The organism is Geodermatophilus sp. DF01-2 (assembly GCF_004571065.1).
Classification (GTDB): domain Bacteria; phylum Actinomycetota; class Actinomycetes; order Mycobacteriales; family Geodermatophilaceae; genus Geodermatophilus.
The window spans coordinates 1-54490 of the sequence record NZ_SPQN01000013.1; the positions used below are offsets into that span (position 1 = coordinate 1).

The 54490-nt window shown below is 71.5% G+C and carries 66 protein-coding genes, 3 tRNA genes and 2 pseudogenes (1 of these 71 cut by a window edge); 10 read left to right on the plus strand and 61 right to left on the minus strand.

Annotated features, from left to right (window positions below; translation table 11 throughout):
• The 8 genes from E4P41_RS06015 to E4P41_RS06050 all read right to left on the minus strand — a co-directional run.
• A partial coding sequence (locus tag E4P41_RS06015; protein WP_280659450.1) for an NAD(P)H-hydrate epimerase occupies positions 1-257 on the minus strand: 257 nt, incomplete at its 3' end.
• On the minus strand, positions 254-643 hold the full coding sequence (locus tag E4P41_RS06020; protein WP_135140021.1) for a holo-ACP synthase: 390 nt from the start codon (positions 641-643) through the stop codon (positions 254-256). The genes E4P41_RS06020 and E4P41_RS06015, both read right to left, overlap by 4 nt.
• Before the next feature lie 71 nt (positions 644-714).
• The gene (gene glmS / locus E4P41_RS06025) at positions 715-2577 is read right to left on the minus strand and encodes a glutamine--fructose-6-phosphate transaminase (isomerizing) (RefSeq protein WP_135140022.1); all 1863 of its coding nucleotides are present in this window, start codon (positions 2575-2577) and stop codon (positions 715-717) included.
• Positions 2578-2651: 74 nt separating this feature from the next.
• Positions 2652-3995 (minus strand): phosphoglucosamine mutase, encoded by a 1344-nt coding sequence (glmM, locus tag E4P41_RS06030; protein ID WP_135140023.1) that lies wholly within the window; start codon positions 3993-3995, stop codon positions 2652-2654.
• A gap of 11 nt (positions 3996-4006) precedes the next feature.
• A complete protein-coding gene (gene rpsI, locus E4P41_RS06035) occupies positions 4007-4384 on the minus strand; it encodes a 30S ribosomal protein S9 (protein ID WP_245177144.1) in 378 nt (125 codons plus the stop codon).
• 38 nt (positions 4385-4422) lie between these two features.
• On the minus strand, positions 4423-4866 hold the full coding sequence (gene rplM / locus E4P41_RS06040) for a 50S ribosomal protein L13 (RefSeq protein ID WP_135140025.1): 444 nt from the start codon (positions 4864-4866) through the stop codon (positions 4423-4425).
• A gap of 224 nt (positions 4867-5090) precedes the next feature.
• Positions 5091-5597, minus strand: a complete 507-nt coding sequence (locus E4P41_RS06045) for a carbonic anhydrase (RefSeq protein WP_209307568.1) — start codon at positions 5595-5597, stop codon at positions 5091-5093.
• A 32-nt stretch (positions 5598-5629) separates the two neighbouring features.
• Complete coding sequence (locus E4P41_RS06050) at positions 5630-6628, minus strand: PfkB family carbohydrate kinase (RefSeq protein WP_135140026.1); 999 nt, start codon at positions 6626-6628, stop codon at positions 5630-5632.
• A gap of 41 nt (positions 6629-6669) precedes the next feature.
• Between E4P41_RS06050 and glp the strand changes: the two genes are divergently transcribed.
• Genes glp through E4P41_RS06070 form a run of 4 tightly spaced genes read left to right on the plus strand, consistent with a single transcriptional unit; the run spans position 6670 to position 9357 of the window.
• Entirely contained in the window at positions 6670-7872 is a 1203-nt protein-coding gene (glp, locus tag E4P41_RS06055; RefSeq protein ID WP_245177142.1) for a gephyrin-like molybdotransferase Glp, read from the plus strand.
• Complete coding sequence (gene moaC, locus E4P41_RS06060; RefSeq protein ID WP_135140028.1) at positions 7869-8336, plus strand: cyclic pyranopterin monophosphate synthase MoaC; 468 nt, start codon at positions 7869-7871, stop codon at positions 8334-8336. Before glp ends, moaC begins: the two co-directional genes overlap by 4 nt.
• The gene (locus tag E4P41_RS06065; protein WP_135140029.1) at positions 8333-8827 is read left to right on the plus strand and encodes a MogA/MoaB family molybdenum cofactor biosynthesis protein; all 495 of its coding nucleotides are present in this window, start codon (positions 8333-8335) and stop codon (positions 8825-8827) included. Before moaC ends, E4P41_RS06065 begins: the two co-directional genes overlap by 4 nt.
• A 5-nt stretch (positions 8828-8832) precedes the next feature.
• The gene (locus E4P41_RS06070; protein WP_135140030.1) at positions 8833-9357 is read left to right on the plus strand and encodes a DUF6578 domain-containing protein; all 525 of its coding nucleotides are present in this window, start codon (positions 8833-8835) and stop codon (positions 9355-9357) included.
• Here the strand turns inward: E4P41_RS06070 and fdhD are convergent.
• Complete coding sequence (gene fdhD, locus E4P41_RS06075) at positions 9354-10184, minus strand: formate dehydrogenase accessory sulfurtransferase FdhD (protein WP_135140031.1); 831 nt, start codon at positions 10182-10184, stop codon at positions 9354-9356. The two genes, E4P41_RS06070 and fdhD, sit on opposite strands and share 4 nt — an antisense overlap.
• A gap of 31 nt (positions 10185-10215) precedes the next feature.
• Between fdhD and E4P41_RS06080 the strand changes: the two genes are divergently transcribed.
• Together E4P41_RS06080 and E4P41_RS06085 are read left to right on the plus strand one after the other, a co-directional pair.
• Entirely contained in the window at positions 10216-10818 is a 603-nt protein-coding gene (locus tag E4P41_RS06080; RefSeq protein WP_135140032.1) for a molybdenum cofactor guanylyltransferase, read from the plus strand.
• A gap of 9 nt (positions 10819-10827) precedes the next feature.
• Positions 10828-11490, plus strand: a complete 663-nt coding sequence (locus tag E4P41_RS06085) for an NAD(P)-binding oxidoreductase (RefSeq protein ID WP_135140033.1) — start codon at positions 10828-10830, stop codon at positions 11488-11490.
• Here the strand turns inward: E4P41_RS06085 and truA are convergent.
• From truA to rpsL, 37 genes and pseudogenes are all read right to left on the minus strand, one after another.
• Positions 11487-12335: a tRNA pseudouridine(38-40) synthase TruA gene (truA, locus tag E4P41_RS06090; RefSeq protein WP_135140071.1), complete on the minus strand. Its 849-nt coding sequence runs from the start codon at positions 12333-12335 to the stop codon at positions 11487-11489. The two genes, E4P41_RS06085 and truA, sit on opposite strands and share 4 nt — an antisense overlap.
• Before the next feature lie 7 nt (positions 12336-12342).
• On the minus strand, positions 12343-12726 hold the full coding sequence (locus E4P41_RS06095) for a hypothetical protein (RefSeq protein ID WP_135140034.1): 384 nt from the start codon (positions 12724-12726) through the stop codon (positions 12343-12345).
• Positions 12727-13088: 362 nt separating this feature from the next.
• Positions 13089-13436: pseudogene (gene rplQ / locus E4P41_RS23070) on the minus strand (50S ribosomal protein L17); the annotation flags it as partial.
• Between the two features lie 260 nt (positions 13437-13696).
• On the minus strand, positions 13697-14773 hold the full coding sequence (locus tag E4P41_RS06105) for a DNA-directed RNA polymerase subunit alpha (protein WP_135140036.1): 1077 nt from the start codon (positions 14771-14773) through the stop codon (positions 13697-13699).
• A 157-nt stretch (positions 14774-14930) separates the two neighbouring features.
• Positions 14931-15557, minus strand: a complete 627-nt coding sequence (rpsD, locus tag E4P41_RS06110) for a 30S ribosomal protein S4 (protein WP_091156677.1) — start codon at positions 15555-15557, stop codon at positions 14931-14933.
• Between the two features lie 35 nt (positions 15558-15592).
• The gene (gene rpsK / locus E4P41_RS06115; RefSeq protein WP_014377968.1) at positions 15593-16000 is read right to left on the minus strand and encodes a 30S ribosomal protein S11; all 408 of its coding nucleotides are present in this window, start codon (positions 15998-16000) and stop codon (positions 15593-15595) included.
• A gap of 106 nt (positions 16001-16106) precedes the next feature.
• On the minus strand, positions 16107-16487 hold the full coding sequence (gene rpsM / locus E4P41_RS06120; protein ID WP_113782566.1) for a 30S ribosomal protein S13: 381 nt from the start codon (positions 16485-16487) through the stop codon (positions 16107-16109).
• Positions 16488-16501: 14 nt separating this feature from the next.
• The gene (gene rpmJ / locus E4P41_RS06125; RefSeq protein ID WP_012950458.1) at positions 16502-16615 is read right to left on the minus strand and encodes a 50S ribosomal protein L36; all 114 of its coding nucleotides are present in this window, start codon (positions 16613-16615) and stop codon (positions 16502-16504) included.
• Positions 16616-16688: 73 nt separating this feature from the next.
• On the minus strand, positions 16689-16910 hold the full coding sequence (gene infA, locus E4P41_RS06130; protein WP_012950459.1) for a translation initiation factor IF-1: 222 nt from the start codon (positions 16908-16910) through the stop codon (positions 16689-16691).
• Between the two features lie 309 nt (positions 16911-17219).
• Positions 17220-18080, minus strand: coding sequence for a type I methionyl aminopeptidase (gene map / locus E4P41_RS06135; RefSeq protein WP_245177143.1), 861 nt, complete (start codon positions 18078-18080; stop codon positions 17220-17222).
• 16 nt (positions 18081-18096) lie between these two features.
• Positions 18097-18711: an adenylate kinase gene (locus E4P41_RS06140; protein ID WP_135140037.1), complete on the minus strand. Its 615-nt coding sequence runs from the start codon at positions 18709-18711 to the stop codon at positions 18097-18099.
• On the minus strand, positions 18711-20021 hold the full coding sequence (gene secY, locus E4P41_RS06145; protein ID WP_135140038.1) for a preprotein translocase subunit SecY: 1311 nt from the start codon (positions 20019-20021) through the stop codon (positions 18711-18713). The genes E4P41_RS06140 and secY overlap by 1 nt, the downstream gene beginning before the upstream one ends.
• 148 nt (positions 20022-20169) lie before the next feature.
• Positions 20170-20607 carry a 50S ribosomal protein L15 gene (gene rplO / locus E4P41_RS06150; protein ID WP_280659540.1) on the minus strand — a complete coding sequence of 146 codons (438 nt, stop codon included), beginning with the start codon at positions 20605-20607 and terminating at the stop codon, positions 20170-20172.
• A 7-nt stretch (positions 20608-20614) separates the two neighbouring features.
• Positions 20615-20821: a 50S ribosomal protein L30 gene (rpmD, locus tag E4P41_RS06155; protein ID WP_135140040.1), complete on the minus strand. Its 207-nt coding sequence runs from the start codon at positions 20819-20821 to the stop codon at positions 20615-20617.
• A gap of 1 nt (position 20822) precedes the next feature.
• Complete coding sequence (gene rpsE, locus E4P41_RS06160; protein WP_072919083.1) at positions 20823-21437, minus strand: 30S ribosomal protein S5; 615 nt, start codon at positions 21435-21437, stop codon at positions 20823-20825.
• Between the two features lie 40 nt (positions 21438-21477).
• On the minus strand, positions 21478-21906 hold the full coding sequence (rplR, locus tag E4P41_RS06165) for a 50S ribosomal protein L18 (RefSeq protein WP_135140073.1): 429 nt from the start codon (positions 21904-21906) through the stop codon (positions 21478-21480).
• Complete coding sequence (rplF, locus tag E4P41_RS06170) at positions 21906-22445, minus strand: 50S ribosomal protein L6 (RefSeq protein WP_135140041.1); 540 nt, start codon at positions 22443-22445, stop codon at positions 21906-21908. Before rplF ends, rplR begins: the two co-directional genes overlap by 1 nt.
• 12 nt (positions 22446-22457) lie before the next feature.
• Positions 22458-22868 (minus strand): 30S ribosomal protein S8, encoded by a 411-nt coding sequence (gene rpsH / locus E4P41_RS06175; protein WP_012950468.1) that lies wholly within the window; start codon positions 22866-22868, stop codon positions 22458-22460.
• Positions 22869-23012: 144 nt separating this feature from the next.
• Positions 23013-23198 carry a type Z 30S ribosomal protein S14 gene (locus E4P41_RS06180; protein ID WP_012950469.1) on the minus strand — a complete coding sequence of 62 codons (186 nt, stop codon included), beginning with the start codon at positions 23196-23198 and terminating at the stop codon, positions 23013-23015.
• Between the two features lie 21 nt (positions 23199-23219).
• The gene (gene rplE, locus E4P41_RS06185; protein ID WP_348536462.1) at positions 23220-23783 is read right to left on the minus strand and encodes a 50S ribosomal protein L5; all 564 of its coding nucleotides are present in this window, start codon (positions 23781-23783) and stop codon (positions 23220-23222) included.
• Between the two features lie 25 nt (positions 23784-23808).
• Positions 23809-24123 (minus strand): 50S ribosomal protein L24, encoded by a 315-nt coding sequence (gene rplX, locus E4P41_RS06190; RefSeq protein ID WP_091157206.1) that lies wholly within the window; start codon positions 24121-24123, stop codon positions 23809-23811.
• 41 nt (positions 24124-24164) lie between these two features.
• Positions 24165-24533, minus strand: a complete 369-nt coding sequence (gene rplN / locus E4P41_RS06195; protein ID WP_012950472.1) for a 50S ribosomal protein L14 — start codon at positions 24531-24533, stop codon at positions 24165-24167.
• Positions 24534-24755: 222 nt separating this feature from the next.
• Entirely contained in the window at positions 24756-25082 is a 327-nt protein-coding gene (gene rpsQ / locus E4P41_RS06200) for a 30S ribosomal protein S17 (RefSeq protein ID WP_135140043.1), read from the minus strand.
• The gene (gene rpmC, locus E4P41_RS06205) at positions 25079-25312 is read right to left on the minus strand and encodes a 50S ribosomal protein L29 (protein ID WP_072919070.1); all 234 of its coding nucleotides are present in this window, start codon (positions 25310-25312) and stop codon (positions 25079-25081) included. The genes rpsQ and rpmC overlap by 4 nt, the downstream gene beginning before the upstream one ends.
• Positions 25312-25728 carry a 50S ribosomal protein L16 gene (gene rplP / locus E4P41_RS06210; protein WP_012950475.1) on the minus strand — a complete coding sequence of 139 codons (417 nt, stop codon included), beginning with the start codon at positions 25726-25728 and terminating at the stop codon, positions 25312-25314. The genes rpmC and rplP overlap by 1 nt, the downstream gene beginning before the upstream one ends.
• A gap of 3 nt (positions 25729-25731) precedes the next feature.
• Positions 25732-26655 (minus strand): 30S ribosomal protein S3, encoded by a 924-nt coding sequence (gene rpsC, locus E4P41_RS06215; RefSeq protein ID WP_135140044.1) that lies wholly within the window; start codon positions 26653-26655, stop codon positions 25732-25734.
• A gap of 131 nt (positions 26656-26786) precedes the next feature.
• Positions 26787-27137, minus strand: a pseudogene (gene rplV, locus E4P41_RS06220) (50S ribosomal protein L22); the annotation flags it as partial.
• 23 nt (positions 27138-27160) lie between these two features.
• Complete coding sequence (gene rpsS / locus E4P41_RS06225) at positions 27161-27442, minus strand: 30S ribosomal protein S19 (protein WP_135140046.1); 282 nt, start codon at positions 27440-27442, stop codon at positions 27161-27163.
• Positions 27443-27465: 23 nt separating this feature from the next.
• Entirely contained in the window at positions 27466-28299 is an 834-nt protein-coding gene (gene rplB / locus E4P41_RS06230) for a 50S ribosomal protein L2 (RefSeq protein ID WP_091213410.1), read from the minus strand.
• Between the two features lie 42 nt (positions 28300-28341).
• Positions 28342-28644: a 50S ribosomal protein L23 gene (gene rplW, locus E4P41_RS06235; protein ID WP_135140047.1), complete on the minus strand. Its 303-nt coding sequence runs from the start codon at positions 28642-28644 to the stop codon at positions 28342-28344.
• Positions 28641-29558: a 50S ribosomal protein L4 gene (rplD, locus tag E4P41_RS06240; protein ID WP_135140048.1), complete on the minus strand. Its 918-nt coding sequence runs from the start codon at positions 29556-29558 to the stop codon at positions 28641-28643. Before rplD ends, rplW begins: the two co-directional genes overlap by 4 nt.
• Positions 29555-30220 (minus strand): 50S ribosomal protein L3, encoded by a 666-nt coding sequence (rplC, locus tag E4P41_RS06245; RefSeq protein WP_135140049.1) that lies wholly within the window; start codon positions 30218-30220, stop codon positions 29555-29557. Before rplC ends, rplD begins: the two co-directional genes overlap by 4 nt.
• Before the next feature lie 9 nt (positions 30221-30229).
• Positions 30230-30535, minus strand: coding sequence for a 30S ribosomal protein S10 (gene rpsJ / locus E4P41_RS06250; RefSeq protein WP_014742859.1), 306 nt, complete (start codon positions 30533-30535; stop codon positions 30230-30232).
• A 166-nt stretch (positions 30536-30701) separates the two neighbouring features.
• Positions 30702-31895: an elongation factor Tu gene (gene tuf, locus E4P41_RS06255; protein ID WP_135140050.1), complete on the minus strand. Its 1194-nt coding sequence runs from the start codon at positions 31893-31895 to the stop codon at positions 30702-30704.
• Between the two features lie 340 nt (positions 31896-32235).
• A complete protein-coding gene (gene fusA, locus E4P41_RS06265; protein WP_135140051.1) occupies positions 32236-34335 on the minus strand; it encodes an elongation factor G in 2100 nt (699 codons plus the stop codon).
• A 98-nt stretch (positions 34336-34433) separates the two neighbouring features.
• Positions 34434-34904, minus strand: coding sequence for a 30S ribosomal protein S7 (rpsG, locus tag E4P41_RS06270; RefSeq protein WP_091213426.1), 471 nt, complete (start codon positions 34902-34904; stop codon positions 34434-34436).
• Position 34905: 1 nt separating this feature from the next.
• Positions 34906-35280: a 30S ribosomal protein S12 gene (gene rpsL / locus E4P41_RS06275; protein WP_012950487.1), complete on the minus strand. Its 375-nt coding sequence runs from the start codon at positions 35278-35280 to the stop codon at positions 34906-34908.
• Positions 35281-35831: 551 nt separating this feature from the next.
• Here rpsL and E4P41_RS06280 point away from each other — a divergent pair.
• The 3 genes from E4P41_RS06280 (at position 35832) to E4P41_RS06290 (ending at position 38350) form a co-directional block, all read left to right on the plus strand.
• Complete coding sequence (locus E4P41_RS06280) at positions 35832-36806, plus strand: hypothetical protein (protein WP_135140052.1); 975 nt, start codon at positions 35832-35834, stop codon at positions 36804-36806.
• Positions 36807-37017: 211 nt separating this feature from the next.
• Positions 37018-37233: a hypothetical protein gene (locus tag E4P41_RS06285; RefSeq protein ID WP_135140053.1), complete on the plus strand. Its 216-nt coding sequence runs from the start codon at positions 37018-37020 to the stop codon at positions 37231-37233.
• Positions 37234-37306: 73 nt separating this feature from the next.
• Positions 37307-38350 carry an LLM class F420-dependent oxidoreductase gene (locus E4P41_RS06290; RefSeq protein WP_135140054.1) on the plus strand — a complete coding sequence of 348 codons (1044 nt, stop codon included), beginning with the start codon at positions 37307-37309 and terminating at the stop codon, positions 38348-38350.
• A 203-nt stretch (positions 38351-38553) separates the two neighbouring features.
• Here E4P41_RS06290 and E4P41_RS06295 read toward each other — a convergent pair whose 3' ends face one another.
• From E4P41_RS06295 to E4P41_RS06335, 9 genes are all read right to left on the minus strand, one after another.
• Entirely contained in the window at positions 38554-42459 is a 3906-nt protein-coding gene (locus tag E4P41_RS06295; protein WP_135140055.1) for a DNA-directed RNA polymerase subunit beta', read from the minus strand.
• A gap of 119 nt (positions 42460-42578) precedes the next feature.
• A complete protein-coding gene (rpoB, locus tag E4P41_RS06300; RefSeq protein ID WP_209307570.1) occupies positions 42579-45971 on the minus strand; it encodes a DNA-directed RNA polymerase subunit beta in 3393 nt (1130 codons plus the stop codon).
• Positions 45972-46784: 813 nt separating this feature from the next.
• A complete protein-coding gene (gene rplL, locus E4P41_RS06305; protein WP_135140057.1) occupies positions 46785-47180 on the minus strand; it encodes a 50S ribosomal protein L7/L12 in 396 nt (131 codons plus the stop codon).
• 18 nt (positions 47181-47198) lie between these two features.
• A complete protein-coding gene (rplJ, locus tag E4P41_RS06310; RefSeq protein ID WP_135140058.1) occupies positions 47199-47813 on the minus strand; it encodes a 50S ribosomal protein L10 in 615 nt (204 codons plus the stop codon).
• Between the two features lie 454 nt (positions 47814-48267).
• Positions 48268-48981: a 50S ribosomal protein L1 gene (gene rplA, locus E4P41_RS06315; RefSeq protein WP_135140059.1), complete on the minus strand. Its 714-nt coding sequence runs from the start codon at positions 48979-48981 to the stop codon at positions 48268-48270.
• 153 nt (positions 48982-49134) lie between these two features.
• Complete coding sequence (gene rplK / locus E4P41_RS06320) at positions 49135-49563, minus strand: 50S ribosomal protein L11 (protein ID WP_012950499.1); 429 nt, start codon at positions 49561-49563, stop codon at positions 49135-49137.
• A gap of 85 nt (positions 49564-49648) precedes the next feature.
• Positions 49649-50548 carry a transcription termination/antitermination protein NusG gene (nusG, locus tag E4P41_RS06325; protein ID WP_167760941.1) on the minus strand — a complete coding sequence of 300 codons (900 nt, stop codon included), beginning with the start codon at positions 50546-50548 and terminating at the stop codon, positions 49649-49651.
• Positions 50549-50601: 53 nt separating this feature from the next.
• Positions 50602-51153, minus strand: coding sequence for a preprotein translocase subunit SecE (gene secE, locus E4P41_RS06330; RefSeq protein WP_135140060.1), 552 nt, complete (start codon positions 51151-51153; stop codon positions 50602-50604).
• Positions 51154-51263: 110 nt separating this feature from the next.
• A tRNA-Trp gene (locus tag E4P41_RS06335) sits at positions 51264-51336 on the minus strand.
• A gap of 229 nt (positions 51337-51565) precedes the next feature.
• Here E4P41_RS06335 and E4P41_RS06340 point away from each other — a divergent pair.
• Positions 51566-52822, plus strand: a complete 1257-nt coding sequence (locus E4P41_RS06340) for a pyridoxal phosphate-dependent aminotransferase (protein WP_135140061.1) — start codon at positions 51566-51568, stop codon at positions 52820-52822.
• A 51-nt stretch (positions 52823-52873) separates the two neighbouring features.
• Here the strand turns inward: E4P41_RS06340 and E4P41_RS06345 are convergent, their stop codons facing one another.
• From E4P41_RS06345 to E4P41_RS06370, 6 genes are all read right to left on the minus strand, one after another.
• A complete protein-coding gene (locus E4P41_RS06345; protein ID WP_135140062.1) occupies positions 52874-53302 on the minus strand; it encodes a MaoC family dehydratase in 429 nt (142 codons plus the stop codon).
• Entirely contained in the window at positions 53299-53745 is a 447-nt protein-coding gene (locus E4P41_RS06350; protein WP_135140063.1) for a MaoC family dehydratase N-terminal domain-containing protein, read from the minus strand. Before E4P41_RS06350 ends, E4P41_RS06345 begins: the two co-directional genes overlap by 4 nt.
• Positions 53746-53775: 30 nt before the next feature.
• Positions 53776-53940, minus strand: a complete 165-nt coding sequence (gene rpmG / locus E4P41_RS06355) for a 50S ribosomal protein L33 (protein ID WP_012950506.1) — start codon at positions 53938-53940, stop codon at positions 53776-53778.
• Between the two features lie 115 nt (positions 53941-54055).
• Positions 54056-54129: transfer RNA gene (locus E4P41_RS06360), tRNA-Met, on the minus strand.
• 60 nt (positions 54130-54189) lie between these two features.
• Positions 54190-54262: transfer RNA gene (locus E4P41_RS06365), tRNA-Thr, on the minus strand.
• 69 nt (positions 54263-54331) lie between these two features.
• Positions 54332-54490 carry the 3' end of a bifunctional diguanylate cyclase/phosphodiesterase gene (locus E4P41_RS06370; RefSeq protein ID WP_135140064.1) on the minus strand. The gene runs 2382 nt beyond the window's last position, so only the last 159 of its 2541 coding nucleotides appear in the window; its start codon lies off the right edge, out of view; its stop codon occupies positions 54332-54334.

The following is a 54490-nucleotide window of genomic DNA, read 5'->3' on the forward strand; positions in this document are numbered from 1 at the left end:
TGCTCCGCGTCGAGCAGGACGGCGGTCACCCGGGCGCCGCGGCGGGCCAGGTGCGCGCCGGCGAACAGGGCATCCCCACCGTTGTTGCCGGCGCCGACCAGGGCGGTGACCCGGGCCCCGTGCGCGCGGCCGAGCAGCTCCAGGCAGACGGTCCCCAGGCCGGTCGCGGCCCGCTGCATGAGCGTCCCCTCCGGGGTGGCCGCGAGCACCGGCTCCTCGGCGGCCCGCACCTCGACGGCGGTGTACAGCCCGATCACGCGTCCTCCCCGCGCAGCACGCCCTCGGCGACGACCACCGCCGAGGCGATGCCGCCGTCGTGGCTCAGCGAGACGTGCCAGGAGGTGACGCCCAGCTGCGCCGCCCGGCCGGCGACCGTCCCGCGGACCGTCAGGTGCGGCCGGCCGTGCTCGCCGACGGTGACCTCCGCGTCGTGCCAGCGCAGGTCGCCGGGCGCCCCCAGTGCCTTGGCGACGGCCTCCTTGGCGGCGAACCGGGCGGCCAGCGACTCGCCGGTGCGCGGCGCCCCACTCGGTGTCCGCTGCTCGGCGACGGTGAACAGCCGGTCACGCAGGCCCGGTGTCCGGGTCAACGACTCGGCGAAGCGGGCGACCGGCACCACGTCGATCCCGACTCCGATGATCACGCCGCCAGTCTGCCGCGCCGTGAGCGGAGTCGCTGGAGAGCGGTTCCTGCGCTCGAGCGACTCCGCTCAGGTCACTCGACGGTGACGCTCTTGGCCAGGTTGCGCGGCTGGTCGACGTCGTAGCCGCGGGTGTCGGCGATCTCGCAGGCCAGCACCTGCAGCGGCACCGTCGTCACGATCGGGGCCAGCAGCGTCGGCGTGCGAGGCACCCGGATGACGTGGTCGGCGTAGGGCAGGACGTCGTCGTCGCCCTCCTCCGCGATCACGATGGTGCGCGCCCCGCGGGCCCGGACCTCCTGGATGTTGGAGACCACCTTGCCGTGCACCGACCCGCGCGACCGCGGCGACGGGACGATGACCACGACGGGCGTGCCCCGGTCGATGAGCGCGATCGGGCCGTGCTTGAGCTCGCCGGCGGCGAAGCCCTCGGCGTGGATGTAGGCCAGCTCCTTGAGCTTGAGCGCGCCCTCCAGGGCCACGGGGAAGCCCACGTGCCGGCCGAGGAAGAGGATGGTGTCGGCGTCGGCCAGCGATCGGCCGAGCTCGCGCACCGGCTCCATCCGGGTCAGCACCTGGCTCACCGCGTCGGGCAGCCGGCGGAGGTCCTCGACGATCGCGGCGACCTCGTCGGCGTACTTCATGCCGCGCACCTGGGCGAGGACCAGGCCGACCAGGTAGCAGGCGACGATCTGCGCGAGGAAGCTCTTGGTCGAGGCGACGGCGACCTCGGGGCCGGCGTGGGTGTAGAGGACGGCGTCGGACTCTCGCGGGATCGTCGAGCCGTTGACGTTGCAGATCGCCAGCACACGGGCCTTCTGGTCCTTGGCGTGCCGCAGCGCCATGAGGGTGTCCATCGTCTCGCCGGACTGGCTGATGACGACCACCAGCGTGGACCGGTCGAGCACCGGGTCGCGGTAGCGGAACTCGCTGGCCACCTCGACCTCGACCGGGATGCGGGTCCAGTGCTCGATGGCGTACTTGGCGATCAGCCCGGCGTGGTACGAGGTGCCGCAGGAGACGACGAAGACCTTGTCGATGTCGCGCAGTTCCTGGTCGGAGAGCCGCACCTCGTCCAGCACGAGCTGGCCGTCGTCGCCGAGCCGGCCCAGCAGCGTGTCGGCGACCGCCTGCGGCTGCTCGGCGATCTCCTTGAGCATGAACCAGTCATGACCACCCTTCTCGGCGGCCTCGGCGTCCCAGTCGACGGTGTAGGCGGTCGGTTCCACCACCGTGCCGCCGAAGTCGGTGACGGTGAGCCCGCGGCGCCGGTCGATCTCCACCACCTGGTCCTGACCGAGCTCGCGGGCCTCGCGGGTGTGGGCGATGAAGGCGGCGACGTCCGAGCCGAGGAAGTACTCGCCGTCGCCGACACCGACGACCAGCGGGCTGTTGCGGCGGGAGGCGACGAGGGTGTCGGGCTCGTCGGCGTGCGAGGCGACCAGCGTGAAGGCCCCCTCCAGCCGGCGGCTGACCGCGCGCATCGCCTCGGCCAGCCGACCGGGCCCCTGGGGCGTCTCGGCGTACTGCTTCGCCAGCAGGTGCGCGGCGACCTCGGTGTCGGTCTCGGAGGCGAACTCGACGCCGGTCGCTTCGCACTCGGCGCGCAGTGCCGCGAAGTTCTCGATGATGCCGTTGTGGATGACCGCGACCTTGCCGTCGACGGACAGGTGCGGATGGGCGTTGCGGTCGGTCGGCCCACCGTGGGTGGCCCAGCGCGTGTGCCCGATGCCGGTCGTCGACTCGGGCAGCGGGGAGTCGGCCAGGACCTTCTCCAGGTTGGCCAGCTTGCCGGCCTTCTTCGCCGTGGCCGTTCCGCCGTCAGCCAGGACGGCGACGCCCGCCGAGTCGTACCCCCGGTACTCCAGCCGGCGCAGGCCCTCCAGGACGACATCCAGAGCGCTCTGCGGACCGACGTATCCCACGATGCCGCACATTCACGCGAGACTACCGGCGGAGGCGGACCGCTCCGTCCCCACACGAGTGGGACGGGACGGTTGTGACCGGTGTGTCAGTCGACGGCGGCGACGACGTCGGCGAGGCGCTCGGCGATCGCGTCGGCCTGCGTCTGCGTCGGCGCCTCGACCATCACCCGGACCAGCTGCTCGGTGCCCGAGGGGCGCAGCAGCACCCGCCCGTCGTCGCCGAGCTCGGCCTCGCAGTCGTTGACCGCCGCGGCCACCTCGTCGCTCTCCACGACCGCGAGCCGGTCGCGCACCGGCACGTTGACCAGGGTCTGCGGCAGCCGCTGCACCACCGAGGCCAGCTCGGCCAGGGACGACCCGGTCTCCGCCATCCGCGAGAGCAGCGACAGGCCGGTGAGCAACCCGTCGCCGGTCGTGGCGTGGTCGAGGAAGACCAGGTGCCCGCTCTGCTCACCGCCCAGGCTGAGCCCGTGCGCCCGCAGGGCCTCCAGCACGTAGCGGTCACCGACGGCGGTGGTGTGCACCGCGATGCCGGCGTCGCGCATCGTGTGGTGGAAGCCCAGGTTGCTCATCACCGTCGCGACGACCGTGTCACCGGTGAGCCGGCCGCGCTCGTGCAGCCCCAGGGCGCAGACGGCGAGGATGGCGTCGCCGTCGACGACGCCGCCCGCGGCGGTGACCGCCAGGCAGCGGTCGGCGTCGCCGTCGTGGGCGATGCCGAGGTCCGCGCCGTGGGCATGCACGGCCTCGGTCAGCGGACCCAGGTGCGTGGAGCCGATGCCGTCGTTGATGTTCCAGCCGTCGGGTTCGCCGCCGATCACGTGCACGGTGGCACCGGCCCGCCGGTACACGTCGGGAGCGCACACCGCGGCGGAGCCGTGGGCGCAGTCGACGACGACGGTGAGCCCGGACAGCGGCCGGGCGACGGTCGAGAGCAGGTGCTCGACGTAGGTGCCGGCGGCGTCGGGGAGGTCGGAGACCCGGCCGATCTCGGCACCGGTGGGCCGCGGCCCGTCGACCTGGCCGGCAGTCACCGCCTGCTCGATGGCGGCCTCCACCGCGTCGGGCAGCTTGTGGCCGCCGCGGCTGAAGAGCTTGATGCCGTTGTCGGGCATCGGGTTGTGGCTGGCGGAGATCATCACGCCGAGGTCGGCGCCGGTGTGCGCGGTGAGGTGCGCGACCGCGGGGGTGGGCAGCAGCCCCGCCCGCAGCACCTGAGCGCCGGCGCTGGCGAGGCCCGCCACGACGGCGGCCTCCAGCATCTCCCCGCTGGCACGGGGATCGCGGCCGACGACCGCGACGGGACGCTGGGTCCCGTCGCGGTCGGCGAGCACGCCGGCGGCAGCACGTGCCACCGAGAGGGCCAACTCCGGCGTGAGGTCGGCGTTGGCCCGACCCCGGACGCCGTCGGTCCCGAAGAGGCGACCCACGGACGGACCGGTCAGCGCTTCGAGTACTGAGGCGCCTTGCGGGCCTTCTTGAGCCCGTACTTCTTGCGCTCGGTGACGCGGGCGTCACGGGTGAGGAAGCCGGCCTTCTTCAGGGCCGGGCGGTCCTCGGCGTCGACCTCGACGAGCGCGCGGGCGATGGCCAGGCGCAGCGCGCCGGCCTGGCCGCTGACGCCGCCGCCCTTGAGGATGCCGACGACGTCGTACTGCTCGGCCCGCTCCACGGTCACGAGGGGCTCACGGATGAGCTGCTGGTGGACCTTGTTCGGGAAGTACTGCTCGATGGTGCGGCCGTTGAGCCGGAACTGGCCGGTGCCGGGCAGCAGCCGCACGCGGACGACGGCCTCCTTGCGCCGGCCGACGGTCTGCACCGGACGCCCCTCGGCGTCGGTCACGCTGAGAGCGCTCGTCACTGGGCCACCTGCTTGATCTCGTAGGGCTGGGGCTGCTGCGCGGCGTGCGGGTGCTCGGGCCCGGCGTACACCTTCAGCTTCTTGAGCATCTGACGGCCCAGGCTGTTGTGCGGGAGCATGCCCTTCACCGCGCGCTCGACGACGCGGTCGGGGTGCGTGCGCAGCTGGTCGCCGACGGGGATCCGTTTGAGACCGCCCGGGTACCCGGAGTGGCGGTAGGCCATCTTCTCGTCGCGCTTGGAACCGGTCAGGGCCACCTTGCCGGCGTTGACGATGACGACGAAGTCGCCGACGTCCACGTGCGGGGCGTACTGGGGCTTGTGCTTGCCGCGGAGCAGGACCGCGGTCTGGCTGGCGAGTCGACCGAGCACCACGTCGGTGGCGTCGATGACGTGCCAGGCCCGGCTGATCTCGCCGGGCTTGGGGGTGTACGTGCGCACGGCGCTCGTGTCCTCCGTCGTCGTCGGGAAAGGCTGGTGGGATCGCCTCACCGAGCACGGGAGACGGTGCGGCACGCGGGCACCAGCCGGCTGTCGCGCACCCGCGAACGACGATACCAGCCGGCTACGGGGCTCTAGCGGTCCCGGCCCCGCTGCAGGGGCCCGCCGCGGCCCCGTCCCGAGGCTCGCCCCGAGCGCGCGAGGGGTGAGGAGGACGGGGTCCTTCACCGGTGGGGGGCAGCGGGGTCCTCGATCTCGCGCAGCCGCCCGGTGTCGACGTCGTAGACGGTGCCGCGGACGTCGTCGGAGAGCAGGTACGGGCAGGCCCGCAGCTGCCGGACCGACTCGCGGACGTCCTCCTCGACGTCGGCGAACCCCTGCACGGCCCAGTCCGGCCGGGCGCCGGTGGCCTGCTCGACCTGGGCGAGGAACGCGGCCTCGTCGGTGCCCTGCATCCCGCAGCGCGTGTGGTGCACCAGCACGACCTCGCGGGTGCCGAGCAGGTGCTGGGAGATGGTGAGCGAGCGGAGGGTGTCGTCGGTGACGACCCCGCCGGCGTTGCGGATGACGTGGGCGTCGCCGGGCGCCAGGCCGAGGATGCGGTAGACGTCCATCCGCGCGTCCATGCAGGCCACGACGGCGACCGCACGGGCGGGTCTCGCCGGCAGCTCCGCGGGGGCCTGTTGCGCCCACTCCTCGTTGGCCGCCACCATCCGGTCCACCTCGGCCACGGTTCCCCTCCTCGCTTCCGGCTGGCCCGACCCTAACCACGGCTCGCGCGGTGGGCGCCCCGGTGGCGGGCCACCGCCTCGTGCAGTCGGCCCGGGGTCAGCTCCGGACGACCACCGGCGTGCGTCACGGTCAGGCCGGCCGCGGTCGACGCGGCCCAGGAGGCGTCCTCCGGTGCGGCGCCGCCCAGCAGCGTCGCGATCAGCGTGGCGACGTAGGCATCCCCGCCGCCGGTCGGGTCGACCTGCTCCCAGCCCAGCCGGGGCACGAGGACGTCGCCGTCGGCCCACCCGGGGTCGACCTCGAGCTCCTCGGCCGCGGCGCCCAACCGGGGCCCCGCCCGCCAGGCGACCAGGTCGCCCTCGTCGCCGACCCCGAGCGCCACCACCCGCGGGCCGGCGGTCAGCAGCTCGGCGACCGCCTCACGAGCGTCTTCGACCCCGGACAGCTCGCGGCCGAGCAGCAGCGCCGCCTCCGCGGCGTCGGCCCGGACGACGTCGGCCCGCGCCAGCACCGCGTCGCGCGTGGCGCCGTCCTCCGGGGCGCCGTCGACGACGACCAGCGCACCGTCGGGCACCCGCTGCAGCGCCGCGCGGACCGCAGGCCCGGGCTGCTGCAGCTGCAGGCTCACCGCCTGGGCCGCCGCGAGATGCGCCGAGGCGGCGGCGACGTCACCCGGAGTGAGCAGCACGCCGTCCGGCACGTCCTCGAGCAGTCGCCGAACCCCGCCGTCCTCGACCAGGTCCACCAGCAGCGCCGTGCTCGCGCGGCGTCGGCGCACCACCGCCGAGACGTCGATGCCGTCGGCCGTGGCCTGCGCCAGGACCTCCCTGCCGGGGAGATCCTCACCCACGACCCCGACCAGGGCGACCGGGACCCCGAGCTGGGCCAGCGCCACGGCCTGGTTGGCGCCCTTGCCGCCGAGGAGCTCGCGGCGCTCGCCGACCGTCGCCGAGCCGCCCACGTCGGGCAGGGCCGCGGTGCGCAGCACGAGGTCGCGGCCCACCTGGCCCAGGACCACGACGTCGGCCATGCGCGTCCCCTCTCGGATGCCGGCGGCGGGAATCGGTCAGGATGTGCCCCGTGCGCACGGTCGAGGAACACCAGGCGGTCGTCGCGGCGCTCCTCGCCCCGCTGGACGACGAGGAGGTGGCGCTGGCGGCGGCGCACAACCGGGTCCTGGCCCGGGACGTGACCGCGCAGGTGGCGCTGCCGGGGTTCGACAACTCCGCGATGGACGGCTACGCCGCGCGCTGGGCCGAGGTCTCCCGACCCCCGGTTCGGCTACCGGTCGCCGACGACATCCCGGCCGGACGCACCGACGTCCGCCCGCTGACGCCCGGCACCGTGCAGCGGATCATGACCGGCGCACCGCTGCCGGACGGCGCGGACGTCGTCGTCCCGGTCGAGCTCACCGACGGCGCCACCGACGTCGTCGGGATCCGGGACGCCCCCGCCGCCGGCACCCACCTGCGGCGCGCCGGGGAGGACATTCCCGCGGGGTCGGTCGCGCTGACCGCCGGCACCCCGCTCGGTGCGGCGCAGCTGGGTCTGGCCGCCGCCGTCGGCGCACGGACCCTGTGGGTGCGCCGCCGCCCGCGGGTACTGGTGCTCTCCACCGGCAGCGAGCTGGCCGAGCCCGGCACTCCGCTGCTGCCCGGGCAGATCTACGAGTCGAACTCCGCGCTGCTCGTGGCCGCTGTCGAGGACGCCGGCGGGACGGCGCGGCGGCTGCACTTCGTCCCCGACGACGTCGACCAGTTCCTCGCCACCGTGCGCGCGGAGCTGGCGAGCGCCGACCTGCTCGTCACCAGCGGCGGGGTCAGCGCCGGCGCCTACGAGGTCGTCAAGGACGCCTTCCGGGCGCTGGGCACCGTCGAGTTCGTCAAGGTCGCCATGCAGCCCGGTGGCCCGCAGGGCGCAGGCACGGTGGACGGCGTCCCCGTGGTCACCCTGCCCGGCAACCCGGTGAGCTCCTTCGTCTCCTTCGAGGTCTTCGTCCGGCCCGCGCTGCGCCGCGCGCTCGGCCACGCCGCCCCCGACCGGCTGCGCGCCCCGGCCGCACTGACCGCCCCGCTGCGCTCCCCCGCCGGGCGCCGCCAGTTCCTGCGGGGCCGCTACGACGCGGGGACGGTGTCCCAGGTCGGCGGGCCGGGGTCGCACCTGGTCGCCCACCTGGCTCGCGCCAACTGCCTGGTCGTCGTCCCCGAGGACGTCACGGAACTGTCCGCCGGCGCCCAGGTGGACGTCGTGCTGATCGAGGGAGCCCTGCAGTGAACCAGCTGACCCACGTCGACGAGGCCGGCGCCGCCCGGATGGTCGACGTCTCCGCCAAGCCGGTCACCGCCCGCGAGGCCACCGCCGCCGGCCGGGTGCTGGTCAGCGCCGAGGTCGTGGCGCTGCTGCGCGGGGAGGGCGTACCCAAGGGTGACGCCGTCGCCGTCGCCCGCATCGCCGGCATCGCCGGGGCCAAGCGGACGCCGGACCTCGTGCCGCTGTGCCATCCGATCGCCCTGCACGGGGTCACCGTGGACGTGACCGTCGTCGACGACGCCGTGGAGATCACCGCGACCGCGCGCACGGCGGACCGCACCGGTGTGGAGATGGAGGCGCTCACCTCGGTCGCCGTCGCCGGGCTCACCGTCATCGACATGGTCAAGGCCGTCGACCCGCGCGCGGCGATCACCGACGTCCGGCTGCTGGCCAAGTCCGGCGGCAAGAGCGGGGAGTGGCGGCGGTGAGCGCCGGGTTGCCGGGCGACGCCCGCGCGGTCGTCGTCACCGCGTCCAACCGGGCCTCCGCCGGCGTCTACGAGGACCGCAGCGGGCAGGCGCTCGCCGACGGGCTGCGCGCGCTCGGCTTCACCGTCGAGGGGCCGCACGTGCGCCCGGACGACGTCGCGGAGCTCGAGACGGTGCTGCGCGAGGCGGTGGCCTCGGGCGCCGACGTCGTCCTCACCACCGGCGGCACCGGTCTGTCCCCCACCGACGTCACCCCCGAGGCCACCCACCGGGTGCTGGAGCGCGAGGCGCCGGGCATCGCCGAGGCGGTGCGGCGGTACGGGGAGGGCAAGGTGCCGACCTCGGTGCTCTCCCGCGGCATCGCCGGCACCGCGGGTCGCACGCTGATCGTCAACCTCCCCGGCTCCACCGGCGGGGTGCGCGACGGCCTCGCCGTGCTCGGCCCCCTGCTGCCCCACGTCGTCAGCCAGCTCCGCGGCGGCGACCACTGAAGTCCGTGGTGGACGTCGACGTCTTCCTCGCCGGGTGGGAGATCGAGTGCTGCCAGCCGCCGCCAGCAGAGGGAGACCACGTCAGCTGGCCCCTCGTCTGGGCCGACGACCCGTCCGGTCCCGGGGCGCTGGAGCTCGCGTGGTCGGTGCGGCCGGTCGCGGCCGGGGCCGGCCGGAACGTTCCCGGCCTACTCCTGCAGCACGGTCCGCTGAGCGCCTGGTGGGCCGGGACGGCCGAGGAAGAGGTCCCCGGCCGCGGCACTCTCCTGGCGGACCTCCACGGTGGGATGCCGCACCACGTCCAGCCCACGGGCGGCCGGGTGGTGCGCGTCCAGGTCGTCGTGCAGCTCTACCGCCGGGCAGGAACTCCGACGTACGTGCCGGTCGCCGGTGAGTTCGAGCTCCGCCACGTGACTCGCAGCCCCCGGTGGTTCGACGAGGGGTCGGGCGGGCCAGAGCCGCGCCCCGAGCTCAAGCGCATGCAGAGCGGCGTCCTGGTCGGGCTCCGACCGGAGGCGGCCGCCGGCTAGTCCGGCAGAACGATGCGGTTCCGGCACGTGTAGACGTTGCAGCCGTCGCCGCGGAGGAAGCCGACCAGGGTGATGCCCACGTCGGCGGCCAGCTCCACCGCCAGGGACGACGGCGCCGACACCGCGGCCAGCACCGGGATGCCGGCCATCGCCGCCTTCTGGGTCAGCTCGAAGCTGGCCCGGCCGCTGACCATCAGCACGTGCCCGGCCAGCGGTAGCCGTCCCTCGCGCACCGCGTCGCCGACGACCTTGTCCACGGCGTTGTGCCGGCCGACGTCCTCGCGCAGGGCGACCAGCTCGCCGTCCGCGGTGAACAGCCCGGCCGCGTGCAGACCGCCGGTCTTGTCGAACACCTGCTGGGCGGCGCGCAGCCGGTCGGGCAGCGCCAGCAGCGTCTGCAGGGGCAGCCGGACGTCGTCCGCGGCCACGTCGTGCCGCGTCCTCGTCCGGATCGTGTCGATGCTGGCCTTGCCGCACACCCCGCAGGAGCTCGACGTGTAGAAGTTCCGGTCCAGCGCGGTGTCCGGCGGCTCCACGCCGGGGGCGAGGTCGACGTCGACGACGTTGTAGGTGTTGCGGCCGTCCTCGTCGACGGAGCTGCAGTAGCGCAGCCCGGTCACGTCGTCGGCCGACCCGATCACCGCCTCGGTGGCGAGGAAGCCGTGCACCAGGTCGAAGTCGTCGCCCGGCGTGCGCATGGTGACCGCCAGCGGCGTCCCGGCGAGCCGGATCTCCAGCGGCTCCTCGGCCGCCACCGTGTCCGGACGGGTGCTGTGCGCCGCGCCGCGGATCCGCAGCACCGGCGTCCGGCTCGTCACTCGTCCCACGGCTGGCGACGGTAACCCCTACCGTCGCAGCGTGTCCGCGCTGCCGCCCTACGCCGCCGTCGTGCTCGCCGGCGGCCGCGCGGCCCGGATGGGCGGCCAGGCCAAACCGCAGCTCGACGTCGGCGGCCGCACCATCCTCGCCGCCGTCCTCGCCGCCGTCCCCGACGCCACACCGCGCATCGTCGTGGGCCCGCCGCAACCCGCGCCGCCGGACGTCGTCGTCGTGCGCGAGGACCCGCCGCGCGGCGGCCCCGTAGCCGCGATGCGGACCGGTCTCGCGCACATCCCCACGGAGGTCGTGGCGTTGCTCGCCGGTGACCTGCCCTTCCTCACCCCCGGCCTGGTCCGGGCGCTGCGCGAGCGGCTGACCGGCGACGGGGTCCTCGTGGTCGACGACACCGACCGCGACCAGCTGCTCCTCGGGGTGTGGCGGACGGCAGCGCTGCGCGCGGCGGTCGCCGACGTCACCGGACCGACGTCGGTGCGCCGGGTGCTCGCCCCGCTCGCGGTGCGCCGGCTGCACCCCGCCGTCCCGCCCGGGCAGCCGCCGCCGTGGACCGACTGCGACACCCCCGCCGACCTCGCCCGCGCCCGGGCCGCCGCCCGCCGGGTACCGCGTCGGCCCCGGGGGTAGGCCCGTCCCATGCGCATCGTTCTCGCCGGAGCCCACGGGCAGGTCGCCCGCCGCCTCGGCCGCCTGCTGTCCGCCCGCGGCGACACGGTCGTGGGCATCGTCCGCAACCCGGCGCACGAGGACGACCTGCGCGCGGACGGCGTCGATCCGGTGGTCCTGGACCTCGAGCGGGCCGGCGTGGAGCAGGTCGCCGACGTGGTGTCCGGGGCGGACGCCGTGGTCTTCGCCGCGGGTGCCGGCCCGGGCAGCGGCGAGGCCCGCAAGCACACCGTCGACAAGGGGGCGGCCCTGCTGCTGGCCGACGCGGCCGAGCGGGCCGGCGTCCGTCCGTACCTGCTGGTCTCGTCGATGGGCGTGGAACAGGCCCGCCAGGGGACGCCGCAGGGCATGGACCCGGTGTTCGCCGCCTACCTGCAGGCCAAGCTGGCCGCCGAGGACGCGATCCTGCCCCGCCCCGCGCTCGACACGGTCATCCTGCGACCCGGCCGGCTCACCGACGACCCCGGCACCGGACGGGTCACCCTGGCCCACGGCGTCGACTTCGGGGAGATCCCGCGGGACGACGTCGCCGCGGTCCTGGCCGCCCTGCTGGACGCCGGCAAGACGAACGAGGTCGTCGAGCTGGTCGGCGGGGACACCCCCATCGAGGAGGCGGTCGCCGCCCTCCCCTAATCGCGACGGGTCCGGGTGACCGCCGCGCGGGCGGCGAGCTCCGCATCGGCCGGATAGTCGACCGCCACCAGCGTCAGCCCGGCCGCCGGGGCGACGACGACCTCCCCCGCCCGCTGGGTGCGGCTCAGCAGCGTGGCCGGCCAGTCCGGCGCCCGCCGTCCCTCGCCCACGGCCAGCAGGGCGCCCACCAGGCTGCGCACCATCGAGTGGCAGAAGGCGTCCGCCGAGGCCCGCACGGTCACCAGGTCGCCGTCGCGAGCCGGGGACAGCGCCAGCAGCTCTCGGACCGTCGTGGCGCCCTCCCGGCGGCGGCAGAAGGCGGCGAAGTCGTGCTCGCCGAGCAGCAGCGCCGCGGCGACGGCCATCGCGTCGACGTCGAGCCGCCGGGGCCAGCCGACCGTGTTCGCGCGGCGCAGCGGCGGCGGGCCCGCGTCGGCGTCGGTGAGCCGGTAGAGGTAATGGCGGCGCAGCGCCCCGAAGCGGGCGTCGAAGTCCGGCGGCGCCTCGTCGACCGCGGGAACGGCGATGTCGGGCGCCAGGACGCCGCGCAGCCGGCGCACCAGGCGGTCCCGCTGCTCCTCCCAGACCGCGCGCGGCACGTCGCTGTGCGCGACCTGGCCGGTGGCGTGCACGCCCGCGTCGGTGCGGCCGGCGACGGTCAGCTCGGCCGGGACCCGCAGCACGGTGGCCAGCGCCGCCTCGAGGTCACCCTGCACGGTGCGCTGCCCCGGCTGGCGCGCCCAGCCGTGCAGCGCCGTGCCGTCGTAGGCGATGCGCAGCCGGAGACGGACGAGCCCGCCACCGGGACGGGTGGCGGGCTCGTCGGACGTGCGTGGAGTGGTCAGCGACCACTCACTCGGGGTCGGGAGCGGCCTCGCCCCCGGGCGCGTGCGAACCGGCGGTGGCGGCGTCGCCGAGCTCGGCGGCCTCGACCTCCGCGGCGGCCGCACGGGCCACCTCGGGCGAGAGCGCCGGGTCGTCGACGACGGCGACGTTCTCGGCGGTCGGCTCCGGGGTGACGTCGGCGTCGTCCTGACGCTCGTCGTCGGGGTTGAAGACGTCGGTGACGACCTGCTGGGCTTCGGGGTCGACGTCGCCGGAGGTCACGGCCGGCGAGGTGTCGCCGCCGGGCCCGGTGGTCTCGCCCTCCAAGGTCGCGCCCTGGTCGCCGCCGCCGACAGGGACGCCGGCTGCGCCGGCGTTGGCGCCCTGGCCCGGGTTCTCCCGGCCGCTCACCGGGGGCCGTCCGTGCCGTTGGCGTCGGTCGGGGCCTCCGCGTCCGCGGCGACGGCGTCGTCCGTGGCCTCGGCGGTGTCGTCGGCCTCCACGGCGCTGTCGTCGGCAGCGGTGGCGTGCTCGGCGGCGTCCGCGTCGACGGCCACAGCGTCGGGGGCGGCGTCGCCCACCGTGGTCTCGGTGTCGGTCGCCGTGGCGTCCGCATCGGCGCTCTCGAGCGCGTCGGCGGTGACCTCACCGGAGGCGGCAGCGGCACCGGCACCCGTGGCGGCAGCGGCACCCGTGGCGGCCCCGGAGGCGAACCGGGTGCCGCGGGCACGCTCGGCCTCACCGACGGCCTGCTGGGCCACGGTCTGGCCCTCGACCAGCTCGATGACCGCCATGGGAGCGTTGTCACCCTTGCGCGGACCCACCTTGGTGATGCGGGTGTAGCCGCCCGGCCGGTCGGCGAAGCGCGGCCCGATCTCGGCGAACAGCGTGTGGACGACGTCCTTGTCCCGGATGGTCGTCATCACCTGGCGCCGGGCGTGCAGGTCGCCGCGCTTGGCGAAGGTCACCAGCTTCTCGGCCAGGGGACGCAGCCGCTTGGCCTTCGCCTCGGTGGTGGTGATCCGCCCGTGCTCGAACAGCGACGTGGCCAGGTTGGCCAGCATCAGCCGCTCGTGCGCAGGGGAACCGCCGAGACGGGGGCCCTTGGTGGGGGTGGGCATGTCGGTCCTTCCTCAGGCTGCCGGGCCGCGGTGCCGGCTGCGTTCCGTGGTGGTGCTGACGTCTCGCGCGCGGAGCGCGCGGTGATGCCTCCGGGACCAGTGTGGCGCGCCCGGCAGCGGTGCCGGACGGCGGGTCGCCCCGCCATCCGGCCGGCCCCGCTGCAGACCCGGTCGCGGCCCCGTCCCGGGTCCCGCCCCGAGCTTGCGAGGGGTGGGGAGGAGGCGGACCTTCTACGAGGGGTGGGGAGGACGGGGTCCTCTCAGAGCTGCTCGGTCTCCTGGTAGGAGCCGTCGTCGTACTGCGCCTGGTCGTACCCGGCGGCGAACTCCCCGTGGCCCTGGTAGGCATCGGTCTCGTAGCCCTCGTCGTAGCTCTCGACCGAGGTGGGGATGAACCCGGGCGGGCTGTCCTTGAGGGCCAGACCCATGGCCGCCAGCTTCATCTTGACCTCGTCGATCGACTTGGCCCCGAAGTTCCGGATGTCCAACAGGTCGGCCTCGGAGCGGGTGACCAGCTCACCGACGGTGTGCACGCCCTCGCGCTTCAGGCAGTTGTAGGACCGGACGGTGAGGTCCATGTCCTCGATCGGCATCGAGAAGTTCGCGATGTCGGCGGCCTCGGCCGGGCTCGGGCCGACCTCGATGCCCTCGGCGTCGATGTTCAGCTCGCGCAGCAGGCCGAACAGCTCGACCAGCGTGGAGCCGGCACTGGCGATGGCGTCGCGCGGGGCGATCGACGGCTTGGTCTCGACGTCGACGACCAGGCGGTCGAAGTCGGTCCGCTGCTCGACACGGGTGGCCTCGACGGCGTAGGTCACCTTGAGGACCGGCGAGTAGATCGAGTCGACCGGGATCCGGCCGATCTCCTGGCCGGGCTGCTTGTTCTGCGGCGCCGGCACGTAGCCGCGGCCCCGCTCGACGACCAGCTCGATCTCCAGCCGACCCTTGCCGTTGAGCGTGGCGATGTGCAGGTCGGGGTTGTGCACCTCGACACCGGCCGGGGGAGCGATGTCGGCGGCGGTGACCTCACCCGGACCCTGCTTGCGCAGGTACATGGTCACCGGCTCGTCCGAGTCGGAGCTGACGACCAGGCCCTTGAGGTTGAGGATGATCTCGGTGACGTCCTCCTTGACGCCCGGCACGGTGGTGAACTCGTGCAGGGTGCCCTCGATCCGGATGCTGGTGACAGCAGCGCCGGGGATCGACGACAGGAGGGTGCGGCGCAGGGAGTTGCCGAGGGTGTAGCCGAAGCCGGGCTCCAGCGGCTCGATGACGAACCGCGAACGTGACTCGGTGAGGGTCTCCTCGGTCAGCGTGGGGCGCTGTGCGATGAGCATGGTGGTGTTCTCCTCGATGTCCTCCGGCGCCCGCCATATGACGCCGTGAGGGGGTGGTGCAGGCCCCGGCGGACATCCGTCCGCCCGCCGGGGCCGTCGGCCCCGTCCCGAGGCTCACCCCGAGCGTGCGAGGGGTGAGGAGGACGGGGTCCTTCAACTACTTGGAGTAGAGCTCGACGATCAGCTGCTCCTGGACCGGGGTGTCGATCACCTGACGAGCCGGGACGCTGTGGACCAGCACGCGCAGCTGGCTGCTGATGACCTCCAGCCACGGCGGCACCGGACGCTCGCCGGCGCGGGCCTGGGCGACCTCGAAGGGCAGCATCCGCCGCGACTTCTCGGCGACCTCGATGATGTCGTTGGAGCTCACTCGGTACGACGGGATGTCGACCTTGCGGCCGTTCACCCGGATGTGGCCGTGGCGCACCAGCTGGCGGGCCATGTCGCGGGACTCGGCGAAGCCGGCCCGGTACACGACGTTGTCCAGGCGCGACTCGAGGATCTGCAGCAGGACCTCACCGGTCTTGCCCGACTTCTTGTTGGCCTCTTCGTAGTAGCCGCGGAACTGCTTCTCCAGGACGCCGTAGATGCGGCGCGCCTTCTGCTTCTCGCGCAGCTGCAGCAGGTACTCGCTGTCCTTGCTGCGACCCCGACCGTGCTCGCCCGGCGGATAGGGCCGGATCTCGATCGGGCACTTCGGGGACTCGCACTTGCTGCCCTTGAGGAACAGCTTCATCTTCTCGCGCCGGCACATGCGGCAGTCGGCTCCGGTGTAACGGGCCACGTCAGGTACTCCTCGTCAGTCTCGTCAGTGGCCGGTCAGACCCGGCGGCGCTTCTTGGGGCGGCAGCCGTTGTGCGGCTGCGGGGTCACGTCCTGGATCTGGCCGACCTCGAGGCCGGTGGCCTGGAGGGACCGGATGGCGGTCTCGCGGCCGGAGCCGGGGCCCTTGACGAAGACGTCGACCTTGCGCATGCCGTGCTCCTGCGCCTTGCGCGCGGCGTTCTCGGCGGCCATCTGCGCGGCGAACGGCGTGGACTTGCGCGAGCCCTTGAAGCCGACGTGGCCGGCAGAGGCCCAGCTGATCACGTTCCCGTTGGGGTCGGTGATCGACACGATCGTGTTGTTGAACGTGCTCTTGATGTGCGCGGCGCCGTGGGCGACGTTCTTCTTCTCCTTGCGGCGGACCTTCTTGGCACCAGCCGCGGCGCGAGCCCTGGGAGGCATGTCTCTCCGGTTTCCTTGCTGATCAGTGGCCTGGTGACGCGATGGAACGGCCACCCTTCAGGGTCCCGCGCCGAGCCTGCGAGACGTGGGGGGAAGGGTGGTCCTTCTACTTCTTGCCGGCCTTCTTCTTGCCGGCGATGGTCTTGCGCGGACCCTTGCTCGAGCGCGCGTTGGTACGGGTGCGCTGCCCGTGCACGGGCAGGCCGCGACGGTGACGCAGGCCCTGGTAGCAGCCGATCTCCACCTTGCGGCGGATGTCGGCGGCCACCTCGCGGCGCAGGTCACCCTCGACGCGGAAGTGCTCGTCGATGTAGTCGCGCAGCTTCAGCAGGTCCTCGTCCGTGAGATCCCTGGCGCGCAGGTCGGGGCTGACGCCCGTCGCGGCCAGGGTCTCCTTGGCGTGGGCCTTGCCGATGCCGTAGATGTAGGTGAGCGCGATCTCCATCCGCTTCTCGCGGGGCAGGTCGACGCCGGCCAGTCGTGCCATGTCCAGGTACTCCCTCAGCCCTGCCGCTGCTTGTGGCGGGCGTTGTCGCAGATGACCATGACCCGGCCGTGCCGGCGGATCACCTTGCACTTGTCGCAGATCTTCTTCACCGACGGCTGGACCTTCACCGGTGCCGCCCCTCATTCCTGTCGATCGTGCGCCGAGCGCGCCCGCCCCTTCGGGGATTGCGCGCAGCGGCGGTTACTTGTACCGGTAGACGATGCGACCACGGGTCAGGTCGTAGGGCGAGAGCTCCACGACCACGCGGTCCTCGGGCAGGATGCGGATGTAGTGCTGGCGCATCTTGCCGCTGATGTGGGCGAGCACCCGGTGCCCGTTCTGCAGCTCGACCCGGAACATCGCGTTGGGCAGCGGCTCGACGACGCGACCCTCGACCTCGATGGCCCCGTCCTTCTTCGCCATGCCCGACACGGCCTCCCTGACTCGATGGTGCTGGTGTCCCTAGCGCGCCCACGCCGGTACCCGGCGGACGCGCTCGGTTGTGTACAGAACGGATGGTGCAGACACTCCCGCGAGGGCGCCCTGGGTCGTACGGCCACAGCACGACAGCAGGACGGCGCGAGCGCCATCGGCTACTGTACCCCGCCCCGGCGCGCCTCTCCAACCTGGGCCACCGGGGATGGTGGGTGGGGAAGGGCACAGCGGACGGTGGCCGAAGTTCCCCTCCTCCTCGCCCCTCGCACGCTCGGGCCGAGCCTCGGGAGGGGGCCTTTAGGTGCGGGGGCTGACCCCGAACGGGGCCAGCCCGGCGACGCCGCCGTCCTCGGCCGTGAGCACCCACGGACCCTCGGGCGTGATGGCGACGGTGTGCTCGAAGTGGGCCGCGCGCGACCCGTCCTTGGTAACCACGGTCCAGCCGTCCTCGAGCTCGACGGTGGCCGGGTCTCCCACGGTGACCATCGGTTCGATGGCCAGGGCCAGACCGGGCACCAGCCGGGGACCGCGCCCGGGCCGGCCGTAGTTCAGCACGTGCGGGTCCTGGTGCATCTCGGTGCCGATTCCGTGGCCACCGTAGTGGTCGACGATCCCGTAGGCGTGGTGCTCGGCGGTGATCGTCTGCTCGACCGCGTGGCTGATGTCGGTCAGCCGTCCGCCGGCCAGCGCCTTGGCCAACCCGGCCCACATCGACCGCTCGGTGACGTCGATGAGCGCGGCGTCCTCCGCCGACGGCGGCCCGACGGTGACGGTGACGGCGGAGTCACCGTGCCAGCCGTGCAGGATCGCGCCGCAGTCGATGGAGATGTTGTCCCCTTCGGCGAGCGCGCGGCTGCGGTCCGGGATGCCGTGCACGACCTCGTCGTTGATGGATGCGCAGATGCTGCCGGTGAACCCGTGGTAGCCCAGGAACGACGGCACCGCGCCGGCACCGCGGATGTGGTCCTCGGCAATGGCGTCCAGCTCACCGGTGGTCACCCCGGGCCGGACTGCCGCACGCACCGCGGCGATGGCCCCGGCCACGACGAGCCCGGCGGCACGCATGAGCTCGAGCTCGTGCGGCGTCTTGATCTGGATCATCCGTCCACTCCACTTCGCCAGCAGCGGGAGCCGGCCGAGAATCCCGGCGGCGCTCATGTACGGCGCCTCTTCCTCAGCCCGCGCTCGGCCCGTCGGGACGCGCGCCTCGGCAGGCTTCCAAGGCGGTCAGCGCCCGTTGGGTGACCTCCTCGACCGCGCCGATCGCGTCCATGCGCGCGAGCAGCCCCTCGGTCTCGTACCAACCGGAGAGGGGGGCGGTCTGTTCCCGGTAGACCTGCAGCCGGTGACGCACCGTCTCGGGTTCGTCATCGGAGCGCTGCACCCACTGCCCGTCGACCAGCATGCGCCGGCCGGAGAGGCGGCGCACCAGCTCGTCCTCGTCGACGACGAGCTCCAGCACGCAGTCGAGGCCGTGGCCGAGCTCCTCCAGGGACGAGCGCAGCTGCTCGGCCTGGGCGATGGTGCGGGGAAAGCCGTCGAGCAGGAAGCCGCCCTTGGCGTCGGCCTCGGCGAGCCGGCCCTTGACCATGGCCACGGTGATCTCGTCGGGGACGAGGTCCCCGGCGTCCATGTAGCCCTTGGCCGCAAGGCCCAGCTCGGTCTTCCCGCTCACGTTCGCCCGGAAGATGTCTCCGGTCGAGATCGCCGGGACGCCGAGCTGTCCGGCGATGATCTGTGCCTGGGTTCCCTTGCCCGCACCCGGAGGGCCGAGCAGCACGACGCGCACTACTTCAGGAACCCTTCGTAATTGCGCTGGTTGAGTTGCGTCTCGATCTGCTTCACCGTCTCCAACCCCACTCCGACCATGATGAGGACCGCGACCCCGCCGAACGGGAAGTTCTGGTTCTGCCCCGGCTGGGTGACGGCGAGGAAGAAATTGGGCAGCACGGCCACCACGCCGAGGTAGAGCGACCCGGGCAGGGTGATCCGGGAGAGCACGTACTGCAGGTACTCGGCGGTCGGCCGACCCGGACGGATGCCGGGGATGAAGCCGCCGTAGCGCTTCATGTCCTCGGCTCGTTCCTCCGGGTTGAAAGTGATCGACACGTAGAAGTACGTGAAGAACACGATCAGCCCGAAGAAGACCGCGATGTGCACCGGGCTGCTCTGGTCGATGACGTAGTTCTCGAAGAACTGCCGGACCCCACCGGTCTCGTCGCCCTGCAGTTGGACGATCAGCTGTGGCAGGTAGAGCAGCGACGAGGCGAAGATGACCGGGATGACGCCGGCCTGGTTGACCTTCAGCGGCAGGTAGGTCGACGTCCCGCCGTACATCCGGCGGCCGACCATGCGCTTGGCGTACTGCACGGGGATGCGTCGTTGGGCCTGTTCGACGTAGACCACCGCACCGATGATCAGCAGTGCGAAGGCGCAGACGACGGCGAAGACCAAGGCGCCGCGGGTCTGCAGGATCGCACCGCCCTCGGCCGGGATGCGCGCAGCGATCGAGGTGAAGATCAGCACGGACATGCCGTTGCCGATCCCCTTCTCGGTCAGCAGCTCGCCCAGCCACATGATCACAGCAGTGCCGGCGGTCAGCGCGATGACCAGCACGATCGTCGTCCAGATCGAGTCGGACGGGATGATGTCCTGCGAGCAACCGGGGAAGAGCTGGCCGCTGCGGGCCAGAGCGATGATGCCCGTGCTCTGCAGGACGGCGAGGGCGATCGTCAGGTAGCGGGTGTACTGGGTCAGCTTCTGCTGGCCCGACTGCCCTTCCTTCTTCAGCTGCTCGAAGCGCGGGATGACCACGACCAGCAGCTGCACGATGATGCTCGCCGTGATGTACGGCATGATGCCGAGCGCGAAGACCGACAGCCGCAGCAGCGCTCCGCCGGAGAAGAGGTTGACCAGCGAGTAGAGGTCGCGCTGGTCGGAGGCCTGCGCCTGTTCGAGGCAGCTGTTGATGGCCTCGACCGAGACGCCGGGGCCGGGGATCGCCGCCCCCAGCCGGTACACGGCGATGATCGCCAGGGAGAACAGCAGCTTGCGCCGGAGGTCTGGCGTCCGGAACGCCGCGGCGAACGCCTGCAGCACGTGCCCTCCCCTGCTCGGTCGGATGAGGTTAGCAATGCGCGGCCCGGCGGCTGCGGAAGCCGCCGGGCCGCGGGTGACTTGCTGGAACGGCCGCCCTTCAGGGGCCCACGCCGAGCGTGCGACGCGTGGGGGGAAGGGCGGTCCTTCTTCAGATGCGGGTCGTGCTGCCCCCGGCCGCACCGATCTTCTCGGCGGCGGACGCCGAGAAGGCGTGCGCGTGCACGTGCACCTGGACACCCCCCAGGTCGCCGGTGCCGAGAACCTTCACCGGCTGCCCACGGCGCACCGCGCCGGCCTCGGCGAGGGAGTCCGGGTTCACCGAGCCGCCCTGGGGGAACAGCGCCGCGATCCGGTCGAGGTTCACGACCTGGAAGACGACCTTGTTCGGGTTCTTGAAGCCCGAGAGCTTGGGCAGCCGCATGTGCAGCGGCGTCTGCCCGCCCTCGAAGCGCGCGGAGGTGGTGCCGCGTGCGCCGGTGCCCTTGGTGCCGCGACCGGCGGTCTTGCCCTTGGAGCCCTCACCGCGACCCACGCGGGTCTTGGGCGTATGGGCGCCGGGGGCCGGACGCAGGTGGTGGACCTTGATAGTCATGTCAGCGTTCCTTCTCGCCCGTGGCTCGGCCGATCTCCTCGACGGCGACCAGGTGCGGCACCGTCGCGACCATCCCGCGGATCTCGGGACGGTCCTCCTGGACGACCGAGTCGTTGATCCGCTTGAGGCCCAGCGAGCGCAGCGTCTGACGCTGGTTGGGCTTGGTGCCGATCGCCGACCGGATCTGGGTGACCTTCAGCTGTGCCATCTCAGACCCCCTGGCCCGCGCGCGCCCGCAGCATGGCGGCGGGAGCGACGTCCTCGAGGGGCAGGCCGCGGCGGGCCGCGATCTCCTCCGGACGGACGAGATCCTTCAGCGCCTGCATGGTGGCGTGCACGATGTTGATCGGGTTCGACGACCCGAGGCTCTTGGAGAGCACGTCGTGGATGCCGGCGCACTCGAGCACGGCGCGCACCGGGCCGCCGGCGATGACACCGGTACCGGGACTGGCCGGCTTGAGCAGCACGACACCCGCCGCCGCCTCACCCTGCACCGGGTGCGGGATGGTACTGGCGATGCGCGGCACCTTGTAGAAGTGCTTCTTGGCCTCCTCGACGCCCTTGGCGATCGCCGCGGGCACCTCCTTGGCCTTGCCGTAGCCGACGCCCACGGTGCCGTCTCCGTCGCCCACGATCACCAGGGCCGTGAAGCTGAAGCGCCGACCACCCTTGACGACCTTGGACACGCGGTTGATGGCCACCACGCGCTCGATGAAGTTGCTCTTCTCGGCAGGCGCGCCGCCGGGCCCCCGCCCGCCGTCACGACGGTCGCGGCGGTCGTTCCCGCCGCCGGCGCCGCCGCCGCGTCGCTGTGGTCCTGGCATCAGACGTCCCTCTCGATCTTCTCGTTCGCGGTGTGGCTCATCAGAAGTCCAGCCCGCCCTCGCGGGCGCCGTCGGCCAGCGCCGCGATGCGGCCCTGGTACCGGTTGCCGCCCCGGTCGAACACGACCGCGGTGATGCCGGCGGCCTTGGCGCGCTCCGCGACCAGGGCACCGACCTGGCGGGCCAGCGTGGACTTGTCGCCCTCGGCGCTGCGCAGGCTGGGGTCCAACGTCGAGGCACTGACCAGGGTACGGCCGACGGTGTCGTCGACGACCTGGACGTGGATGTGCCGCGAGCTGCGGTTGACCACCAGGCGCGGGCGCTCCGGGGTACCGGCCACGCGCTTGCGCAGCCGGGTGTGCCGGCGCAGGCGGGAGACCCGCCGCGCGGTGCTGATGTCGGTCCCGACGGGCTTGTGCACCCGAGCGGGCTTCCCGGCCGTGCTTCTCGGTGTCGTGGTCCGTGCCATCACTTACCCGTCTTCCCGACCTTGCGCTTGATGACCTCACCCTGGTAACGCACGCCCTTGCCCTTGTACGGGTCCGGACGGCGCAGCCCGCGGATGTTGGCCGCGACCTGGCCCACCAGCTGCTTGTCGATCCCGGCCACCCGCAGGCGGGTCGGGGACTCGACCGTGAAGGTGATGCCCTCGGGGGCCTTCACCGGCACCGGGTGGCTGTAGCCCAGGGCGAACTCGAGGTCCGAGCCACGGGCCTGCACGCGGTAACCCACACCGACGATCTCGAGGGTCTTGGTGTACCCCTCGGTGACGCCGGTGATCATGTTGGCGATGAGCGTGCGCGAGAGCCCGTGCAGGGCGCGGCTCTCCCGCTCGTCATCGGGCCGCTGCACCTGCAGCGTGCCGTCCTCGCCACGCTCGACGGTGATCGGCGAGGCGACGGTGTGGCTCAGCGACCCCTTGGGGCCCTTGACGCTGAGGGTCCGGCCGTCGATGGCGACGTCCACGCCACCGGGCACGGGAATCGGCAGTCGTCCGATCCGCGACATGTCACTCGCTCCTCACCAGACGTAGGCGAGGACTTCCCCACCCACGCCCTTCTTGTTCGCCTGCCGGTCGGTCAGCAGACCGGTCGAGGTGGAGATGATGGCCACCCCGAGGCCGCCGAGCACCTTGGGCAGCGCGGTGGACTTGGCGTACACCCGCAGACCGGGCTTGGAGACGCGCCGGACGCCGGCGATGCTCCGCTCACGGTTGGGGCCGTACTTGAGGTCCACCACCAGTTCCTTGCGGGTGGTGCCGTCCTTCTCGACCTCGTTGACGGTCCAGCCGGCGATGTAGCCCTCCTGCTGGAGGATCTCGGCGATGTGCGTCTTCAGCTTGGACGACGGCATGGTCGTGGAGTCGTGGTACGCCTGGTTGGCGTTCCGGATCCGCGTCAGCATGTCCGCGATCGGGTCGGTCATCGTCATGGGTGTCGTGCCTCTCTCACCGCGGTTCCTCACGCGCTCCCGCGTGGGCCTCTCAGCGATCGGTGGTGCGTTAGTGAGTGGATGGAACGGCCCCGCTGCAGGGTCCCGCGCCGAGGTACGAGGCGTGGGGGGCAGCGGGGTCCTTCACCAGCTGGACTTGCTGACGCCCGGCAGCTCGCCGGCGTGGGCCATCTCCCGCAGGCAGATCCGGCACAGGCCGAACTTGCGGAAGACCGAGTGCGGGCGACCGCACCGCTGGCACCGGGTGTAGCCGCGGACCGCGAACTTGGGCTTGCGGGCCGCCTTGTTGATCAGCGCCTTCTTGGCCATCTGGGTGTCTCCTCCCCCGGCTCAGCGGGTGGTGGTGACGACGGGCTGGCCGGCGAACGGGAAGCCCAGCAGGCGGAGGAGCTCGCGACCCTCCTCGTCGTTCGTGGCGGTGGTGACCAGCGTGATGTCCATGCCGCGCGGTCGGTCGATCTTGTCGACGTCGATCTCGCGGAACATCGACTGCTCGGTCAGGCCGAACGTGTAGTTGCCGTGACCGTCGAACTGCTTGGCCGAGAGGCCGCGGAAGTCACGGATGCGGGGCAGGGCCAGCGAGAGCAGCCGGTCCAGGAACTCCCACATGCGGTCGCCGCGGAGGGTCACCTTCGCGCCGATCGGCATGCCCTCGCGCAGCTTGAACTGCGCGATGGACTTCCGAGCCCGGACGACGGCCGGCTTCTGCCCGGTGATGGCGGTGAGGTCACGGACGGCGCCGTCCATCAGCTTGGCGTCGCGGGTCGCCTCGCCGACGCCCATGTTGACGACGATCTTCGTCAGCCGCGGGATCTGCATGACGTTCTCGTAGCCGAACTCGTCCTGCAGCGCCGGGACGATCTCGTCGCGGTAGCGGGCGAGCATGCGGGGCAGCTCACGGGTGGGTGCACTCATCGCGTCAGAGGTCCTTACCGGTGCGCCGCGAGACCCGGATGCTGCGGCCTTCCTCGTCCTTGCGGTAGCCGACCCGGGTCGGCTTGTCCTCGGAGTCGATCACCATCACGTTGCTCACGTGGATGGGAGCCTCCTGCGTGACGATCCCGCCCGACTGGGCACCACGCTGGTTCGAGCTGATCCGGGTGTGCTTCTTGACCCGGCCGACGCCCTCCACGAGGACCTTCTGCAGCTTCGGGTAGGCGGCGATCACCCGGCCCTTGGCACCCTTGTCCTTGCCGGACAGCACGACGACGGTGTCGCCCTTCTTGACCTTCATCGACGGCGCCTTGGCCCTCGTGTTCTTGTTCGTCGCCATGGTCACAGCACCTCCGGAGCGAGCGAGATGATCCGCATGAAGCGCTTGTCGCGGAGCTCACGGCCGACCGGGCCGAAGATGCGCGTACCGCGCGGGTCGCCGCTGTCGCGGATGATCACGGCGGCGTTCTCGTCGAAGCGGATGTAGGAGCCGTCCGGACGACGCCGCTCCTTCACCGTGCGGACGACGACGGCCTTGACGACGTCGCCCCGCTTGACCCCCGCACCGGGCAGCGCGTCCTTGACGGTGGCGACGATGACGTCGCCGATGCCCGCGTAGCGCCGCCCGGAGCCGCCGAGCACCCGGATGCAGAGGATTTCCTTCGCACCGGTGTTGTCGGCGACCCGCAGTCGCGACTCCTGCTGGATCACGTCCTACTCCCTGATCTTTCGATGTGACAGCCGGGCCGGAACGGTGAACCGGCTGTCCGGCACCCACGTGCGGACGCACCGGCAGCGTTCGCCGCCGGTGCGTCCGAGCACGGGTACCGGGATGGGGGCGCAACCGCAAGCGCGCGCCAGTCGTCCAGCGTACCTGCTCGTGGACCTGCCCCGGAGGGCGCCCCCGACGGGGTCCGTGCGGACCCCGATCTCCTACTTGGCCTTCTCGAGGACCTCGACCAGCCGCCACCGCTTGGTGGCCGACAGCGGCCGGGTCTCCATGATCTGCACGCGGTCCCCGATGCCGGCGACCTGCTGCTCGTCGTGGGCCTTCAGCTTGCTGGTGCGACGGATGACCTTGCCGTAGAGGCCGTGCTTCACGCGGTCCTCGACCTCGACGACGATGGTCTTGTCCATCTTGTCGCTGACGACGAGGCCCTCGCGGACCTTGCGGTAGCCACGGCCGGCCAGGCCGGGGCCCGACGCGGTCGCGGTGTTGGTCTGCGCCGTCTCAGGAACGGCCGACTGGGGCTCGCTCATGCCACACCCTCGTTCGGGGCGACCGAGAGGCCCAGCTCGCGTTCGCGCATGATCGTGTAGATCCGGGCGATGTCGCGGCGGACGGTCTGCAGCCGCCGGTTGTTGTCCAGCTGGCCGGTGGCCACCTGGAACCGCAGGTTGAACAGTTCTTCCTTCGACTCGCGCAGCCGCGTGGCGAGCTCCTCGGCGGAGAGCTCACGCAGCTCGGGAGCGGTCAGACCGGCGGCCATCACACCTCTCCTTCACGAGTGATGAAGCGGCACTTCATCGGGAGCTTGTGGATCGCGCGGCGCATCGCCTCGCGGGCCACCGGCTCGGCCACGCCCGAGAGCTCGAACATGATCCGCCCGGGCTTGACGTTCGCCACCCACCACTCCGGCGACCCCTTACCGGAACCCATCCGGGTCTCGGCCGGCTTCTTGGTGAGCGGGCGGTCCGGGTAGATGGAGATCCAGACCTTCCCGCCACGGCGGATGTGGCGGGTCATGGCGATACGGGCGGACTCGATCTGCCGGTTGGTCACGTACGCCGGCTCGAGGGCCTGGATGGCGTACTCGCCGAAGTTGATCTCGGTCCCGCCCTTGGCACGACCCGAACGGCTCGGGTGGTGCTGCTTGCGGTGCTTGACGCGCCGTGGGATCAGCACGTGTCAGCCCTCCGTGTTCTGGGCGGGTTGGGTCGGAGCAGCGGCCTCCGCGGCTGCCGTGGCCTCGGGGCCTGCGGCCTCGGCGACGGTCTGCTCGGCGGCGACCTCGCCGGAGGTCACGGCCACCGCGCTGTCGGTGGTGTCCACGGCCGGGCCGGTCGAGGACTCGGCGGCGGCGCGGCCGGCCTCGGTCCCGCCGGCGGTGGTGCCGGAAGAGCCCGAGCGACGCGGACGCTGGGCTCGCTCACGGCGCTGCTGACGGGCGGCGAGGGCCTCGAGGGCCTCCCGCTCGGCACGCGAGCCGCTGACGTCGCCCTTGTAGATCCAGACCTTCACGCCGATCCGGCCGAAGGTCGTCCGGGCCTCGTAGATGCCGTAGTCGATGTTCGCCCGAAGGGTGTGCAGCGGCACCCGGCCCTCGCGGTAGAACTCCGACCGGCTCATCTCGGTGCCGCCCAGACGACCCGAGCACTGCACCCGGATGCCCTTGACCTGCGGGCTGCGCTGGGCCGACTGCATGGCCTTGCGCATGGCACGGCGAAAGCTGACCCGGCTGGAGAGCTGCTCGGCGACGCCTTGGGCGACCAGCTGCGCGTCGGCCTCGGGGTTCTTCACCTCGAGGATGTTGAGCTGCACCTGCTTGCCGGTGAGCTTCTCCAGCTCGCCACGGATGCGGTCGGCCTCCGCGCCGCGACGGCCGATGACGATGCCCGGCCGGGCGGTGTGGATGTCGACGCGGACACGGTCACGGGTGCGCTCGATCTCCACCTTGGAGATGCCGGCCCGCTCCATCCCCTTGCTCATGAGCTTGCGGATGGCCACGTCTTCCTTGACGTAGTCCTTGTACAGCTTGTCGGCGTACCACCGGGACTTGTAGTCGGTGGTGATACCCAGGCGGAACCCGTGCGGGTTGACCTTCTGACCCACTAGCGGGTCCCTCCCCTCGTGTTGCTGCTCTGCTGCTGCCCTGACACGTGCTGCGGAGCCGGGCCGGACTGGCCGGTGCGGCGGCGGGCCGTGCGCGACTTCCCGGCGAGCTCGGTGTTGGAGGAGACCTCCGCGACCTCGACGGTGATGTGGCAGGTCCGCTTGTTGATGCGGTAGGCGCGGCCCTGGGCGCGCGGACGGATCCGCTTCAGGGTCGGGCCCTCGTCGACGTAAGCGGCGCTGACGACCAGCGCGTCCGGGTCGAGCCGCAGGTTGTGCTCGGCGTTGGCGACCGCGCTCGCGACCACCTTCAGGACCGGCTCGCTGGCGGCCTGCGGCGCGTAGCGCAGCAGGGCCAGAGCCTCGTCGGTCGGCAGGTAGCGGACCAGGTCCACCACCCGGCGTGCCTTCATGGGGGTGACGCGGACGAACCGGGCGGTGGCCCGGGCGCTGCGCGTCTCCTCACCCAACTGGGAAGTCATCTTCTGTCTCGTCCCCTCGCCCGTCAGCCGCGCCGCGACCGGCGGTCGTCCTTGACGTGCCCACGGAAGGTGCGCGTGGGCGCGAACTCGCCGAGCTTGTGCCCGACCATCGCCTCGGTCACGAAGACCGGGACGTGCTTGCGGCCGTCGTGCACGGCGATCGTGTGCCCGAGCATGTCGGGAATGATCGTCGAGCGCCGCGACCAGGTGCGGATGACGGTCTTGGTGCCCTTGTCGTTCTGCGCGTCCACCTTCTTGAGCAGGTGGTCGTCGACGAACGGGCCCTTCTTCAGGCTGCGTGGCATCTGTGTCGGACTCCTCTACCCGCTCAGCGCTTTTTGTTGGTGCGCCGGCGGCGCACGATCAGGGCGTCACTGGCCTTGCGCTTGCGCGTGCGGCCTTCCGGCTTGCCCTTCGGGTTCACCGGGTGACGACCACCGGAGGTCTTGCCCTCACCACCACCGTGCGGGTGATCCACCGGGTTCATGGCGACACCACGGACGGTCGGGCGCTTGCCCTTCCACCGCATCCGGCCGGCCTTGCCCCAGTTGATGTTGGACTGTTCGGCGTTGCCCACCTCGCCGACGGTCGCGCGGCAGCGCACGTCGACGTTGCGGATCTCGCCCGACGGCATCCGCAGCTGCGCCAGGCGCCCCTCGCGGGCCACCAGCTGGACGCTGGTTCCCGCCGATCGGGCGATCTTGGCGCCGCCACCGGGACGGAGCTCGATGGCGTGAACCACGGTGCCGACCGGGATGTTCCGCAGCGGCAGGTTGTTGCCCGGTTTGATGTCGGCCGAGGGACCGCACTCCACCGTGTCGCCCTGCTTGAGCCGCGCCGGCGCGATGATGTAGCGCTTCTCGCCGTCGGCGAAGTGCAGCAGCGCGATGCGCGAGGTCCGGTTCGGGTCGTACTCGATGTGCGCGACCTTGGCCGGCACGCCGTCCTTGTCGGCCCGGCGGAAGTCGATCACCCGGTAGGCGCGCTTGTGTCCGCCGCCCTGGTGCCGCGCCGTGACCTTGCCGTGGACGTTGCGCCCACCGCGACCGTGCAGCGGCCGGACCAGCGACTTCTCGGGATGGTCGCGGGTGACCTCAGCAAAGTCGGCGACGCTGGAACCGCGGCGGCCCGGCGTCGTCGGCTTGTACTTGCGGATAGCCATCTGACTGGAGTCCTCTATCTCTGGTCCGAACGGTCCGGGCGCTCAGGCGCCGGGACCACCGAAGATCTCGATGCGGTCGCCGGGCGCCAGCGAGACGATGGCGCGCTTGGTGTCCTTGCGCTTGCCGAGCCTGTTGCCCCGGCTGCGCTTCCGCTTGCCCTGGCGGTTGACCGTGTTCACGCCGACGACCTTCACGTTGAAGATCTGCTCGACTGCGATCTTGATCTGCGTCTTGTTCGCCTCGGGCAGGACGACGAAGGTGTACTGGTTCTCGTCCAGCAGCCCGTAGCTCTTCTCCGAGATGACCGGGGACAGCACCACGTCCCGGGGGTCGCGGACGCTCATGCCTGCTCCTCGGTGGTCTCGTCGGCCGGCACCTCGGCCCGCGCGGCCTCGCTGGACGTGGTCACGTCGGCGGCGGGCACCGTGCGGCCGGGCGTGCGCGGGGTGCCCTGCGGGTCCGGCGCAGCGGCGGTCTCGACGGTGCCCTGACCCTCGGCGGGGGCGATCGACGGCAGTCCGCCCGGCGTCTCGTGCGTGGAGACGTCCGGCAGGTCGGTGTCGCGGCCCTTGCCGGTGGCCGGCCCGGCGACGAACTCGCTGAGCGCGGCCTCGGTGAAGATCACCTCGTCGGCGACCAGGACGTCGTAGGTGTTGAGCTGGCCGGCCTCGAGCAGGTGCACCTGCGGCAGGTTGCGCAGGCTCACCCAGTTGAGGACGTCGTCCCGGTCGAGGACGACCAGCACCCGCTTGGCTTGGGTGACCGACTGCAGGGTGGCCAGCGCCGCCTTGGTCCTCGGGGCGTCCCCGTCGACGAAGGTGGAGACCACGTGCACCCGGTTCTCACGGGCCCGGTCGGAGAGGGCACCCCGCAGGGCGGCGGCCTTCATCTTCTTCGGCGTCTTCTGCGAGTAGTCACGCGGCTGCGGGCCGTGCACCGTGCCGCCGCCCTCAAACTGCGGTGCGCGGGTCGAGCCCTGCCGCGCGCGGCCGGTGCCCTTCTGGCGGTAGGGCTTCGCGCCACCGCCGCTGACCTGGCCCCGCGTCTTCGTCGCGTGCGTGCCCTGGCGGGCGGCGGCCAGCTGGGCCACCACGACCTGGTGCATGAGGGAGACGTTGGCCGACGCGTCGAAGAGATGGCCGGGCAGCGTCACGCTGCCGGAGGTCTCCCCTGCCGGGGTCCGGACGTCGACCTGACGGTCGGTCCGGGTCTGGGTCGGTCCGCCGTCGACGGTCCCCGTCGATGAGGTGACGGTCACTGGTTCTCACTCCCCACGGGGCCACCCTTGACGGCCGAGCGGACGAGCACGAGCCCACCCTTAGGGCCGGGGATCGCACCCTTGATCAGCAGCAGCCCGCGCTCGGTGTCCACCTTGTGGACGTTGAGCGAGAGGGTCGTCGTCTTGACCGCGCCCATGCGGCCGGCCATGCGCAGGCCCTTGAAGACGCGGCCGGGGGTCGAGGCCCCGCCGATGGACCCGGGCGACCGGTGCTTGCGCTGGGTGCCGTGCGCGGCGCCCAGACCGTGGAAGCCGTGCCGCTTCATGACACCGGCCGTGCCCTTGCCCTTGCTGGTGCCGATGACGTCGACCTTGGCCACGCCGTCGAAGACCTCGGCGGTCAACTCCTGGCCGACCGTGAAGTTCGAGGCGTCTGCGGTGCGCAGCTCGACCAGGTGGCGCCGCGGCGTCACGCCTGCCTTGGCGAAGTGCCCGCCCTCGGGCTTGTTCACCTTGCGCGGGTCGATCTCGCCGAACCCGAGCTGGACGGCGGAGTAGCCGTCGGCCTCGGGGGTGCGCACCTGGGTCACCACACACGGGCCCGCCTTGACGACGGTCACCGGCACGATGCGGTTGTTCTCGTCGAAGACCTGGGTCATGCCCAGCTTCTCGCCGAGGAGACCACGGAACGTACTCGCCATGACTCCCCCTTACTGGATGTTGACGTCGACCGAGGCCGGCAGGTCGATGCGCATGAGCGCGTCGACCGTCTTCGGCGTCGGGTCGAGGATGTCGATGAGGCGCTTGTGCGTGCGCATCTCGAAGTGCTCGCGCGAGTCCTTGTACTTGTGCGGCGAGCGGATGACGCAGTACACGTTCTTCTCCGTCGGCAGCGGCACCGGGCCGACGACGCGCGCACCGGTCTTGGTCACCGTGTCGACGATGCGCCGCGCCGAGGCGTCGATCGCCTCGTGGTCGTAGGCCTTCAGCCGGATGCGGATCTTCTGTCCCGCCATCGCTGTCTTCTGCTCCTGCCGATCGGGTGTCTGTTTGTCGCTGGGGAACGCCGGTGGTCCGAACCGTCATCCGGTCAGGCCCCAGCGGGACGGGCGGCGATGCACACAGGCACGGCCGCCCGAGGACGGGCGGCGGTGCAGGGTGCACCGCCGCCCGTCGGGGGTGCTACTTGACGATCTTGGTGACGCGGCCGGCGCCGACGGTACGGCCACCCTCACGGATGGCGAACCGCAGGCCCTCCTCCATGGCGATCGGCTGGATGAGCTCGACCGTCATCTCGGTGTTGTCGCCCGGCATGACCATCTCGGTGCCCGCCGGCAGGGTCACGACGCCCGTGACGTCCGTGGTCCGGAAGTAGAACTGCGGACGGTAGTTGTTGAAGAAGGGCGTGTGACGGCCACCCTCGTCCTTCGAGAGGATGTAGACCGAGCCCTCGAAGTTCGTGTGCGGGGTGATCGAACCCGGCTTCACGACGACCTGACCGCGCTCGACGTCCTCGCGCTTGATGCCGCGCAGCAGCAGGCCGACGTTGTCGCCGGCCTGGCCCTGGTCGAGCAGCTTGCGGAACATCTCGACGCCGGTGACGGTGGTCTTGGTCGAGGACGGGCGGATGCCGACGATCTCGACCTCCTCGTTCACCTTGACGATGCCGCGCTCCACGCGACCGGTGACGACGGTGCCGCGACCGGTGATGGTGAAGACGTCCTCGACCGGCATGAGGAAGGGCTTGTCGACCTCACGCTGCGGCTCGGGGATGGCGGTGTCGACCGCGTTCATCAGCTCCATGAGCTTGTCGCCCCACTCGGCGTCGCCCTCGAGCGCCTTGAGCGCCGAGACGCGGACCACGGGGACGTCGTCGCCCGGGAACTCGTACTCGCTGAGCAGCTCGCGGACCTCCAGCTCGACGAGCTCGAGGATCTCCTCGTCGTCGACCATGTCGGCCTTGTTGAGCGCCACGACGATGTAGGGGACGCCGACCTGGCGGGCCAGGAGGACGTGTTCCTTGGTCTGCGGCATCGGGCCGTCGGTCGCGGCGACCACCAGGATGGCGCCGTCCATCTGCGCCGCGCCGGTGATCATGTTCTTGATGTAGTCGGCGTGACCGGGGCAGTCGACGTGCGCGTAGTGCCGGTTCTCGGTCTGGTACTCGACGTGCGCGATCGAGATCGTGATGCCGCGGGCCTTCTCCTCGGGCGCCTTGTCGATCTGGTCGAAGGCCGACGCCTCGTTGAGGTCCGGGTACTTGTCGTGCAGCACCTTGGTGATCGCCGCGGTCAGCGTGGTCTTGCCGTGGTCGATGTGCCCGATGGTGCCGATGTTGACGTGCGGCTTGGTCCGCTCGAACTTGGCCTTGGCCACTGGGTTCCTCTCCTCGTGGTGTCGCAGTCGTGCGCGAACTCTGGGGTGGGCTTGCTGGGGGTCCGGGCGGGGGGTACCCCGCCCGGACGGGTCACTCGCCGGTCGCCTCGGCGATGTCCATGACTCGGCTCCGGGATCGCTCCGCGCCTCGGGCCGTGGACGGCCCTGCGATGCTCACTCTCCCGTCGCCTTCGCGATGTCCATGGCTCGGCTCCGGGCTCGCTCCGCTCCTCGGTCGCTGGCGCTCCCTACGATGCTCACTCGCCCGTCGCCTTCGCGATGTCCATGGCTCGGCTCCGGGCTCGCTCCGCTCCTCGGTCGCTGGCGCTCCCTACGATGCTCACTCGCCCGTCGCCTTCGCGATGATCTCCTTGGCGACGTTCTGCGGGACCTCGGCGTACGAGTCGAACACCATGGTGTAGCTCGCCCGCCCCTGGGTGCGGCTGCGCAGGTCGCCCACGTAGCCGAACATCTCCGAGAGCGGGACCAGGGCCCGGACGACGCGGGCGCCGGAGCGCTCCTCCATCGCCTGGATCGTCCCGCGCCGGGAGTTCAGGTCGCCGATGACGTCACCCATGTAATCCTCGGGCGTGACGACCTCGACGGCCATCATCGGCTCGAGCAGGGCCGGGCTGGCCTTGCGCGCGGCCTCCTTGAAGACCATCGAGCCGGCGATCTTGAAGGCCATCTCCGAGGAGTCGACCTCGTGGTACTGGCCGTCGATGAGCGAGGCCTTGACACCCACGACCGGGTAGCCGGCGAGGATGCCGTACTGCATGGCGTCCTGGATTCCCTGGTCGACCGAGGGGATGTACTCCTTCGGGATGCGACCACCGGTGACGGCGTTCTCGAACTCGTAGGTCGCCGAGTCGCCACTGATCTCGAGCGGCTCCAGGGTCACCTGGACCTTCGCGAACTGGCCGGACCCACCGGTCTGCTTCTTGTGGGTGTAGTCGTACTTCTCGACCGCCTTGCGGATGGTCTCGCGGTACGCGACCTGCGGCTTGCCGACGTTGGCCTCGACCTTGAACTCGCGCCGCATGCGGTCGACGAGGATCTCCAGGTGCAATTCGCCCATGCCCGAGATGACCGTCTGGCCGGTCTCGTCGTCGAGGCGGACCTGGAAGGTCGGGTCCTCCTCGGCCAGCTTCTGGATGGCCGTGCCGAGCTTCTCCTGGTCGCTCTTGGTCTTCGGCTCGATCGCCACCGAGATGACCGGCGCCGGAAAGGTCATCGACTCGAGGATCACCGGGTTCTGCGGGTCGCAGAGCGTGTCACCCGTGGTGGTCTGCTTCAGGCCGACGACCGCGACGATCTGACCGGCGCCCACGCCCTCGCGCTCCTCGCGCTTGTTCGCGTGCATCTGGTAGATCTTGCCGACCCGCTCCTTGCGGTCCTTGGTGCTGTTGAGCACCGGGGACCCGGAGGACAACCGGCCTGAGTACACGCGGACGTAGGTCAGCTTGCCCAGGTGCTGGTCGGTCTGGATCTTGAAGGCCAGCGCCGAGAACGGCTCGTCTTCGTCGGCGTGCCGCAGGACCTCGGTCTCGCCGTCGAGAGCGGTGCCGACGATCGCCTCGATGTCCAGCGGGCTGGGCAGGTAGTCGGTGACCGCGTCGAGCAGCGGCTGGACACCCTTGTTCTTGAACGCCGTCCCGGTGAGCACGGGGTTGACCTGCGCGGCGATGGTCGCCTTGCGGATCGCGGCCTTCAGCATCTCGACGGAGATGTCCTCACCGCCGAGATACGCCTCCATGAAGGCGTCGTCGGTCTCGGCGACGGTCTCCAGCAGCTTCTCGCGGTACTCGGCGGCCTGGTCGGCCAGGTCGGCCGGGATCTCCTCGACCGAGTAGTCCTCACCCATCTGCGTCTCGCCGCGCCAGGTCAGCGCACGCATCTGGACCAGGTCGACGACACCGATGAAGTCGGCCTCGGCACCGATGGGCAGCTGCAGCACGGCCGGGTTGGCGCCCAGCCGCTCGACCATCATGTCGACGCAGCGGAAGAAGTTCGCCCCGGTGCGGTCCAGCTTGTTGACGAAGCACATGCGCGGGACGCCGTACTTCTCCGCCTGCCGCCAGACCTGCTCGGTCTGCGGCTCCACGCCGGCGACGCCGTCGTACACGGCCACCGCACCGTCGAGCACCCGCAGGGACCGCTCCACCTCGACGGTGAAGTCGACGTGCCCGGGGGTGTCGATGATGTTGATGTCGTAGCCGTTCCAGGAGCACTTCGTCGCGGCGGACGTGATGGTGATGCCGCGCTCCTGCTCCTGCTCCATCCAGTCCATCGTGGCCGCGCCGTCGTGGACCTCACCGATCTTGTAGTTGATACCGGTGTAGAAGAGGATGCGCTCGGTCGTCGTGGTCTTGCCGGCGTCGATGTGCGCCATGATCCCGATGTTGCGGGTCTTGGCGAGCTGGGCCTTGGTGTCGGCCATTCTGAGACTCCTCTTGGTTCGGGTCCGCGTGCGGGTCGTCCGGGGGTGACCCGGACAGCCCGCCGGCCGCGGGTGCTGGCGCCGGCCAGCAGGGGCACTTACCAGCGGTAGTGCGCGAAGGCCTTGTTGGACTCGGCCATCTTGTGGGTGTCCTCACGGCGCTTGACCGCGGCGCCCAGACCGTTGCTCGCGTCGAGCAGCTCGTTCATCAGGCGCTCGGTCATCGTCTTCTCACGACGGGCCCGGCTGTACTGGATCAGCCAGCGCAGGCCGAGCGTGGTGCTGCGCGAGGCGCGGACCTCGACCGGCACCTGGTAGGTCGCACCACCGACGCGACGGCTGCGGACCTCGAGAGCCGGCTTGACGTTGTCCAGCGCGCGCTTGAGCGTGACGACCGGGTCGGTGTCGGTCTTGGCCCGGCAACCCTCGAGGGCGCCGTAGACGATCGCCTCGGCGACCGAGCGCTTGCCGTCGACGAGCACCTTGTTGACCAGCTGGGTCACCAGCGGCGACTGGTACACCGGGTCGGCGACCAGCGGGCGGCGCGGTGCGGGGCCCTTGCGCGGCATGTCAGCTCTTCTCCTTCTTCGCGCCGTACCGGCTGCGAGCCTGCTTGCGGTTGCGAACACCCTGGGTGTCGAGCGAGCCGCGGATGATCTTGTAGCGCACGCCAGGGAGATCCTTCACGCGACCGCCGCGCACGAGCACCATCGAGTGCTCCTGCAGGTTGTGGCCGACGCCCGGGATGTAGGCGGTCACCTCGATGCCACTGGTGAGGCGGACGCGAGCGACCTTGCGCAGCGCCGAGTTCGGCTTCTTCGGCGTCGTCGTGTACACGCGGGTGCACACGCCACGGCGCTGAGGGGAGCCCTTCAGCGCCGGGGTCTTGGTCTTCTCGACCTTGTCCTCGCGGCCCTTGCGGACCAGCTGGTTGATCGTGGGCATGGGTGGCCTGGATCTCCTACCTGCGCTGGGTCGTGCTGTGGACGGTGCTCTGCTGTGCCGGGTGCCGGTCCTGCCGGGGCCGTACCTCACTCCGGCCGCACTCCACCGCCGGTCCCCGCGGTCGGGCGTGTCGCCCTTTCCAGGACCGGCCGGCGATTCGAACCGGATCGGTCGCCCCCCGCGACTCGGCGCCACCACCTGCCGGCAGGCGCACCACGAACGGGAGCAGGCCCAGGGCACCCTGGGCACGGCTGACCACGATACCCGCGTGCCGGAGACCGGTCAAAGCCGGGTCCGCCACAGCTCGGCGGGCGAAGTCGAGCCCTGTTCCGCCGGGGGTATGCATCGGTCAACGTCGTCCGGACCCCGGGTTGTTCCCGGGTGGACGGACCGGCGCGGGGCCGACGGTGGGGCGACCGTACCGGACGGCAGGGCGAGACGGGTCCCGCCGTCCGTCGACACCCCGGCAGCCCGTCGGACACTGCGCTGGATGTCCGACCCCGGTCCTACGGTCGGTGCCAGGACGCCCACCGACCGCAACCGGAGGACTCGTGCACGTCGACCTCGCCCGCGAGCTCAAGGCTCATCTGTCGGCACGGCTGGATCGGTCCGCCGGCCCGATCAGCGCCAGCGACGTCGGCGGGGGACGGTGGACGCGCCCGGCCCTCGGACTGGCCCCCGTCGGGCCCGGCCGGGCGCACCTGGCGATCCGCCTGGCGGCCAAGGAGGACGCCGACGTGCTGCTGGCGGGCCTGGACGACGTAGTGCTCGACGAGGTCGACGTCCGGGTCATCGGCACCGTCCGTGCACTCTCCTCCCCCACCCCCGGCGAGCTGCAGCGGCGCACCCGGCCGCTGGTCCCGGGGCTCTCCGTGGCCCATCCGACGGTGACGGCCGGCACGCTCGGGGGGTTCGTGCGCGTCGGCGGCCGGTTGGCGGTGCTCTCGAACAATCACGTGCTCGCGGCCGGTGACGCCGCCTCGGTCGGCGACCCGGTGCTGCAGCCGGGCCCGACCGACGGCGGGGACCCGGCGGTCGACCGGGTGGGGACGCTGGCGGCCTTCGAACGGTTCACCGACGACGGCCGGGCCAACCTGGTGGACGCCGCGGTCGCGGTGGTCGACGCCGAGCTGCCGCTGGAGCCGGGCCGGTTGCCCGGAGGTCCCCTGGGGGTCGAACCGTTGCAGGTGGACGACGTGGAACCCGACGAGCGGGTGGAGAAGGTCGGCCGCACCACCGGGCACACGGTCGGCCGGGTCAGCGCCGTGGAGGTCGACGGCGTGGCCGTGCAGTACGACCGGGGGGTCCACACCTTCGACGACCAGGTCGAGATCGACGGGGTCGCCGGGGGGTTCAGTGCGGGTGGCGACAGTGGCTCGGTGATCTGGCGCAGCACCGACCGGGCTCCGCTGGGCCTGCTCTTCGCGGGCAGCGACACCGGGGGCCGCAACGGTGGCGGCGTGACCTTCGCCAACCCCCTGGCGACCGTCCTGTCCGTCCTCGACCTCCAGTGGGTCGCCGGCTGAAGAAGGACGTCCTGCCCATGGCCCCCGTCCCGAGGCTCGTCCCGAGCTTGCGAGGGTCGAGTGGCCCCGTCCTGGGCACCGCCGCGAGCCTGCGAGCGGTGGGGAGGACAGGGTGGCCCCCCTGCGGGGTCCCGCCGCGAACTCGCGAGTGGCGGGGGGCAGGGGGGTCCTTGCTCTGTCGCGACGGCCTGATCGGGGGCACCATGGGTGCATGACCGACCGCACCTCCGCCCGAGCCGCCAAGAGCGCGCTGCGCGATCGGCTGGCGGCCGACCCGGGCGTCGTGGGTGTCGGCCTGGCCCGCCGGGACAGCGGTTACGTCGTCAAGGTCGACCTGGCCGACGCGCACGCCGCCGAGCGAGTGCCCCGAGACGTGGACGGCGTCCGCGTGGTCACCGAGGTCGTCGGAGTCGTCCGTCCCCTCTGAGGTCCAGGCCATCGGGTCCCCCGATACGGTCGGCGCGGCGCCGACGGTGGCGCCGCCGACCTGAGGAGTGGACGTGCGCATCGGCATCCAGGCCAGTTACAGCGGAGGGTTCCGCGCCACCGCCGCGGAGATCCGCGACCTCGAGTCCGCAGGGCTCGACCTCGCGACGGTCGCGGAGGTCTACACCTTCGACGCGGTGAGCCAGCTGGGCTACCTGGCCGCGGTCACCGAGCGCGTCGAGCTGATGAGCGGCATCTTCCCCATCTACAGCCGGACCCCGGCTCTGACCGCGATGACCGCCGCGGGCCTGGATTTCGTGTCCGACGGCCGCTTCACCCTCGGGCTGGGCGCCTCCGGTCCCCAGGTGATCGAGGGGTGGCACGGGGTCCCGTACGACGCGCCGCTGCAGCGCACCCGCGAGGTGGTGGAGATCTGCCGCCAGGTGTGGCGCCGGGAGCGGCTGGTCCACGACGGCCCGAAGTACCGGGTCCCCCTGCCGCCGGACCAGGGCACCGGCCTCGGCAAGCCGCTCAAGCTCATCAACACCCCGGTGCGGGACCGGATCCCGGTCATGCTGGCCGCCATCGGCCCCAAGAATGTGGAGCTGGCCGCCGAGATCGCCGAGGCCTGGGAGCCGATCTTCTTCGTGCCGGAGAAGGCCACGTCGGTCTGGGGCGAGTCGGTGGCCGCCGGGAAGGCGAAGCGGGACTCCGCTCTGGGGGAACTGCAGATCGTCGTCGGCGTCCCGGTCGCCATCGGGGACGACGTCGAGTCGATGCTGGACCAGGTGCGCCCTCAGCTCGCGCTCTACATCGGCGGCATGGGCGCGCGGGGGAAGAACTTCTACAACGACCTGGCCCGGCGCTACGGTTACGAGGACGAGGCCCGCACCATCCAGGACCTCTACCTCGACGGCAAGAAGGACGAGGCGGCGGCCGCCGTCCCCGAGGAGCTCGTGCGGGCCACCGCGCTGGTCGGTCCGGAGTCCCACGTCGCCGAGCGGGTCGCCGCCTTCCGCGAGGCCGGAGCGACCACCCTGATGCTGCAGCCCCTCGATGACAGCCGGGAGGCCCGGCTCCGGACGGTCGAGACCATGCGCGAGATCGCCGACCGATGAGGTCAGCCGGTTCCGTCACGTGACGGACGGGCGCCGACCACGACGAGAGGCGCCGTCCTGGCTCGCTCTCCCGGTTCCGGGCTCACAACTGGTGCTGAGCCCGGAACCGGGATGATCAGCTCAGCTGATCATCGGGGCGCCGGACAGCGGAGGGCCCCGCAGGTCGGTCGACCTGCGGGGCCCTCCTCATGGACTACCGGGGATCAGCCCCGCCAGTCGTACTCCTCCAAGCGCACGGCCTCGCCGGTGCCCTGACCGAAGACGTCCGGGCTGTAGTACTGCCCGTCGTCGTACCCGGCCATCGTGTAGACGGCGGCCCGGGCCTCCTCGGTCGGCTCGACCGTGATGTTCCGGTAGCGGCTGATGCCGGTGCCGGCCGGGATCAGCTTCCCGATGATCACGTTCTCCTTGAGGCCGAGCAGGCTGTCGCTCTTGCCCTGGATCGCGGCGTCGGTGAGCACCTTGGTCGTCTCCTGGAAGGAGGCGGCCGACAACCACGACTCGGTCGCGAGCGAGGCCTTGGTGATGCCCATGAGCACCGGGCGGGCCGAAGCCGGCTCGTTGCCCTCCGCGACGACCCGGCGGTTCTCGGTCTCGAACAGCGTCCGCTCGACCAGCGCACCGGGCAGGAACTCCGTCGCGCCCGAGTCGATGATGGTCACCCGCTTGAGCATCTGGCGGATGATCACCTCGATGTGCTTGTCGTGGATCGACACGCCCTGGCTGCGGTAGACCTCCTGGACCTCGCGGACCAGGTGCAGCTGCACCTCTCGCGGGCCCATGATCCGCAGCACCTCGTGCGGGTCCACCGCACCCTCGGTGAGCTGCTCGCCGACCTCGACGTGGGCGCCGTCCTCAACCCGCAGCCGCGACCGGCGCGACAGCTTGTCGTAGACGACCTCGTCGGACCCGTCGTCCGGGGTGATCGTGAGCTTGCGGAACTGCTCGCCGTCCTCGATCCGGACGGTGCCGGCCAGCTCGGCGATCGGGGCCTTGCCCTTGGGGACGCGGGCCTCGAAGAGCTCCACCACGCGCGGCAGACCGTGGGTGATGTCCTCACCCGCCACACCGCCGGTGTGGAAGGTGCGCATCGTCAGCTGGGTGCCGGGCTCACCGATCGACTGGGCGGCGATGATGCCGACCGCCTCGCCGACGTCCACCAGCTTGCCGGTCGCGAGCGACCGGCCGTAGCAGGTGGCGCAGGTGCCGAGCAGCGACTCGCAGGTCAGGACGCAGCGGACCTTGACCTCCGAGACACCTGCCTCGACCAGTGCCTGGATGAGCACGTCGCCGAGGTCGGAACCGGCCTGGGCGATCAGCGTGCCGTCCTCGGCCGTCACGTCGGCGGCCAGGGCACGGGCGTAGACGCTGGTCTCCGCGTGCGGGTCACGGGTGAGCACGCCGTCCACCGAGGTGGCGATCGGCATGATCACGCCGCGGTCGGTGCCGCAGTCCTCCTCGCGGATGATGACGTCCTGCGAGACGTCGACCAGCCGGCGGGTGAGGTACCCGGAGTCCGCAGTGCGCAGCGCGGTGTCGGCCAGGCCCTTGCGGGCACCGTGCGTGGAGATGAAGTACTCCAGCACGGACAGACCCTCCCGGAAGTTGGCCTTGATCGGCCGCGGGATGATCTCGCCCTTCGGGTTGGCCACCAGGCCGCGCATGCCGGCGATCTGGCTGATCTGCATCATGTTGCCTCGGGCGCCCGAGTTGACCATGACCCAGACCGGGTTGGTGGTCGGGAAGTTGTCCACCATCGCCTGGCTGACCTCGGCCCGTGCGCGGGTCCAGATCTCGATCAGCTCGCCACGACGCTCGGCGTCCGTGATGACACCGCGCTCGTACTGGCGCTCGATCTGCCGGGCCTCGGTCTCGTGCCGGTCGAGGATCTCCTGCTTGGCCGGCGGGGTAACCACGTCGTCGATGGCGATCGTCACGCCCGAACGGGTGGCCCAGCGGAAGCCGGCGGACTTGAGGGCGTCGAGCGTGGCCGCGACCTGCACCTTGGGGTAGCGCTCGGCGAGGTCGTTGACGATCGCGCCGAGCTCCTTCTTCGGCACCTGGTAGTTGACGAAGCGGTAGTCCTCGGGCAGTGCCTCGTTGAACAGCACCCGGCCGAGGCTGGTCTCCACCAGCGTCGGCTGACCCGGGGTCCAGTCCTCCGGCTGCTGCCACGGCTCGTTGACCTTGCCGTTGTCGACGCCGAAGACCTCGTCGAGGCGGATGAACGCCCGCTCCTGCAGCCCGAGCGCACCCTTGTCGAAGGCCATGACGGCCTCGGCCGCCGAGCCGTAGGCCGCCGGCTGACCGCCGTCGGCCTCGTGCCGGCTGGGCACCAGGGTGGTCAGGTGGTACAGGCCCAGCACCATGTCCTGGGTCGGTGCGGTGATCGGGCGACCGTCGGCCGGGCTCAGGATGTTGTTGCTAGACAGCATCAGGATCCGGGCCTCGGCCTGGGCCTCGGCCGACAGCGGCAGGTGCACCGCCATCTGGTCACCGTCGAAGTCCGCGTTGAACGCGGTGCACACCAGCGGGTGGATCTGGATGGCCTTGCCCTCGACCAGCTGCGGCTCGAAGGCCTGGATGCCCAGGCGGTGCAGCGTCGGCGCCCGGTTCAGCAGCACCGGGTGCTCCGTGATGACCTCCTCGAGCACGTCCCAGACGACCGGCCGCGCACGCTCCACCATCCGCTTGGCGGACTTGATGTTCTGCGCGTGGTTGAGGTCAACCAGCCGCTTCATGACGAACGGCTTGAACAGCTCCAGCGCCATCTGCTTGGGCAGGCCGCACTGGTGCAGCTTCAGTTGCGGGCCGACGACGATGACCGAGCGGCCGGAGTAGTCGACGCGCTTGCCCAGCAGGTTCTGCCGGAACCGGCCCTGCTTGCCCTTGAGCAGGTCGCTCAGGGACTTCAGGGGCCGGTTGCCCGGGCCGGTGACCGGACGGCCGCGACGGCCGTTGTCGAACAGCGCGTCCACGGACTCCTGGAGCATCCGCTTCTCGTTGTTCACGATGATCTCGGGGGCACCGAGGTCGAGCAGACGCTTCAGCCGGTTGTTCCGGTTGATCACGCGGCGGTACAGGTCGTTCATGTCGCTGGTGGCGAAGCGGCCACCGTCGAGCTGCACCATCGGGCGCAGGTCCGGCGGGATGACCGGGACGCAGTCGAGCACCATGCCCATGGGCGAGTTGCGTGTCTGCTGGAATGCCGCGACGACCTTGAGCCGCTTGAGGGCCCGCAGCTTGCGCTGGCCCTTGCCGCTGCGGATGGTCTCGCGCAGCGAGGCGGCCTCGGCGTCGAGGTCGAAGTCGGCGAGCAGCTTCTGCAGCGCCGCGGCACCCATGCCGCCCTCGAAGTACTCACCGAAGCGGTCGCGCAGCTCGCGGTAGAGGCCCTCGTCGGCGATGAGCTGCTTGACCTCGAGCTTGCGGAAGGTGTCGAGCACCTCCTCGAGGCGGTCGATCTCCCGCTGGGCGCGGTCGCGCAGCTGACGCATCTCGCGCTCGCCGCCCTCGCGCACCTTGCGGCGGACGTCGGACTTGGCGCCCTCGGCCTCGAGCTCGGCGAGGTCGGCCTCCAGCTTCTGCTGGCGGGCCTCCACGTCGGCGTCGCGGCGGCTCTCGAGGTTGTGCTTCTCCGCGCTGATCTCGGCCTCGATGGTCGGGAGGTCGCGGTGGCGCGTCTCGTCGTCGACCGAGGTGATCAGGTAGGCCGCGAAGTAGATGATCTTCTCGAGGTCCTTGGGAGCCAGATCGAGCAGGTAGCCCAGGCGCGAGGGGACGCCCTTGAAGAACCAGATGTGGGTGACCGGCGCGGCCAGCTCGATGTGGCCCATCCGCTCACGCCGCACCTTGGCACGGGTCACCTCGACGCCGCAGCGCTCGCAGATGATCCCCTTGAACCGGACGCGCTTGTACTTGCCGCAGTAGCACTCCCAGTCCCTCGTGGGACCGAAGATCTTCTCGCAGAAGAGACCGTCCTTCTCCGGACGCAGCGTCCGGTAGTTGATGGTCTCGGGCTTCTTCACCTCACCGTGCGACCACTGGCGGATGTCGTCGCCGGTGGCCAGACCGATGCGGAGCTCGTCGAAGAAGTTGACGTCGAGCACTGAGTGGACCCCTTTCCCGGGGTTTCGTTACTGAACGATCACTGTGGAGTCTTGGCTGGAAGGCCCCGCCCGGAGGCTCACCCCGAGCCTGCGAGGGGTGAGGGGGGCGGGGTCCTCTCTCAGACGTCTTCCACGGAGGACGGCTCGCGGCGGGACAGGTCGATGCCCAGCTCCTCCGCGGCCCGGAAGACCTCGTCGTCGGTGTCGCGCAGCTCGATCGCCTGCCCGTCGCCGGAGAGGACCTCCACGTTCAGGCAGAGCGACTGCAGTTCCTTGAGCAACACCTTGAACGACTCCGGGATGCCCGGCTCGGGGATGTTCTCGCCCTTGACGATCGCCTCGTACACCTTGACGCGGCCGAGGATGTCGTCGGACTTGATGGTGAGCAGCTCCTGCAGCGCGTAGGCCGCGCCGTAGGCCTGCATCGCCCAGCACTCCATCTCACCGAAGCGCTGGCCACCGAACTGCGCCTTACCACCCAGCGGCTGCTGCGTGATCATCGAGTAGGGGCCGGTCGACCGGGCGTGGATCTTGTCGTCGACCAGGTGCAGCAGCTTGAGGATGTAGACGTAACCCACCGAGATCGGCTCCGGGAAGGGCTCCCCGGACCGGCCGTCGAACAGCCGCGCCTTGCCGGTCGGCTCCACCATCCGCGCGCCGTCGCGGTTCGGCGTCGTCGAGCCGAGCAGGCCGACGATCTCCTCCTCGCGGGCACCGTCGAACACCGGCGTCGCCGTCCGGGTGCCCGGCGCGGCGGCGCGCGCGGCCTCCGGCAGGTTGGCCGCCCACTCCGGGGTGCCCTCGACCTGCCAGCCGGACTTGGCGACCCACCCGAGGTGGGTCTCCAGGACCTGGCCGACGTTCATCCGGCCGGGGACGCCGAGCGGGTTCAGGACGATGTCCACCGGAGTGCCGTCCTCGAGGAACGGCATGTCCTCCTGCGGCAGGATCTTGGCGATGACGCCCTTGTTGCCGTGGCGGCCGGCGAGCTTGTCACCGTCGGAGATCTTGCGCATCTGGGCGACGTAGACCCGGATCAGCTCGTTGACGCCGGCGGGCAGCTCGTCGCCGTCCTCGCGGGAGAACACGCGGACGCCGATGACCTTGCCGGACTCACCGTGCTTGACCTTGAGGCTGGTGTCGCGGACCTCGCGCGCCTTCTCGCCGAAGATCGCCCGCAGCAGCCGCTCCTCGGGGGTCAGCTCGGTCTCGCCCTTGGGCGTGACCTTGCCGACGAGGATGTCGCCGGGGACGACCTCGGCACCGATGCGGATGATCCCGCGCTCGTCGAGGTCGGCGAGGACCTCCTCGGAGACGTTGGGGATGTCCCGGGTGATCTCCTCGGCACCGAGCTTGGTGTCGCGGGCGTCCACCTCGAACTCCTCGATGTGGATCGAGGACAGGACGTCGTCCTGCACGAGGCGCTGCGACAGGATGATCGCGTCCTCGTAGTTGTGGCCCTCCCACGGCATGAAAGCGACGAGCAGGTTCTTGCCCAGCGCCATCTCGCCCTCGTCGGTGCACGGCCCGTCGGCGATGACCTGGCCGACCTCGACCCGCTGGCCCTCGTCGACGACGGGGGTCTGGTTGATCGAGGTGCCCTGGTTCGAGCGGCGGAACTTCAGCAGCCGGTAGGTCTGCCGGGTGCCGTCGTCGGCCATGACGGTGACGTAGTCGGCGGTGGAGTCCTCCACGACACCGGACTTCTCGGCCACCACGACGTCGCCGGCGTCGACGGCCGCCCGCAGCTCCATGCCGGTGCCGACCAGCGGCGCCTCGCTGCGCAGCAGCGGGACGGCCTGACGCTGCATGTTCGCGCCCATGAGCGCGCGGTTGGCGTCGTCGTGCTCGAGGAACGGGATCATCGCCGTGGCGACCGAGGTCATCTGCCGCGGCGAGACGTCCATGTAGTCGACGTTCTCCGGGGCGAGGTAGTCGACCTCACCGCCCTTGGTGCGGACCAGGACGCGGTCCTCGGCGAACCGGCCCTGGGCGTCCAGCGGCGAGTTGGCCTGGGCGACGACGAAGCGGTCCTCCTCGTCGGCGGTCAGGTAGTCGATGGAGTCGGTCACCACACCGTTCTCGACCTTGCGGTACGGGGTCTCGATGAACCCGAAGGCGTTGACCCGCCCGTAGGCCGACAGCGAGCCGATGAGACCGATGTTCGGGCCCTCCGGCGTCTCGATCGGGCACATCCGGCCGTAGTGGCTCGGGTGCACGTCTCGGACCTCCATGCCGGCCCGCTCACGGGACAGACCGCCCGGGCCCAGCGCCGACAGGCGGCGCTTGTGGGTCAGGCCCGCGAGGGGATTGGTCTGGTCCATGAACTGGGACAGCTGGCTGGTGCCGAAGAACTCCTTGATGGAGGCGACGACCGGCCGGATGTTGATCAGGGTCTGCGGCGTGATCGCCTCGACGTCCTGAGTGGTCATCCGCTCGCGGACGACGCGCTCCATGCGGGAGAGGCCGACCCGGATCTGGTTCTGGATCAGCTCGCCGACGGTGCGCAGGCGGCGGTTGCCGAAGTGGTCGATGTCGTCGACGCCGTGGTCGGGCTCGCCCGCGTGCAGGCGCACCACGTACTCGATGGTGGCGACGATGTCGTCCTCGGTCAGCGTCAGCGTGCTCTGCGGCACCTCGACGCCCAGCTTCTTGTTGACCTTGTAGCGGCCGACCTTGGCCAGGTCGTAGCGCTTCGGGTTGAAGAACAGGTTCTCCAGCAGCGCCTGCGCCGACTCGCGCGTCGGCGGCTCACCCGGCCGCAGCTTGCGGTAGATGTCGAGCAGCGCCTCGTCCTGCCCGGCGATGTGGTCCTTCTCCAGGGTGGCGAGGACGGTCGGCGACCACTGGAAGTGCTCGCGGATGCGGTCCTCGGTCCAGCCCAGCGCCTTCAGCAGCACGGTCACCGGCTGGCGGCGCTTGCGATCGATGCGGACGCCGACGGTGTCGCGCTTGTCGACGTCGAACTCCAGCCACGCACCGCGGCTGGGGATGACCTTGGCGCTGAAGACGTCCTTGTCGGAGGTCTTGTCCAGGCTCCTGTCGAAGTAGACGCCGGGGCTGCGGACCAGCTGCGAGACGACGACGCGCTCGGTCCCGTTGATGACGAAGGTGCCCTTGTTCGTCATGATCGGGAAGTCGCCCATGAACACCGTCTGGCTCTTGATCTCGCCGGTGGTGTTGTTCATGAACTCGGCGGTGACGAACAGCGGCGCCGCGTAGGTCATGTCCTTGTCCTTGCACTCCTCGAGCGACGCCTTGACGTCCTCGAAGCGCGGGTTGGAGAAGGACAGCGACATCGAGCCGCTGAAGTCCTCGATCGGGGAGATCTCCTCGAGGATCTCGGCCAGGCCGCCGACGGCGTCGGCCTGCTCCTCCGGGGAGAGGGTGGCGCGCCACTCGGGGCTGCCGATGAGCCAGTCGAAGGAGGCGGTCTGCAGGGCCAGCAGATCCGGCACCTCGAGCGGCTCGGAGATCTTGGCGAAGGAGACGCGCAGCGGCGCGCCCGGGATCTTCTGCTGGTCGGCCTCGCCGGTACGGGGACCGGTCTGGGGAGTCTGCTGGGTCGTGCCGGTGGGACCTGACTCGGTGGTGCTGGCGGAGATGCTGGTGGGGCGAGAGCCTGCCAAGATGCGTCCTTCCAAGGACCTCACGACGTGCGGGCGGTGGGTGCTGATTCGTCCTGGGTCGTCGTCGGCGGTGATGGCGGGGCTGTCCGTCTGAACTGCTGAACGGGCCTGCCCGGACGGTCGACGGGCGTCCGGGAGGTCCTCCCCCGGGCACCCCAGGCGACCCGTCTCGGCGGGCAAGCAGTCAGGGGGCAGCGCAACAGAGAACCTTACCCCTGCGCGGACGGGCTGTCCACGTCGGGGGTCCACGCACGATGGGGACCACACCCCGGGAAGGGCAGCCGGCCGGGCAGGGCCGGGCCGCCCACGACGGCACGGCCATGATGCCAGTCCGAGGGCCGCCGTGGGGCCACCACGCCGAGCGCGTCCGGGCGGGACGGCGCGCGGCCTCCTGCCGGGTCCCGGTTCCGTCCGGGCACTGCCCCGAGCCTGTAATGGAAATCGGCGATTCCCATCGTTCGAGGCGGCCCGCAGGGGCCATGGATCCTGCGAGGGGTGCGGGAGGACGAGGCCCTTCTACGAGGGCGGGGAGCAGAGGTCCTTCTTCAGCCGGTGGTGAGCGGGCGCCAGGTCGCCGATCTTCCACGTACCGCCGACCCGCCCGGGCGCCGCAGGGGCCGCCCTCGGGATGAGGACGGCCCCTGCGGGTCGGACGAGGTGGTGCTCACCCGGCGGTCGGAACCGCCGGGTACCGGGTCACTTGACGGTGACGGTGGCGCCGGCGCCCTCGAGAGCGGCCTTGGCCTTCTCGGCGGCGTCCTTGGCGACCTTCTCCAGGACCGGCTTCGGCGCGCCGTCGACCAGGTCCTTGGCCTCCTTGAGGCCGAGCGAGGTCAGCCCGCGCACCTCCTTGATGACCTGGATCTTCTTGTCGCCGGCGTTCTCGAGGATGACGTCGAACTCGTCCTGCTCCTCGGCGGCGGCGGCACCGCCGTCGCCACCGCCACCGGCCGGCGCGGCAGCCGCGACGGCGACCGGGGCAGCAGCGGTGACCTCGAAGGTCTCCTCGAACTGCTTCACGAAGTCGGACAGCTCGAGCAGCGTCATCTCCTTGAACGCGTCGAGCAGTTCCTCGGTGGACAGCTTGGCCATGGTCTCTCCTCGGGTGGGTCAGTCGGTGCTGGCCGCGGTGTCGGCGGCAGCGTCGGTGTCGGTGGTGGTGTCGGCAGCAGTCACATCGGTGGCCGGTGCGGCCGCCGCGGGAGCGCCCTCGGCGGGCTTCTTCTCCTTGAGGGCCTCGGCCAGGCGGGCGACCTGCGACAGCGGGGCCTGGAACAGCCCGGCGGCCTTGGTCAGGTTGCCCTTCATCGCCCCGGCCAGCTTGGCCAGTTGGACCTCGCGCGGCTCGACGTCGGCGAGGGCGGTGACCTCGGCGGGGCCGACCGTGCGGCCCTCGACGACGCCGCCCTTGACGACGAGCAGCGGGTTGGCGCGCGCGAAGTCACGGATGGCCTTGGCGGCGTTGACCGGGTCGCCCTCGATGAAGGCGATCGCGGTCGGACCGTTGAGCAGCGGACCGAGGTCGGCGTGGCCGACTTGCTCCGCGGCCCGCTTCGTCAAGGTGTTCTTGACGACGGCGTAGCTGCTGCCCTCACCGAGGGAACGGCGCAGCTGGGTCAGCTGGGCCACGGTCAGCCCGCGGTACTCGGTGAGCACCGCCGCGCTGGACGACTGGAACCGCTCGGTGATCTCGTCGATCACTGCGGCCTTCGCCTGCGTGGGCATGGGCCTCCTCTCGTCTGTCGGGCGGACCACCGGCCGGTGCGCGACGGCAGGCGATCAACCGGGCCCGGAGACGAGGAACGCCCCGGCGCAGGCGCACGGGGCGAAGGACGCGGGCGCGGAACGCCACGTCGGTCGAACCGTCCTCCTGCGCGGGCCGCCCGGGATCCGGGACCTTCGATCGCACGCGGACGTGCGACGACCAGCGGTCTTGGGGGGAACGCCGGCCAGCATACGCCATGCCGGGCGGACGCCACCGTCGCCGTCCTCACCCGGCGAGGTCGCCGGTCTCGCCCGCGCGACGGCCCGTAGCCGGGCGAGATCGCCGATGTCGCCGCGACGTCGGCCCCACGACGAACGAGGCCCCGCAGCGCGGTGCGCTGCGGGGGCCTGCCGAGCCGAGTATCGGCCCCGTCCAGAGGCTCACCGCGAGCCGGCGCGCGGTGAGGGGACAGTCCTACTGCTCGTCCACCGTCAGGTTGCGGGTGCGGTTCGGGTCGACCGGGATGCCCGGGCCCATCGTGGTGGAGATGGTGACCTTCTTCAGGTACCGGCCCTTGGCGGCGGCCGGCTTGGCCCGGAGCACCTCGTCCAGCGCCGCGGCGTAGTTCTCCACGAGCCTGGTCTCGTCGAACGATGCCTTGCCGATCACCAGGTGCAGGTTGGCCTGCTTGTCGACGCGGAAGTTGATCTTCCCGCCCTTGATGTCGTTGACCGCCTTGGTGACGTCGGGGGTCACCGTGCCGGTCTTCGGGTTCGGCATGAGGCCGCGCGGGCCGAGGATGCGGGCGATCCGGCCGACCTTGGCCATCTGGTCGGGGGTGGCGATGGCGGCGTCGAAGTCCAGGAAGCCGCCCTGGATTCGCTCGATCAGGTCGTCCGAGCCGACGACGTCGGCGCCGGCGGCCTCGGCCTCGGCGGCCTTGTCACCGGTCGCGAAGACGATGACGCGGGCGGTCTTGCCGGTACCGTGCGGCAGGTTGACCGTGCCGCGGACCATCTGGTCGGCCTTGCGCGGGTCGACACCCAGGCGCATGGCCACCTCGACGGTGGCGTCGTAGGACGTCGGAGACGTCTCCTTGGCCAGGGTGGCCGCCTGCAGCGGGGTGTAGAGGTTCTCGCGGTCGACCTTCTCGGCCACCGCGCGGTACTTCTTGCCGTGCTTCGCCATGGTGTGTCCTCTCCCCCGGCGCCTCGGCCGGGAGTCGTGTGGTGCGCGGGCCTGGCGGGGCCCTCCCACGAAGGACCCCGCTACCCCCCACACCTCGCAAGCTCGGCGCGGGACCCTGCAGCGGGGCCGCAAGGGTTGCTTGTCGTTGCTGCCCTACTGGACCGTGATGCCCATCGACCGGGCGGTGCCGGCGATGATCTTCTCCGCCTCGTCGAGCGAGTTGGCGTTGAGGTCGGCCATCTTGGTCTGGGCGATCTCCCGGACCTGGTCCCGGGTGACCGTCGCGACCTTGGTTTTGTGCGGCTCACCGGAGCCCTTCTCCACACCGGCCGCCTTGAGCAGCATGCGCGCCGCCGGCGGGGTCTTGGTGACGAAGGTGAACGAGCGGTCCTCGTAGACCGAGATCTCCACCGGGATCACGTTGCCGCGCTGCGACTCCGTGGCGGCGTTGTACGCCTTGCAGAACTCCATGATGTTGACGCCGTGCTGGCCCAGCGCCGGACCCACGGGCGGAGCGGGCGTGGCCGCACCGGCGTTGATCTGGAGCTTGATGACCGCGGTCAACCGCTTCCTGGGGGGCATGACTTCCTTCTGGTGACGGGATGGAACGGCCCCGTCGCAGGGCCCCGCCGCGAGCGTGCGAGCGGTGGGGGGCGACGGGGTCCTCCTACAACTTCTGGACCTGGTTGAACGAGAGCTCGACCGGCGTCTCCCGGCCGAAGATGGAGACGAGCACCTGCAGCTTCTGCTGCTCGGCGTTGATCTCGTTGATCGTGGCGGGGAGCGTCGCGAACGGGCCGTCCATGACGGTGACCGACTCGCCTACCTCGAAGTCGACGACGGCGGTCGGCGCCGCGGCCGCGGCGGTCGTCGTCTGGGCGGCCTTGGCCGCCTGCGGGGTGGCCGCCGGGGCCAGCAGGCCGACGACCTCGTCGATGCTCAGCGGGGAGGGCCGCGACGTCGCACCGACGAACCCGGTGACCCCGGGGGTGTTGCGCACGGCACCCCAGGACTCGTCGTTGAGGTCCATGCGGACGAGCAGGTAGCCGGGGAGCTTCTTGCGGTTGACCTGGGTGCGCTTGCCGTTCTTGATCTCGGTGACCTCCTCGGTGGGCACCTCGATCTGGAAGATGTAGTCCTCCATGTCCAGCGACTGGATGCGCGACTCCAGGTTGGTCTTCACCTTGTTCTCGTAGCCGGCGTACGAGTGGATGACGTACCAGTCGCCGAACTGACTGCGCAGCACCTTGCGCATCGCCTCGGCCGGGTCCTCGTCCTCGTCGTCCTCGGCCTGCTCGCCGAGGTCGCCCAGATCGGACGCCAGCGCGGGGTCGGCCAGCGGGTCGGTCGCCAGGCTGTCCGGGTCACCGCCCTCCACGTCGGGCGCCACGTCGGCCACGCCGCTCTGGGTGTCCTGGTCGGCGGTGTCGACGGAGCCCTCGGCGGCACCGGGCTCGCCGGCGCCGGTCTCGACGTCCGCGGTCCCCCGCACGTCGAAGCGGGCGTCGTCGAGGTCGATGCCGTCGACGGCGCTGTCGGTCTCGAAGGGCTCGCGCGGGTCGGTCACGGGATTGCTTCCTTGTCGTCGTCGTCGTCGATGGCGTGCGGGCGCGGGTGAGCTCAGCCGAAGACGGCGAGCACGCCCTGGGCGAAGAGGAGGTCCAGGCCGGCCACCAGGGCGACGATGAAGGTCACGAAGATGATGACGACGGTCGTGTAGGTGATCAGCTCCCGCCGGCCCGGCCAGATGACCTTGCGCAGCTCGGCCACGACCTCCCGCAGGAAACGCCGGATGCTGCGCCCCTGTCGGGTCTCGGTGGCGCGGGCCCGCTGCGCGGCGGCCCGCGACCGGGTCGCACCGCCCTCCGCGGCCCGCCCGGCGGGCCGGGACGGGGTGCGCTCGCGGGCGGCGCGACGGGTCCGGGACGTGGCCGGCTCGTCGTCCTCGTCGTCCTCGGTGGTGATCCGACCCCCGCGCCGGGCCCCACCCGGCCGCGCGGCCACGACCTTGTCCTCGTCGGCCTCGGCCTCCGCGGCGACATCGGCCTCCGCGGCCTCGAGCTCGGCGGCATCCGCCACGCCCGGCGCCTCGCGGTCGAGCTGCTCGTCGGTCGGCTCGGCGTCGGAGGCGGCGCGGGGGTCGTCCTCGCGTGCCGGCTTCTCGTCGCTCACTGCGCCTCGCTCGCCTCGCTGATGGTGGCCGCTGTCCTCGGGCCGACGGTCGGTGGTCCTGCTGTCGTGCGGGTCGTGCGCGTCGCCGGCGCAGACGCCGGCGGCACGGGCAGGGGTGACAGGACTTGAACCTGCAGCCTGCGGTTTTGGAGACCGCTGCTCTGCCAATTGAGCTACACCCCTATGCCCTGGGCGGCTGCCCCGAGCCGGGCCGGGACGGCGTGGCCCGCTCCGGCCAGCACCGTCCCCGCAGGGTTCCGGGGCACGCCGGTGGCGGGGTCGACTGCCCCAGGACAGCCAGTGTACGGGACCGCCGAGCGCGGCAGCCAACGTGCCGGGCGGGACGGCGCCGCGGTGGTCGCGGCCGGGAACGCAGGCGACCGCGGACCTCGCCCTTTGACACGATGGGGCCATGACCGCCGTCTCCCGCTCGGAGTCCGCTGCACCGTCCCCCGGGCTGCCGCCCGCCGACCGGCGCATCTCCCGCCGCATCGCCGCCATCGCCGAGTCGGCGACCCTCGCGGTGGACGCGAAGGCCAAGGCGCTCAAGGCGGCGGGCAAGCCGGTGATCGGCTTCGGTGCCGGAGAACCGGACTTCCCGACGCCGGACTACATCGTCGAGGCCGCCGTCGCCGCCTGCTCCCAGCCGGCGATGCACCGCTACACCCCCGCGGGCGGCCTGCCGGCGCTCAAGGAGGCGATCGCCGCCAAGACCGCCCGTGACTCGGGGCTGCGGGTCACCCCGGCCAACGTGCTGGTGACCAACGGGGGCAAGCAGGCCGTGTACGAGGCCTTCGCCACGATGCTCGACCCGGGCGACGAGGTGCTGCTGCCCGCGCCGTACTGGACGACCTACCCCGAGGCGATCGCCCTGGCCGGCGGCGTGCCGGTACCGGTGGTGGCCGACGAGGAGAGCGGCTACCTGGTGTCGGTGGCGCAGCTGGAGGCCGCCCGGACGCCGCGCACGAAGGTGCTGCTGTTCTGCTCGCCGTCCAACCCGACCGGCGCGGTGTACCCGCCCGAGCTGGTCGAGGAGATCGGCCGCTGGGCGGTCGAGAACGGGCTGTGGGTGCTCACCGACGAGATCTACGAGCACCTGACCTACGACGGGGCGACCGCGCCCTCGATGCCGGTCGTCGTCCCGGAGCTGGCCGACCGCTGCGTCGTCGTCAACGGGGTGGCCAAGACCTACGCGATGACCGGCTGGCGGGTGGGCTGGGTCGTCGGGCCGGCCGACGTCGTCAGGGCGGCGACCAACCTGCAGTCGCACGCCACCTCTAACGTGGCCAACGTGTCGCAGGCCGCCGCGGTCGCCGCCCTGACCGGCGACCTCTCGGCCGCCGCGGCGATGCGCGAGGCCTTCGACCGGCGGCGCCGCACGATCGTGTCGATGCTGCGCGAGATCCCCGGCGTGGCCTGTCCCGAGCCGCGCGGCGCCTTCTACGTCTACCCGTCCGTCAAGGCCCTGCTGGGTCGGCCGATCGGCGGGCGGACGGCGAACGACAGCGTCGAGCTGGCCGAGATCATCCTGGAGGAGGCGGAGGTCGCCGTCGTCCCCGGTGAGGCATTCGGCACGCCGGGCTATCTGCGGATGTCCTACGCCCTGGGGGACGACGACCTGGTCGAGGGCGTCGGCCGCATGCAGCGGCTGCTGGGCTCGGCCGGCTGAGGCCCCGTCCAGGGCACCGCCCGGGCCTGCGAGGGGTGGCGGGGTCCTTTCTCACGCCAGCTGGACGGTGGCGCGGGCCAGCGACAGGACCTTCTCGCCGGCGCTGGTGACGGTCAGGTCCACCCGGGCGCGGCCGTCCTCGCTCAGCGCGCCGACCCTGCCGCGGACGGTCACCCGGGCACCGGTGTCGTCGTCGGGGACGACGACCGGCCGGCCGAAGCGGACGTGGTACTCGACCAGCGCGGCCGGGTCCCCGGCCCAGGCGGTGACCGCGCGCGCGGCCAGCGCCATGGTGAGCATCCCGTGCGCGATCACGCCGGGCAGGCCGACCTCGGTGGCCACCCGCTCGTTCCAGTGGATGGGGTTGAAGTCCCCGGAGGCGCCGGCGTAGCGGACCAGGCCTGCGCGGGTCACCGGGTAGGTCTGCTCGGGCAGCTCGGTGCCGACGGAGACGTCGGCGGCGCGCACGGTGGCGCTCATGCGGTCCCCCGGGCGACGAGCATGGACGTGGCGGAGCAGACCGGCTCGCCGTCTTCGGTGGCGACGTCCACCCGCGTGGTCAGCAGGTCGTTGCCGCCGACGCTGCGCACGGCCTCGATCGTGGGGGTGGCGACCAGCCGGTCACCGGCACGGATGGGCCGGTGGTGGGTGAACCGCTGCTCGCCGTGCACGACGCGGCTGTAGTCGAGCGCGACATCGGGGTCCTCGGCCACCACGCCGGCCGCGGAGAGCGTCAGCGCGATGGCGAAGGTCGGCGGGGCGATGACGTCGGGGTGGCCGGCGGCGTGGGCGGCCTCGGCATCCCGGTGCACCGGGTCGGTCTCACCGATCGCTTCGGCGAACTCGACGATCTTCTGCCGGCTGACCTCGTACAGGGCCGAGGGCGGGTAGCTTCGCCCGACCAGTGCCGGGTCGAGCGCCATGCTCCCGCCCTCCTGTCGCAGCCGCTGGGGTCAGCGGGTCTCGCGGTGAATGGTGTGCTTGCGGTCCTTCGGGCAGAACTTCTTCAGCTCGAGCCGGTCGGGGTCGTTGCGCCGGTTCTTGCGGGTGATGTAGTTGCGGCTCTTGCACTCCTGGCAGGCCAGGGTGATCTTCGGACGGATGTCGGTGGCTGCCACGGGGCGCTCCTCGCCTTGTCGGTGCCGGGCCGGCCGGGCCCGGGGACGTGCGGGCGGGCGCCCGCACGGTGCTGCAACACGCCGACGGACCCCGGGGTGCGGGGTCCGTCGCAAGTAGCGGTGACCGGATTTGAACCGGTGACACAGCGATTATGAGCCGCTTGCTCTGCCTGGCTGAGCTACACCGCCGGACGTGCCCGTGCGATCCGGTCTCGGCGACCGGGCCGAGCGGCCACTGTGTTGTTCCAGAGCCCCTTTACGGAATCGAACCGTAGACCTTCTCCTTACCATGGAGACGCTCTGCCGACTGAGCTAAAGGGGCGGGCTTCGAGCCGTCAGGAACTCTACCCGACGCCTGCGGACGGTCGTCGCGGGGGCCCCTCCACGGGTTTCAGGAGCGCACGAAGAGCCGCCGGTGCGGCGTGCCGGACACGGCGGAGCGGACGCCGGTACGGGCCAGGATCCAGCTCTCCAGCCGCTCGTCCGGCAGCGGCCGGCTGACCAGGAAGCCCTGCAGCTTGTCGCACCCCATCTCGGCGAGCAGGTTGCG

Coding starts and splice junctions, on each gene's coding strand:
- glmS (WP_135140022.1), bottom strand. CDS start 2,577: ATGTGCGGCATCGTGGGATACGTCGGTCCGCAGAGCGCTCTGGATGTC.
- E4P41_RS06050 (WP_135140026.1), bottom strand. CDS start 6,628: ATGGCCGACGTCGTGGTCCTGGGCCAGGTGGGCCGCGACCTCGTGCTG.
- glp (WP_245177142.1), top strand. CDS start 6,670: ATGTGCCCCGTGCGCACGGTCGAGGAACACCAGGCGGTCGTCGCGGCG.
- E4P41_RS06085 (WP_135140033.1), top strand. CDS start 10,828: ATGCGCATCGTTCTCGCCGGAGCCCACGGGCAGGTCGCCCGCCGCCTC.
- E4P41_RS06105 (WP_135140036.1), bottom strand. CDS start 14,773: ATGCTCATCGCACAGCGCCCCACGCTGACCGAGGAGACCCTCACCGAG.
- rpsK (WP_014377968.1), bottom strand. CDS start 16,000: ATGCCTCCCAGGGCTCGCGCCGCGGCTGGTGCCAAGAAGGTCCGCCGC.
- rpsM (WP_113782566.1), bottom strand. CDS start 16,487: ATGGCACGACTGGCCGGCGTCGACCTGCCCCGCGAGAAGCGGATGGAG.
- infA (WP_012950459.1), bottom strand. CDS start 16,910: ATGGCGAAGAAGGACGGGGCCATCGAGGTCGAGGGTCGCGTCGTCGAG.
- map (WP_245177143.1), bottom strand. CDS start 18,080: ATGAGCGCCGCCGGGATTCTCGGCCGGCTCCCGCTGCTGGCGAAGTGG.
- rpmD (WP_135140040.1), bottom strand. CDS start 20,821: ATGGCACAGCTGAAGGTCACCCAGATCCGGTCGGCGATCGGCACCAAG.
- rpsE (WP_072919083.1), bottom strand. CDS start 21,437: ATGCCAGGACCACAGCGACGCGGCGGCGGCGCCGGCGGCGGGAACGAC.
- rplR (WP_135140073.1), bottom strand. CDS start 21,906: ATGGCACGGACCACGACACCGAGAAGCACGGCCGGGAAGCCCGCTCGG.
- rplF (WP_135140041.1), bottom strand. CDS start 22,445: ATGTCGCGGATCGGACGACTGCCGATTCCCGTGCCCGGTGGCGTGGAC.
- rpsH (WP_012950468.1), bottom strand. CDS start 22,868: ATGACGATGACCGACCCGATCGCGGACATGCTGACGCGGATCCGGAAC.
- E4P41_RS06180 (WP_012950469.1), bottom strand. CDS start 23,198: ATGGCCAAGAAGGCGCTGATCAACAAGGCGGCCCGCAAGCCCAAGTTC.
- rplX (WP_091157206.1), bottom strand. CDS start 24,123: ATGAAGGTCAAGAAGGGCGACACCGTCGTCGTGCTGTCCGGCAAGGAC.
- rpsQ (WP_135140043.1), bottom strand. CDS start 25,082: ATGAGCGAGCCCCAGTCGGCCGTTCCTGAGACGGCGCAGACCAACACC.
- rpmC (WP_072919070.1), bottom strand. CDS start 25,312: ATGGCCGCCGGTCTGACCGCTCCCGAGCTGCGTGAGCTCTCCGCCGAG.
- rpsS (WP_135140046.1), bottom strand. CDS start 27,442: ATGCCACGCAGCCTGAAGAAGGGCCCGTTCGTCGACGACCACCTGCTC.
- rplB (WP_091213410.1), bottom strand. CDS start 28,299: ATGGCTATCCGCAAGTACAAGCCGACGACGCCGGGCCGCCGCGGTTCC.
- rplW (WP_135140047.1), bottom strand. CDS start 28,644: ATGAGCGTCCGCGACCCCCGGGACGTGGTGCTGTCCCCGGTCATCTCG.
- rplC (WP_135140049.1), bottom strand. CDS start 30,220: ATGGCGAGTACGTTCCGTGGTCTCCTCGGCGAGAAGCTGGGCATGACC.
- rpsJ (WP_014742859.1), bottom strand. CDS start 30,535: ATGGCGGGACAGAAGATCCGCATCCGGCTGAAGGCCTACGACCACGAG.
- fusA (WP_135140051.1), bottom strand. CDS start 34,335: ATGGCCGACACCAAGGCCCAGCTCGCCAAGACCCGCAACATCGGGATC.
- rpsG (WP_091213426.1), bottom strand. CDS start 34,904: ATGCCGCGCAAGGGCCCCGCACCGCGCCGCCCGCTGGTCGCCGACCCG.
- rpsL (WP_012950487.1), bottom strand. CDS start 35,280: ATGCCCACGATCAACCAGCTGGTCCGCAAGGGCCGCGAGGACAAGGTC.
- E4P41_RS06285 (WP_135140053.1), top strand. CDS start 37,018: ATGACCGACCGCACCTCCGCCCGAGCCGCCAAGAGCGCGCTGCGCGAT.
- rplL (WP_135140057.1), bottom strand. CDS start 47,180: ATGGCCAAGCTGTCCACCGAGGAACTGCTCGACGCGTTCAAGGAGATG.
- rplJ (WP_135140058.1), bottom strand. CDS start 47,813: ATGCCCACGCAGGCGAAGGCCGCAGTGATCGACGAGATCACCGAGCGG.
- rplA (WP_135140059.1), bottom strand. CDS start 48,981: ATGGCGAAGCACGGCAAGAAGTACCGCGCGGTGGCCGAGAAGGTCGAC.
- rplK (WP_012950499.1), bottom strand. CDS start 49,563: ATGCCCCCCAGGAAGCGGTTGACCGCGGTCATCAAGCTCCAGATCAAC.
- E4P41_RS06340 (WP_135140061.1), top strand. CDS start 51,566: ATGACCGCCGTCTCCCGCTCGGAGTCCGCTGCACCGTCCCCCGGGCTG.
- E4P41_RS06345 (WP_135140062.1), bottom strand. CDS start 53,302: ATGAGCGCCACCGTGCGCGCCGCCGACGTCTCCGTCGGCACCGAGCTG.
- E4P41_RS06350 (WP_135140063.1), bottom strand. CDS start 53,745: ATGGCGCTCGACCCGGCACTGGTCGGGCGAAGCTACCCGCCCTCGGCC.